Raw genomic sequence first — 57,671 nt, 5'->3', positions numbered from 1 at the left:
TAAATCAGTCCGAACGCGATGGCGTTGAAAACCATTGCCGGTAGTACTACTGTAGTGAATAGAAGAGTGAAAGGTATTTCTGCGCCGATCAGGAAAATTGCGGCTGACAGAAAGATGGAGCCGGAAAGTATAGTTCCGCCTGCCACTAAGGCGATGGCGGCCGGTAATTTAGTCGCCGCTTTCTTCAGTATGAAAACAAATGCCAGAAAGACGAACGCTGTGATGAATTTATCAATAATATTCGGGAAGAAACCTCCAGGGAATGTTGAAAACAATCCTGAAATCACGCCCGTTGTTACTGCCAGTAAAAATGTTGATTTTAAATTAGGGAATAAAAGGATACCGACAAACATCATTGTCAGCATAAAGTCCGGTTTCATTCCACCGTTGATTCCTGGGATGACCACATATAATGCCGCCCCGACACTGACCAGCAGCGCCATTAGTACAAGATTCTTCGTATTCATTTCTCATCTCTCCTCAGCTCATGGCTATTTTAGTTTCTCCCGGCGTGTCCTCGTGACCGCAGGCGAAAAACTTATTATTGATTCTATACTCTCTGTTCAGTTAAATCAAGCATCAGCAGCTAATTTATTTTTTACTTCCTCAGCCAGTTCCTGGATCCGTTCTGTAGTGAATTCTTTTTCTTTGGTTATCCATTTAGCACCGAACCCATCCGTCTCGCCGTAGCGTGGGATAAAGTGGAGGTGGAAGTGAAACACGCTTTGTCCGGCTTTAGCTCCGTTGTTATTGAGAAGGTTCAAGCCTTCCGGGTTGAAAGTCTCTTTAATCGCTGCAGCGATTTTAGGCGCCACGCTGAAAAGGTTTCCTGCTTCGTCCGGCGTAAGGTCATAAACTGATTCACGGTGTGTTTTCGGGATGAGAAGGGTGTGTCCCTTAGATAAAGGCATGATATCCATAAAGGCGAAGACGTTTTCATCTTCATAAACTTTTACACTTGGGATTTCACCTGAAATGATTTTGCAGAAAATGCAATTTGTCATATACAACATCCTTTCCATTTTCTTCAGTCTACCATAATTCATTTTAAGAAAAAGAAATTGCCGGCGGATTTTGATACAATGGCAATATAAGTTGAATAAAAGATTTAGTCTATATATACCACTTCGGCGCTTTGGACAAGCCTTTGCTGAGAAACATCTCTAAAGATATGGAGCAAAACAGCGAAGACTCCCAGGGGAGTAGAAACGGAGTTGGCTTTCCAACTCCGTTTCGAGCGAAGTGCTGAGATCCACTCGGGCGAAGTGCAACGAGCACGAGTTAGCTCAGTGCAAGCCCCCAGGAAAGCGAAGCTTTTTTGCGGAATATCGACTACAAAGAATTATTAGTTCAACTTATTATAGTAAGAAAGAGGTGTATGGATTGGCAGTTCTGGAAGTTGAATCGTTAACAGGGGGTTATACCCGTAAACCGGTATTGAAGGATGTCAGTTTTTCAATCGGGAAAGGGGAGCTTGTCGGCTTGATCGGTTTGAACGGCGCCGGCAAAAGTACCACCATCAAGCATATAATTGGAATCATGCAAGCGAAATCAGGTGAAATCCGCCTGAACGGGAAAAGTTTTCAGGAAGATATGGATGCTTACCGTTCTTCATTTTCCTATATCCCGGAAACACCTGTTTTATATGAAGAGCTGACTTTGCGCGAACATCTGGAATTGACGGCAATGGCTTATGGCCTTGATCAGGATACATTCGAGAAACGTTCTGCAGAATTATTGAAGGAATTCAGAATGGAAAAAAGGCTGAAATGGTTTCCATCGCATTTTTCAAAAGGGATGCGCCAAAAAGTGATGATCATGAGCGCTTTTCTGGTAAACCCGACGCTTTACATCATTGATGAACCGTTTGTCGGCTTGGATCCGCTCGGCATCAAATCTTTACTGGATCAAATGGAAACACAAAAGAAAAAAGGGGCTTCGGTTTTAATGTCGACCCATATTCTTGCAACTGCCGAAAAATATTGCGACCGCATTATTTTGCTGCATAACGGAAAAGTGCGTGCTATCGGGACGATGGCGGATCTGCGGAAAGAATTCAGCATGCCCGATGCAACACTGGATGATCTCTATATCGCAATGACTGAGGATGATGACAATGAAGAACCTGCATGATGTCTGGTCCAAACGCCTCCGCAGCTATACGGTGGAAGTGCAAAATTACTTTAAGTACATCTTTACCGGACATATTGCAGTAGTGCTGCTTTTTGCGATTGGTGCAGCAGGTTATGCCTACAGTGACTGGGTGCAAAATGTTCCGGAAGATTTCCCGGCTGCTTTGCTGCTGGCTGCTGTTTTTGGTGTATTGCTTGCTTATAGTCCGCCATCAACTTTGCTGAAAGAGGCTGATATGGTTTATTTTTTGCCGCTGGAAAGCAAATTGGACGAATTTCTTAAACCGGCCAGGAAATGGTCTTTCCTGTCCCAGCTATATTTGCCTACCATTGCATTTATCGTTTCATTGCCCATGGTCAACGCAATATACGGGTTGGAAACATCTTATCTGATGGGATTTCCGCTATTATTGCTGATTATCAAATGGTGGAATGTCCAGACTGAATTTTCTTTCAGAAAAGCGTTCGTTGGCCAAAAATCATGGTTGGACCGGTCGATCCGTTTTGTATTGGCGTTTGCTTTTACATATTTTTACGTAGATAATCTGGTATTGGTTGCTGCATTGCTATTATTTGCCATGATCGTTTATGGCAAAGGGGTTCAGAACCGGGCGGCAGGGCTGCCGTTTCCGTACGAGCATTTTGTCCGGCTGGAAGAAAATCGCATGCTGCGCTTCTATCAGTTCGCGAATTATTTTACGGATGTCCCACAGATCAAAGGGAAGATCAAACAGCGCAGCTGGCTGAATTGGGTCTATAAATTCATCGGAAAAAACCCGAAAGATGCACATTATTATCTTGTATGGCGCACATTTATCCGTTCCGATGAATTATTTTATCTATGGGTGCGTCTGAGCTTGCTTTCGGTGGCCGGTGCTTTGCTTATTCCTTTCACGATAGCCATGGCCATCTTTGCAGGCGCTCTGGCGTTCGCAACAGCTATTCAAATATGGCAGGGGCTGAACCAGACCCAGCATTTCCGTATGGATAATCTTTTTCCATTGTCGCAGTATACGCGGCAGCAAGCCGTAAAGAAACTGATAGTGATTTTACAGCTTGCCCAGGCTATATTGGTTGCGGCTGCTCTCCTGATTACAGGGGCTTATCTTTCAGCTGCTATCATTTTTGCAGTGATAATTGTTGTCTCACTGATCACATTGATGTTTTCGGCCAATAAAAATAAAAAATAAAAAATCCCGTTTCCACAACTTGCTGGAAACGGGATTTCTGTATTTATTGATGGGCATGAAGGGCAGCACTTCCAAGTGTTTTTGCCGCAATCAGCATAGCTTCTTCTTTAAAATCGAATTTCGGATGGTGATGGGGATAGACTTCGCCTTCTGGCATAGCGCCTGTAAGGAAAAATGTACCTGGAATCTTTTCCAGATAATAGGCGAAATCTTCACCGATCATCAATGGAGGCGTGTTGTACAATTTCTTGACCCCAGGAACTCCTTCGGCGATATCTTTTAAATACATCGTTTCTTTTTTGTGATTGACGAGAGGGGAATAGCCGCGGTTATAAGTGAATTCATAGGTGCAGCCAGCTGCCAGACAATTCCCCTGGATGATCCGTTCCATTTCTTCTTCCATCAGATCCCGTATCTGTTCATTGAATGTGCGGATCGTTCCTTTTAAAACAGCTTGGTCAGCGATGATGTTGAAAGGATTCTCGGCAACAAATGATCCTACTGATAAAACAGCTGACTCCAAAGGGTCAACACGCCGTGATACCAGTTGCTGAAGGTTCATGACGATTTGGGAACCGAGCACGATAGCGTCTCTTGTATTATGCGGCATGGCACCGTGCCCGCCGCGTCCCTGAATTTTCAAGGTGAAGCTATCGGCGGCAGCGATAATCGGTCCGACGCGGTAATCAATTTGTCCGAAAGGGGTCATCGACCAGAGGTGGGTGCCGAAAATTTGATCTACACCGTCCAAGGCTCCGTCTTTAATCATGGCCATCGCACCCCCAGGCACCAGTTCTTCGGCATGCTGATGGATGAGGACGTAAGTTCCTTCGAGTTCGCTGCGCAAACTGTGCAGGATTTTACCCAATACGAGAAGGGTGGCGGTGTGGCCGTCGTGTCCGCAGGCATGCATGACATTCGGCGTCTGGGATCTATAAGGAACATCTTTTTGATCCTGAATGGGAAGGGCGTCAAAATCCGCGCGCAGAGCAATTGTTTTTCCTGGTTTAGCACCACGCACTGTCGCTACCACCCCGTTGCCCCCGACATTATGCCGCACTTCGACGCCTAATTGTTCATAATAATGCCGGATGTAATGCGCGGTTTTTGTTTCATTGAATGAAACCTCCGGGTGCATATGCAGATGTCGGCGAATATCCACCATTTCCGGATAAGCAGTATCCAGCTCGGCATATAATTTTTCAATCACCAATAAAACTCCTCCTCGAAAATATGTATTATTCAGTAAATAATAACATAAAAATAAGGCGAGAAAAAAAGAGAGCGAATTTCGCTCTCTTTCATTTCATTTAATAAGTAAAGTTCATATAAGAAGCAACAAAGTAAACAATGACGATGATGAGTGAAGGCAATGCATAGGTCATTACAGTTGCACTGTTTCTTCTCACCAGTGAATACAAAGCCAATAACGACATGACCAGAACGCCTGACGCGATGATCATTGTAGCTCCTGGTGTTGCAGCGGCGATTAAACTGCCTTCTCGGTAAACCGGGTCCGATAGAGCAAGGATGATCATATTGAAAATGTTTGATCCAAGTATCGCACCGACAGCCATATTGACATTGTTGAGGCGTAAGGCAACAAATACAGCAATTGCTTCCGGCAGGGAAGTAGCAGCGGCAATAAGGAAACTGCCGATGAAGCTGGAACCGATGCCAGTTATGATGGCAATCTGGTCACCTGTGATGGACAGTGCAGTTCCGGCACCCAGAATTACAAGCGCAGCGATGATAAAGCGGATGATTGCGCCTTTTGGAGAAAGGGTCGCACTCGGGTTATCGGGTTCTTCTTCATCTTCGATTTCAGCCACAGGATCAAGTGACGGCAATTTATTGATGACTACCATACCGACGATATAAGTTATTGCGATAATTAAAGCATCGAGGCCTACACCAAGAACCTGTGTTTCGATTCGCAGTGACAGCGCCATGATTACCAATACGGTTAAAAGGATACCCAATAAAGCAGTATAGATATTATTCCGTGAAGCGCGGTCTAAAATACGGCGTTTGCGCAGCAGGAAATCAAAAGCCGCCAGTATGAATAAGTTGAAAAGGTTGGAACCTACCATATTCCCCACAGCGATATCGGCGTTCCCGATGACTGCTGCTGAGAAACTGGTGGAGACTTCCGGCAGGGAAGTGGCCCCCGCCAATAGCAAAGTACCGACCATCATGCCGCCCATCGCTGTTTTTTCGCTGATGACATCAGCATACTCCGACAATTTAATGGACGCGTAAACAGTCACAATGCCGGCTAAAATAAAATAAACAAAAATCACTTAAATTTCCCCCTGTTCTGGTATGTATTCGCTCCGCTTTATGCGGAGCCTTTCAATCATTCTTCTTCAGGCTTAGCAGAATAGGTGGTGACATAAGAAGAACCTGCAAAAATATTGGCCGGTTTTGAAGCCGGCGCGTCTTCCGATTTAGAATGCGCTTTTGAAAATGCCTGAGACTCTTTCCATTTTTCAAAGAAAGCCGGAGATTCCCATTCCGTCAAAACGACGTAAGTGTCGGAATCGAGTGGCCGCAGCACACGGAAAGCGACGTAGCCCGGTTCATTTTCGATAGCCCCAGCGCGGTTTTTAAAACGGTGCTCAAAGATCGGACGGCCTTCATCGGTTACCGGAATATTATTGAAAACAAAAAAGCCTTTCTCTTTGAATTCGCCCGTACCATCCACTACTTCGTATCTGCGGGGTGTTTGGAAGATGCTCTTGCCTTCGGTTTCGTGCAGGATCAAGGTGGTATTTTCACCTTGCATCACAACCATTGTTTCTTCAGGATGCTTTTCACGCATTTTCTTCATATATTCATATGTTCCTGTAGTCATGAATAAATTCATCAATATCCCTCCTAAGTATATATTAAGTATAACTTTCCCTGAAAAAAAATACAGCAAACCCCCTTTGTCGATCTGGTGAAGTCATAAGCGTCTAATTTATGACATTTGCCCGCAGAATCTATACAATGGAAAACAGAGAGTCTATAGTATATACGGACATAAGAACGATATGCAGTGGACGATATATTTGAAGGGATGTTTTTTGCAATGACATTTAACGATACTTATCTAAGGGCGGCTAGAGGAGAAAAAACGGATCATGTGCCAGTCTGGTTCATGAGGCAGGCGGGCCGTTCTCAGCCGGAATACCGCAAGATCAAAGAAAAATATTCACTGGAAGAGATTACGCATCAACCTGAATTGTGTGCATACGTCACGAAATTGCCAGTCGACCAATACAATGTGGATGCAGCAATTCTTTACAAAGACATTGTGACGCCGCTGCCGGCAATTGGAGTGGACGTGAAAATCAAAGCGGGAATCGGTCCAGTAATCGACAATCCGATCCGCACAATGGACGATATCAGCCGTCTAGGCCAAATCAATCCTGAGCAGGATGTTGATTATGTCTTAAAAACAATCAAGTTATTGACTGAAGAACAATTGAATGTGCCGCTTATCGGATTTTCAGGCGCACCGTTCACACTCGCCAGCTATATGATTGAAGGCGGACCGTCAAAAAGCTATAACAAGACAAAAGCGATGATGGTATCGCAGCCGCAAATGTGGTTTGCGCTGATGGACAAACTTGCTGATACTATTATTCCATATGTTAAAGCACAAATTAAAGCAGGGGCAAAAGCCATCCAAATTTTTGATTCGTGGGTTGGCGCTCTTAATGTTGAAGATTACCGGATTTTCATCAAACCGGTTATGGACCGCATTTTTGATGAACTACGGACAGAAGGCGTGCCGATGACGATTTTCGGTGTTGGAGCAAGCCACCTGGCGAAAGAATGGCATGAATTGCCGGTCGATGTAGTTGGACTTGATTGGCGCTTGCCGATTTCAGAAGCCCGCTCAATGGGATTGACGAAATCATTGATGGGGAACTTCGACCCTTCTTATCTATTGGCTGATTGGCCGGTGATCGAGGAGCGTACGAAAAAAATCCTTGATATGGGTATGCAGGATGATGGCTATATCTTCAATCTTGGGCACGGTGTATTCCCGGAAGTTAATCCGGACACATTAAAACGCCTCACAGCATTTGTACATGAATACAGTGCGGCACATAAAGCTAAATAATTTAAACTAAATTAACTATAATAACCGATATTACGCTAAACAGCTTCGAAGACATTAGCCGACGCTAGCGAGGCTAAGTCTTTGCGACGAAGCAGCGAAGCGATGCAGGAGCACGGTTTAATTGCATTTCGTTTCTGATTCCCTGGGAGTCTTCGCTGTTTTGCTTCATATCTTATAGACTCCTCATAAGAACTAAAGAGGTTTGTAAATAGTTATTATTTAGTTCAACTTTTATAAAAACTAATCGACTATAAAATTTCAGAGGTGACTGATGATGAAAAAGACAATGGGTTTATTGGTAATGGCGTATGGTACGCCTTATAAAGAAGAAGATATCGAAAGATACTACACACATATCCGCCGCGGCCGCAAGCCAAGCGAAGAAAGTCTGGAAGATTTGCGCAGCCGCTACCAGGCGATCGGCGGACTTTCTCCATTGGCTAAAATCACTGAAGATCAAGCCAATGGATTATGCGACCGTTTGAATGAAGTGCAGGATGAGATCGAATTTAAAATGTACTTGGGTCTGAAACACATCGAACCTTTTGTTGAAGACGGTGTGGAAGCGATGAAAAAAGACGGCATCACAGAAGCGGTATCGATTGTATTGGCACCACATTTTTCAACATTCTCTGTTAAATCCTACAATGGACGCGCAGCTGAAGCGGCTGAAAAAGCAGGCATCAGCCTGACTTCTGTTGAAAGCTGGTATACAGAACCGAAATTCATCCAATACTGGAGCGAAAAAGTCAGCGCGGCATTTGCTGACATGTCAGAAGAAGAACGGGCGAAATCATGCCTGATCGTTTCTGCGCATTCGTTGCCTGAAAAAATTATTGCAAACGGTGACCCATATCCGGATCAATTAAAAGAAACAGCTGATATGATCGCACAGGCTGCTGGAGTTGAGAATTACGAAGTCGGCTGGCAAAGTGCCGGACAGACGCCTGAACCATGGATTGGACCGGATGTACAGGATCTGACTCGTGAATTGCACGATGTAAAAGGCTATAACTCATTTGTCTATACACCAGTAGGTTTCGTAGCGGATCACCTGGAAGTGCTGTTTGACAATGATTATGAATGTAAAGTTGTCTGCGACGAAATCGGTGCAGCATATCGCCGTCCGGAAATGCCGAACGTGCAGCCATTGTTCATCGATGGCCTTGCTGATGTAGTTATGAAGAAATTGGCTGAGAAATAATCGGCTTATTTTTTCGGGCCTAGAGTATTGGAATGCGTAGGAAGATTTCCTGCAAACTCCCTGTGAATGAAATCTTGGAGGATTAAATCGTATGAAAAAAATTATGTGGATGGCCGTATTAGCCGCCGTATTATTGCTGGCTGCCTGTGGTGAAGAAGAAGATACATCCGGGGCTGGTATGAACTTAAATCCGATTGAAACTACTTTTAATTCACCTGAAACTGCTGAACCAGGATCGGAAATGACGCTTTCGGTGACAGTGGTGCAAGGGGAAGAATTAGTGGAAGATGCTGATGAAGTGGTGTATGAGGTCTGGGAGTCCGGCCATCGCAGCGATAGTGAAATGCTGACGGCTGAACATATTGGCGACGGTGTTTACGAAGCCGAAACGGTATTTGAAGAAGAGGGACTTTATTTTGCTCAGGCGCATACTACTGCCCGTCGACTTCACGTGATGCCCAAACAGGAGATTACAGTCGGTAACCCGGATCCTGAATCCATTGTTCCGGACGACAGCGACGATGCAGAAGGAATGGAAAAAATGGAAGACCATAATGGTCATTGATACAGATAATAATAGAAACAGCAAAAATGCAGGCGCTCAGGCGCCTGCATTTTTTGTTTAATTATGAGTTCAGAAGGTAATTCGCCTTACTTATTCAGTGCAGGAATTGCATTTAGTACCATAGCATTCGTGCTGTTCTTCAATTTGTTCTCCACAAGTTGCACATTGTTTCGGCGGCAGGTTCTTGAAAAATTCGACTACGTTTTCAATCATTCGTCCCAGCTCCTTTTGTTATAGTACTGTGTTAATTAAAACTAGTGTATTATAACAGTTTTGAGAAGTCAACTATAAACCGTGAATAATTTTCAATAATCCGTTAAACTGAAATCAGGAAACAATCTAAAGGAGAGAGATTATGTATTTCGTAGACAATAAAGGAATAACCGATCCACGCATCAATCTGGCTATTGAAGAATATCTTTTGAAAAACATGGATGTAGAGAAAGATCCTTTCCTGCTGTTCTATATCAATGAACCATCGATAATCATCGGGAAAAACCAGAACACCGCTGAAGAAATCAACACGGATTATGTTGATTCCAATGGTATTCATGTGGTGCGCCGCTTGTCTGGCGGTGGAGCGGTATATCATGATCTTGGCAATTTGAATTATAGTTTCATCACAATTGATGACGGGGAGAGTTTCCGTAATTTCCGTAAATTCACAGAGCCTGTAGTAAAAGCGCTGAATGATTTGGGCGTCAATGCTGAATTGTCCGGCCGTAATGATTTGATGGCGGAAGGACGCAAAATTTCAGGGAACGCACAATTTTCTACAAGAGGGCGCATGTACAGCCATGGAACTCTGCTATTTGATACAAATGTGGATGAAGTTGTTTCGGCGCTCAAAGTCAGCAAGGAAAAAATTGAGTCGAAAGGCATCAAATCGATTCGCAGCCGCGTAGCCAATATTTCCGAGTTTCTGGAAAAACCGATGACGGTTATGGAATTCCGTTCCGCGATTCTCCACTCCATTTTTGAAGGTGAAGAAAACGTGAAACTTTGGGAACTGACGGATAAGGATTGGGAAGGCATCCACGAAATCTCCCGCGAACGCTATGGCAATTGGGATTGGAACTATGGAAAATCCCCGAAATTCAATGTGAAGCATTCCCACAGATTCCCTGTTGGGGGCATTGACGTGCGTTTGCAGGTCGAGAAAGGTTTAGTGGAAGACGCGAAAATCTTTGGCGACTTCTTCGGTGTAGGTGATGTATCCGAACTTGAAACTGCTCTTACCGGCGTGAAATACGAGCGCGTCGCTTTAGACAAGGCAATTGAAGGAATCGATATTCCGAAACTACTCGGAGGCATTACGAAAGAAGAATTCCTGAAATTAATTTATTAAGAAATAATGAAGAGCCTGCTTTTAAGCAGGCTCTTTTGTTAGAATGGAAAGAAAAAGGAAAGGGGGATCTTTCATGTCGGCGCAACGAATATTTATTGTAGAAGATGATTTGAAAATAGCAGAGATGCTGGCGGAGACACTCCGGAAATATCATTACGAAGTGGAAACCGCCAAAGATTTCGACCGAATCCTGGAAGAGGCGGAAACATTCGATCCCCACTTGATCCTGCTGGACATCAACCTTCCATCTTATGACGGCTATTATTGGTGCAGACAACTTCGATTGACAACCACATGCCCCATCATATTCATCTCTGCCCGCTCAGGTGAAATGGATCAGATTTTCGCATTGGAAAACGGCGGAGATGACTTTATAACGAAACCTTTCCATTATGAAATCGTCCTTGCAAAAATAAGGAGCCATCTCCGAAGAGCATATGGAGAATATGCGTTGAAACAGGAAGAACGGACTGTGAAAGCAGGGCGACTCACTTTATATATGGAACGAATGGAACTGCACGTTAAAAACGAAGTGATTCCACTGCAAAAGAAAGAAGCAACTGTGCTTGGACTGTTGCTGGCCCAATATCCGAAAGTTGTTTCCAGGGAGCAATTATTGGAAGAACTCTGGGATGATCAGGCGTTTGTCGATGAGAATACCCTCAATGTGAATATGACACGAGTGCGCAAGAAATTGGCTGATTACAATGTGCAATCCATCATTGAAACTGTCAGGGGAGCGGGATATCGCCTGTTGATCGATGAGGGGGAACTTTGATGCTTCGCCTATTCCTCAAAGAACATGCTGCTTTTATGGTGTTTCAAGCGGTATTGGTCGCTTTTATCATGATCCTTTATTGGCTGGATGGTTTTCGGAATGTGGATACAGCCATCTATTCTTTTGTCATCAGCACCCTGTTGACTTCCGCGTTCCTCGGTGCGCGATATATCAAGCGCTATCGTTATTATAAAAAAATCAGTGAGACCCCTGCAGCAATGGAACATATGCTGCAAAAAGAAGGCAGATCACCTGAGCAGCTCCAGAACGATTTGTATCTTCAGAAATTATATAAAGTCTATCAAAACGAAGCTCAGGCTTTGTATGCTGCACAGTCGAGACATCTTCAATTCATGAATCAATGGGTACATCAGATGAAAACGCCGATTTCAGTTATCCAGCTGCTTCTTCAAAATCCTGATGAACTGGATAAAAACAGCGTAGCTGAGGAAGTCGATCGTCTGAAAGCCAGCCTGGATACGGTGCTTATGAATGCCCGGTTAGATACATTTGAACAGGATATGCAGATTGAACAAGTGAATCTTCAGTCTTTGGCGAGGGAAATCATTACTGAAAACAAGCGTTTATTCATTTCCAAACAAGTCTATCCCGTAATTGAAGTGGACGAAAGTTTTGTCGCTGCGACAGACCGTAAGTGGATGAAGTTTGTACTTGGCCAGTTGATCACCAACGCTGTCAAATACACTTTTGAAAAGGATAAAAAAGTATATATTACTGCTTCCTGCCATAATAGCCACCTGGATCTTTCCATTAGTGATGAAGGAATCGGCATACCATCCACCGATTTGGCCAGAGTGACGAAAGCTTTCTTTACAGGTGAAAATGGCAGGAAAACTGCCGAATCCACTGGGATGGGTCTTTATATTGCCAAGGAAGTCTGTAAAAGGCTTGGCCATGAACTGACGATTGAATCGGCAGTCGGCCAAGGAACAACGGTATCCATTCTATTTTCAAATCAGGATACCGTTTCATAGGAGGATAAAAATGCCGTTAGTAAAAATTGATGACGTCACTAAAGTCTACGAAGGAAAAGTTACGCATCGCGCTATAAATCAATTGGGGTTTGAAGTGGAAAAAGGGGAGTTCCTTGCAATAATGGGACCTTCAGGCAGCGGCAAGACCACTTTGCTGAACCTGATCTCGACAATCGATGACCTTACTTCGGGCAATATTCTGATCGATGGCATTAATCCGCATGAATTGGGCAAGAATGACCTGGCACTTTTCCGCAGAAGAAAACTAGGTTTTGTTTTTCAAGATTTTAACCTGCTGCAAATGCTGACGGTCGAAGAAAATCTGGTGCTTCCGTTGACACTCGATTATATTCCGCTGGATAAGATGGCAACCAGAGTCATGAACATCGCAGACCGACTCAGCCTGAAACCGATCCTCCATAAGAGGCCGAATGAGATTTCTGGTGGTGAAGCCCAGCGCACTGCAATTGGGCGCGCGCTTATTCATCAGCCCGACTTGATTCTGGCGGATGAACCTACCGGCAATCTGGACTCCAAAACTTCCCGCGAAGTTTTGGAATTGTTATCGGGCATTAATAAGGAAGAGGGCGCAACAATTATCATGGTGACCCATGATCCGATTGCAGCAAGCTATTGCAACCGGGTGCTCTTTATAAAAGATGGAGAATTCTTCAACGAAATATACAGTGATGAACGGCGCCAGACTTTCTATCAGCGCATCTTGAATGTCCTGTCTTTGTTGGGAGGCAATGTGAATGACCTTTCGGCAGCTCGCTTACCGTAATGTGCTGCGCAATTTAAGAACCTATGCGGCTTTTTTTCTTGCCAGTGTCGTTTCTGTAATGGTGTTCTTTGTTTACTCAATGTTCATCTTCCACCCCTTATTTGAAGAAGAGGGGCTGGGGACGATGGCGGTGCGCGGAATGCTGATCGCGGAAATTGTGCTTTACATCTTCACTCTGTTTTTCCTGTTCTATTCTATGAGCGCATTTTTACAGGCGCGATCGAAGGAATTCGGGGTGTTGGTGCATCTCGGAATGACCAAACGGCAATTAAGCAAAATGATTTTTTTCGAGATGATGATTCTCGGCAGTATTTCTACAGCTGCCGGAATCGCTTTCGGTTTTGCTTTTTCGAAATTCTTCTTTATGATTGGCCGTGAAATCATGGAACTCGAATCGTTGCCGTTGTACATCAGCTGGCAGCCTTTCCTGTTAACGATTGGTGCATTTGCCAGTCTGTTCATCATCATTTCCTTTATCAGTGTAGGATTTATCCGTACTAAAAGGGTTTTGAATTTATTGCAGGGCTATTGGCGAGTCGACGAAGTTGGAAAAAGCTCCTTCGTCCTATCGGCAGCGGGAATAATTTTTTTAGTGATTTCCTATACGCTCGCATCTATGGTGGATGATAACACCGTCTACACAATGGCTTTTATCATTCCGCCTTTAGCGACAATTGGAACTTATCTTTTCTTTACGCATTCGATCCATGCTTTGCTTCATTTATATAAAAGGAATAAATCGGTTTTCTGGCATAAAACACGGCTTGTTTCGATTGCGGACGCATCGGTTAAATTGAAGGACAGCGCACAGATGTTCTTTATCGTAACCATCGTGTCGACAATCGCCTTTCTTACAGTGGGGACTCTTGCCTCATTCACTTCATATACCGGTGATTTTAGAGAGTCGAACCCCTTGAGTCTGATTTATATTTCTTTTGAAGAAAATGTGGAGGAAGAAGAACATGTTTCATTGCTGGCAAATCAATTGGAACAAAAAGGTCTGGCATACGACATCGCCCAATTGACGATTAAAAGACAGACTTCAGCCGCAAGCGGCAACGAAGTCGATATCTTGAAAGCCTCCGAGTTCAACCGGCTTGCTTCCACACTCGGCCAAGAAACGGTGGACCCGGAAGAAGGTGAAGGCGTCTTCGTGCCATACTCCCAGGAATCTCTTGCAGCGTTAAATGAAACAGTGACTGAGACTGTGCTGCTTGAAAGCCGAGTGCCGCTTGTAATAGCGACTGCCTATCCGCATATCCTGTTTCCCAACCATACGCTGAATGCCAACAGCATCATCGTCAATGATCAGGATTTTGATGAAATCCAGGAACCGCTGCTTGGCTTTAGCGAGGATCAGTCCTCGTTCACTTATTATGCATTTCATGTGCCGGATTGGACTGCCACTATTGGCGTCGGCAGCTCGCTGTCAGAAGAAATGGCTGAAGCATTCGATACGGGAGATTTTAATCAGATTTCCTATTATTTTGAAAACCCTGGGGAAGACTACCGCTGGTTTAAATCCTCATTTGCGCTGATGTTGTTTATTGGTGTGATGGTTGCATTAGTTTTCTTGCTGGCTGCGGGAAGCTTTATCTATTTTAAACTTTACACAGGCCTCGAAAGGGACAGGAAACAATATGCTTTGCTTGTCCGCCTTGGAATGACGGAAAAGGAATTGCTCAAAGTGGTCAATCGGCAATTGGTGCCGCAATTCTTCCTGCCATGGACAATTGCATTGCTTCACAGCAGTTTCGCGTTTATTTCGCTGCAGGTGGTATGGGATGAGTTTGCGGAACTCTCTATTCTGGGCGAGATGGCAATTGTGCTGGCGGGCTTCACGATTGTCCAATTGCTCTACTTTTATTTAATACGCTGGCGTTATATAACCCATTTGCAGGCATCGTGATTTTCACGGTGTCTGTTGTATTGTCTGAAGATTTATTTTATAATGAAGAAAGTGACGATTATGAATGAGTATTCATTCAATACGAAAGAGGGATGTAAAAAATGAATTTAGTTAAACGTGTCCACGAAATAGCTGGTCAAAACCCAACTAAAGCGGCTTACCACTTTATGGGCAAAGATACTTCTTATGGGGAATTTGAACAGACAGTAGGGAAATTCGCCAACGCACTTGAATCATTGGGAGTTAAAAAAGGGGACCATGTTGCCTTTCTTTTGAGCAATACACCTCATTTCTTGATTTCTTTATACGCGACTATGCGTCTTGGTGCTACTGCTGTGCCGATCAATCCGATTTATACCCCTGATGAAATCGCTTACATAGTCAACAACAGTGATGCGAATGTCGTCATCGCATTGGATGCTTTATTGCCGTTGGTGGAAAAAGCGCATATGGCGCTGCCGGCAGTTAAATCTTATATTATTTGTGAAACAGACCCATCAGCAGCGGATAAGATGAAACAATTGCCTGATGCTGTTAAAGGCAAAGTCCATGCTTTCAGCAGTTTGCTGTTCAACGCGGCATCGGTGACATTGCCGGTGGAAGTTGAAGTCGACGACACTGCGGTTATCCTGTATACATCCGGAACGACAGGTAAACCGAAAGGGGCAATGCTGACACATGGCAACCTGTATTCCAATGCACGGGATGTTGGCGAATACCTGAAAATCTCATCTGCTGACCGTGTTATTGCTACATTGCCGGTTTTCCATGTTTTCGCATTGACGGTAGTGGTGAATGCGCCGCTGATTCAGGGAGCTACAATCATCCTTGTGCCGCGCTTTAATCCAAAAGATGTTTTCGATGCAATCAAAGCGACGAAAGCTACAGTATTTGCCGGCGTGCCGACAATGTACAATTTCATGTATCAATTCCCGGATGCCAAGCCGGCTGATTTTGAAACAATCCGCATGGCCATTTCCGGAGGATCTGCTTTGCCGGTTGCATTGCTCCATAATTTTGAGGACAAATTCAATGTGCGCATTTCAGAAGGTTATGGCTTGTCTGAAGCTTCACCTGTTACATGCTTCAACCCGATTGACCGCGAGCGAAAAGCCGGTTCAATTGGAACATCCATCGTGAATGTTGAGAACAAAGTTGTCAACGAACTTGGAGAAGAAGTAACTGTGGGTGAAGTAGGCGAATTGATAGTCCGCGGACCGAACGTCATGAAAGGCTATTACAAAATGCCTGAAGAAACGAATGCGGCCATCAAAGACGGCTGGTTGTACACAGGTGACCTGGCTACAGTCGACGAAGAAGGATATTTCTTTATCGTGGACCGTAAAAAAGACATGATCATCGTCGGCGGTTATAACGTTTATCCGCGCGAAGTCGAAGAAGTGTTGTTTGCGCATCCTGGCGTTTCTGAAGCTGCTGTCGTCGGTTTGCCGGACGCAGATTTCGGTGAATCGATCAATGCGTATGTTGTATTGAAAGATCCGGTTCATACGACAGGCGACCTGCACAAATATTGCTCGGAACATTTAGCAAAATACAAAGTGCCGAAAAACTTTGAAATCTTGGATGAACTGCCGAAGAACACAACAGGTAAAATCCTGCGCCGTTCACTGAAAGACCAGGCATTAAAACAGCAGTAAACAGAGTGAGAACCCCTGGCATAGTGCCAGGGGTTTTATTTTATTAGGCAACAGAGAGCTGATTCATTAATTTCGAAATACATTGAAAGTACTGACATTTTTCATTATAGTGAAAGAGTAAGTGTTGCGAGAATCGAAATAGTTTCGAGGAGGAAACAATGTGGCTAAAAAAGCAGTGGAAGTGAAAGATTTAACAAAATTGATATCGGTAGCGGATCCGCATATTTCGCCGGACGGAACAGAAGCGGTATTTGTAAAAACCCATATCGATGAAGAAGATAATACATACATAACAAATCTTTGGCATGTTGACATTGCGAGTGGGGAATTGACGCAATGGACACATGGCAAGCAGCGCGTTTCTTCTCCACAATGGTCAGAAGACGGTAAAGCTGTGGCATTTCTCTCCGACCGCAACGAGAAAAACCAATTATACGTATTGTCCGCAAAAGGCGGGGAAGCGCGCGAACTGACCGATTTTGAAAAAGGCGTCAACAGCTTCCGCTGGTCTCCATGCAGTAAGAAAATCTGGTTTAATGCAATGGTGAAGGAAGGAAAGACGTTCACGGACAAGGAAGAAAAAGAAGAAAAGAAACAGCCGGAGCCGTATGTTGTGGATAAAATGAAGTACAAGATGGATGGCATGGGACTATTGCCGAAAGAATTTCATCGGCATATCGGCGTCATTGATATCGAATCGCAGGAAGTGGAACAGATTACGGAAGGTACACACCATCACGGATTGGAAGCTGTTTCCCATGATGGCAGCAAGCTTGTCTATGGAGTGACCCGCGAAGAGAATCTGGATTTTGTATTCCGCCAGCCTTTGTTCATCTATGATGTTGAGAGCAAAAAAGAAACAGCCCTTGTCGATGAAGAAGGCTATTTCGGTGATGCGGCATTTTCGCACGATGACAAATATATCGCTTATATCGGCAGCTCACGCCAATTTCAAAATGCGACGCATACAGAACTTTACGTTCATACACTTGATTCGAATTCGTCCATCTGCCTGACAGAAGGCATGGATGTTCCTGTCGGTGATTACGTCGTTGCGGATCATCAGCAGAGCGCGAATGCTCCTGGTGTTGTTTGGACAAAAGACGACCACCTCTATTTCCAGGTTTCAACAATGGGCGACGTGCGCCTGTATTTTGCATCGCTGGATGGCGCAGTCTATCCGGCTTCACCGGATATGGAGCATATCTATGGCTACAACGTGGCCCGTAGCGGCGAGTTTGCACTTGCGACGATTTCCAATCCTGTGGAGCCGGGCGAATTGTATCTATTGACGATTGCGACAGGTGAACGGAAAGCTTTGACTCATTTCAATAAAGCTTATTTGGATGAAACAGAATTGATCGCTCCGGAATTGATCATTGCCAATGGCGCCAAAGATTGGGCTGTCCACGGCTGGCTGATGAAGCCTCATGGATTCAAGGAAGGGAAGAAATATCCGTTGGTGGTGAATATCCACGGCGGTCCGCACGCTATGTATGCAAATTCTTTCTTCCACGAAATGCAATTGCTTGCAGCCCGCGGCTTCGGTGTTTTATACGTCAATCCCCGTGGCAGCCATGGCTACAGCCAGGAATTTGTCGATGCGGTGCGCGGAGATTACGGCGGCGGTGATTACGAAGATATTATGAAATCACTCGACGGTGCAATTGAAGCCAATGACTGGATCGATACGGACCGTCTCGGCGTTACAGGCGGCAGCTACGGCGGATTCATGACCAACTGGATTGTTGGACATAACAACCGGTTTAAAGCAGCTGTTACACAGCGCTCCATTTCCAACTGGATTTCGTTCTTCGGTGTATCCGATATCGGCTATTATTTCTCTGAATGGCAGATGCAGGCGGACATGACGGACGTTGATAAGCTATGGCAGCATTCTCCTTTGAAATATGCGAAGAATGTGGAAACGCCTTTGTTGATTTTGCATTCGGAAAATGACTACCGCTGCCCGATCGAACAGGCAGAGCAATTGTATATCACCTTAAAGAGCATGGGGAAAGAAACAGAGTTCGTCCGTTTCCCTGAGGCCGACCACAACCTGTCCCGCACAGGCAAGCCGAACTTGCGCTTTGCCCGTTTGGAGCAGATTGTCGGCTGGATGGAAAAGTATTTGTAATAAAACTATATAGGTTGAACTAATAGTTTATAATAATCGATATTCCGCAAAACAGCTTCGCTTGCCAAAACCCGTGCTCCTGCATCGCTGCGCTAGCTTCGTCGCAAAGAGCCGGCCTTGCAGGCTACGGCCAACTCTTGGCTCGCGCTGAGCTAACTCGGTCTCGTTGCACTTCACCCGAGTGGATCTCAGCACTTCGCTCGAACTGGAGTTGGAAAGCCAACTCCAGTTCTGCTCCCCAAGGCGTCTTCGCTGTTTTGCTCCATATCTCTAAACGTTTTCTATATAGAGAAACAGTTAATTGCAATATCTCTTTAAAAAGCAGGGACTTCAATTTTAGATGATTCGAGAATGAAGCGGCAGGTGGCGACTCCTGCGGGAAACAGAGCGAGTCCTGAGACCCCGCAAGAGCGTCAGCGATGAGGAGGCTCAGGCCGCTCCCCGCGGAAAGCGTCCACCTAAAGCGTAATGATTAACAGAAGCTGACCGTTTCACAATAGAATGCGTAAAAAGCCATCCGGTTGACGGATGGCTTTTACTGATTACCTAAGTATTTTTATTTCCCTTTAAACACAGGTTTGCGCTTTTCACCGAAAGCAAGCAATGCTTCGACGCGGTCTTCTGTTGGAATCGTCAATTCGTAAGCTTTCCTTTCGATGTGCAGTCCCGTTTGAAGGTCTGCATTCATTCCATTTTTAATGGCGAATTTTGCTTGCTGCAGGGCAATCGGTCCATTTGCCAGCATCGAATCGGCAAATTCACCGGTTACTTTTGCGAGTTCCTCAAGCGGCGCTATACGTGTAACAAGTCCGTAATCGAGCGCTTCAGCCGGTTTCAGGCGGCGTGCAGTCAATATCAGCTCCATTGCTTTCGATTCGCCGATCAGCCTCGGCAGACGCTGCGTTCCGCCGGCGCCGGGGATTATGGCGAGACTTGTTTCTGTCAGGCCAAGCAGTGTGTTGTCTGCGGCAATCCGGAAATCACAGGCCAGTGCCAGCTCCATGCCGCCACCGAACGCAAAACCGTTGATCATTGCAATAGTGGGTTGTGGAAGATTTTCTATAGTAGAGAAAACTTCGCCGATTTTGTAGATGTTGCGTTTTACATGCTGATCTGTCAACGTTTTACGTTCTTTTAAATCCGCTCCGACACTAAATGCCTTTTCTCCTGCTCCGGTAAAGACCACTACCCGGATATCAGGATTGATGCGAATTGCTTCGACCACCTGACCAAGCTCCGTCAGCATATCGTAATTAAAGGCGTTCATCGCATCCGGGCGGTTCAATGTGATGAAAGCCAGATTTCCTTTTTGTTCGTAATGGATTGTCTCCATTTCCATCCCCCTTTTTCTAATTGCCATCCATATAAAAACATACCACTTTTTGGACTATTCCGCCATCAGTCCCTATAATGAACTCAAGGAGGGACCCCGCTTATGAATCAGATTACATTTATACGTGTTTACCGAATAGTTTTTATGGCTGTAAAATTCTTTATGCGGGCAACGTTCTTCCAAAAACGCCACCGCGGCAATTGGAATCCGCTTGTTGAAGAAAAATGGAACAAACTTGTTACCGGCATGGCCAAGGAATATAAGATTCTTGCTCTTCAACTTGGTGGACTGATGATTAAACTTGGACAATTCCTGTCGACCCGGGCAGATATTATGCCGCCAAGTTTCCTGGCTGAACTGGAAGGGCTGACGGACCGCGTGCCATCAGTGGAGCGGGAGAAAATTGTCGCCGTTCTCGAATCGGAATGGAATACGCCCCATACTACTTATTTAACGCACCTGTCTGAAGAGGCGATCGCTTCCGCTTCAATCGGGGAAGTATATAAGGGTATTCTGAAAGACGGAACTGAAGTGGCGATAAAAGTGCAACGGCCGGGCACAGGCCGCATTTTGCGCGCGGATTTCCAGGCGGTTCGCATTGTCATTTGGATGGCAAAAAGATTCACGGGCTTTACAAAGCAAGTCGATTTCACGAAATTATACTTAGAAATGACAGAAACTATCGGCGCTGAATTGAATTTTCAGCAAGAGCTGCAAAATGGCAGGAGCTTCGCGGAACGTTTTGATGAAATGGACGGTATCGAGTTTCCGCGCTATTTTGATGATTTGTCCACACGGCATGTGCTGGTTATGGATTGGATCGAAGGCGCGCGTATCACCGATCTCGCGTTTATTGAAAAAAATGAATTGGACCGTTTTGAAATCTCTGAGCGCCTGTTCATTCTGTTTTTGGAACAGGTGCTTTACGGCGGCCAATTCCATGCTGATCCGCATGGCGGGAATATCTTATTGAAGAAAGACGGCACCATTGTTTTGATTGATTTCGGAATGACCGGGGTTATCCGGAAATCCGATTCCCAGTCGGTCCTGCGGATAGCCGAAGGCATCATCTTTAAAAATTATGATCAGGTCTTGGATGGGCTGGAAGAACTTCGTTTTCTTTTGCCGCATGCTGACCGGGAAGTTTTGAAGGATACGATCTCCCGGCTCGTCACTGCTTATGAGTCTAATGAATTAATGGAAATGGACAGTTTTGTCGTAGAAAGGCTGTTGCAGGATCTTCAAAAGATTGTGCGGACACAGCCGGTGCAGCTTCCATCCGAATTTGCCTTTTTCGGCCGCGCTGTTTCGATTTTTGTCGGTGTTCTGCATGTGCTGAATCCGAAAGTGGATCTGATGGCGCTGGCCCGGCCGCGCATTTTGGAATGGGCATCGTCACAAAAAGAAGGGGAAAAGGTATTTGGCAGAGGGGACGTTTTGCGCTGGGTGCTAAATTCGACTGGCCCGCTCCGCGTCTTTCCTCAGAAAGTCATCAACTATCTCGAGGAACCGGAACGGATGCGCAATTATCTTGAAAACCGTGATGGGCGAATGCGCGAATATCGCCGGGATCTGCAAAGCCGGATGTTCGCTGGCATATTCAGCATCTTGTCTTTCACGGGGATTTCCATTTCCGTATGGTTTTCACATGAACCTTATTTATGGGTTTCTTCCGGAGCCTTTGTAGCATCTTTGATCGTTTACCGCTCCATAAAATAGAACCTCCGCGCATCGTGCGCGGAGGTTTTTTATGTTTAGTGTATTGCAATTCCGGAAATAGGGAGTACAATTAGTAATAAGAACAAGTGTTCCCTTTTATATTTATTGCTGAAGCCACATGCCAGTGGTCTGTACATCAAGGCTAATTCGTGAAGGTGGTGAGGATATGCCTTTGATTCCGCAGGAAGAGATCGTCCATTTTGAAAACATGATTTATCTGCCCATGGTGTTGACTGTCCTGGAACGTGACAGGAGCTTATTTGAAAATGGTTCTTTTAAACTTAAGCGTCCCTATCTGGAATTAGTGGAGGGAGCCATCAGCCAGGTGCAGAAAGAATTGAAAGAAACCAAAATACATATGCGGAAGCGCCAGATGAAAGTGATGCGCGGCGCAGGAGATGATACCTTTACCGAATATGTATTTTATCATGGCGGATATGAAGATCATCGGCGTTACTTGAACCTGCGCTTGCGCAACCGGGTGGAAGAGCTGATACGCATCTATTTATCAATGGCAGAAATGAAAGTTTAATCAGAAGGATGCCGGGTGCGGATGGGCATCGGCCGTTTGGTGACGTAGGTCAGCTGCTGTTTATGCTGATTCTGCGCTTTTTTAAAATATCGCCGCAAAGATCCGGCAAACGAATGCTGGTTTCGAAGGGCAATGGGTGAAACGTCCAAACAGACGGATTGGCCATTTCCAAGATAGACTACGCTGCCTCCGCGATCATCGCTTTCGATCAAATCGATGGCATCATAATTGAACCAGACAGATTCTTTGTTTTTTGGTGAATGAGTGGGAAAGAATATTAAAGGATTGCCATAATATTCCCCGATGATGATGGGCGGTTTGTGCTTAACTCCTACAGCTTTTTGGGCGTATAAGGTAGCACTTTCAAGGGAGCCGCGATAAAAAGAGCAGGAACCTGTAATTGTCTTGTAAGCAGTTTGTTCGACCAGAAATTCACTGCGGTCTTCAAGTACCCGAGTCACCAGGCGTGAACCTTCCATATGTGGAATCAGCGCGTATGTATTATTGCAAACTGTGTAGGAAAAGGGATTATAAATCTTTCGGCCCATGCTAAAACACCCCCAAAATTTACTTTACTCTACCTATTATAATAATAATTGGAAAATATACAATCTTTTTAATTTTTAAAAATAGTACTTATTAATTATCGTTGGAATTTTCAAAATAATTATTGTTCTTTTTTTATTTATCATGTATACTAATGAAAAGCATTCGGGGTGAGGTAGAATGGAAAACTATTATTCTTATGCTGATTTCATGAAGGCGATGGCTCAAACAAAGAAAATTTCTGAAGCGGAAAAATTGCTGAACGAGATTTATCTCGATCTTTTCCTTAAGCATGTACACCGCTCGCAGCAGGAAGAACAACTCATGAATCTTATAGATGAAGCCCTGGACACTAACGACCGTAATGCATTCGATCGATACAGCCAGCAATTGCAGGCTTTAAAATGTGAAGAATCCTGATTGAAAAAAGGACCGCTCTCCGGAGTGGTTCTTTTTTTGTTTCAATTAAATAACAGAAAAAACATACGTTCGCTTTTTGTTAGGGGAATTTTAGGGCATATGATAAAATAGAGGTATTGAAAAACGGGAGGACTATATAAATGAAACAGGAATTCAATTTGCAAGCTCCATATGAACCTGCCGGCGATCAGCCGCAAGCGATTGCTGAATTAACCAAGGGAATTTACAATGGCAAACGGTTCCAGACCTTGCTCGGAGCCACCGGTACAGGGAAAACATATACGATGTCGAACGTTATTCAGGAAGTGAAGAAACCGACGCTGGTCATGGCCCATAACAAAACATTGGCCGGGCAGCTATACAGTGAGTTTAAGGAATTTTTTCCGGACAACGCGGTTGAATACTTTGTCAGTTACTACGATTATTACCAGCCGGAGGCTTATGTGCCCCAATCAGATACTTATATAGAAAAAGATGCCAGCATAAACGATGAAATCGATAAGCTTCGCCACTCTGCTACATCGTCGCTGTTTGAGCGCGACGATGTAATCGTCATTGCTTCGGTATCCTGCATTTACGGTTTGGGTTCTCCTAAAGAATATCGGGAACTCGTAGTATCCCTGCGTAAAGGGATGGAAATCGAACGCAATCAGCTTTTGCGTAAACTTGTAGATGTTCAATATGAGCGCAATGATATTAATTTTATCCGCGGAACATTCCGTGTACGGGGAGACGTTGTTGAAATCTTCCCGGCATCAAGAGATGAAAGATGTTTGCGGGTTGAATTCTTCGGAGACGAAATTGACCGTATCCGGGAAGTGGACGCTTTGACAGGGGAAATCATTGGAGAGCGGGAACACGTCGCGATTTTCCCGGCGTCCCACTTTGTTACGCGTGAAGAGAAGATGGTGAAGGCAATTGAAAATATCGAAGCGGAATTGGAAGAACGCCTGAAAGAGATGCGTGCTGAAGATAAGCTGTTGGAAGCACAGCGGCTGGAGCAACGTACACGTTACGATCTTGAAATGATGCGCGAAATGGGCTTTTGTTCAGGAATCGAAAACTATTCCCGCCACCTGACTTTGCGTCCGGCGGGTGCGCAGCCCTATACATTGATCGATTATTTCCCGGATGACTTCCTGCTGGTGGTCGATGAAAGCCACGTTACATTGCCGCAGGTACGGGGCATGTTCAATGGTGACCAGGCAAGAAAGAAAGTGCTGGTTGACCATGGTTTCCGTCTGCCCTCAGCAATGGATAACCGTCCGCTGACTTTTACAGAGTTCGAAGAGCATATCGACCAGGCGGTATTTGTTTCGGCAACGCCGGGTCCCTATGAACTGGAACACACACCGGAAATGGTCGAACAGATCATCCGTCCGACAGGATTGCTGGATCCAACCATCGAAATCCGTCCGATCGAAGGGCAGATTGATGATCTGATGGACGAAATCCGCCAACGCGCGGAACGGGATGAGCGCGTATTGATTACAACATTGACGAAGAAAATGTCAGAAGACTTGACCGCATATTTAAAAGAAGCGGGAGTCAAAGTGAATTATCTTCACTCGGAAATCAAAACGCTCGAACGAATTGAAATTATCCGCGAACTGCGGATGGGTGTCTATGATGTACTTGTCGGCATCAACTTGCTGCGTGAAGGACTTGATATTCCGGAAGTTTCTCTCGTGACAATTTTAGATGCGGATAAAGAAGGCTTCCTGCGTTCCGAACGCGCTCTTATCCAGACAATGGGACGAGCCGCCCGAAATGCAAACGGCCAGGTTATCATGTACGCTGATAGAATAACGGATTCAATGCAAAAAGCGATGGATGAAACAACCCGCCGCCGCACGATACAGGCGGCATATAATGAAGAACACGGCATCACGCCGATTACAATACAAAAGAAAATCCGCGATGTTATCCGAGCGACAGTGGCATCGGAAGAAGCGGAAGAATACGTGTCAAAAGCGACATCAGGCAAAAAACTCAACAAAGAAGACCGCCTGAAATTGATCGCTTTATTGGAAACAGAAATGAAAGAAGCGGCAAAAGCGCTCGATTTCGAACGGGCGGCAGAGCTGCGCGATACTGTGCTTGAACTGAAAGCGGAAGGGTGATCGGATTGAGAAATCAAGAGATAAAGATACAGGGCGCACGGGCGCATAACCTAAAAAACGTTGATATAACCATTCCTCGCGATAAACTGGTCGTTATGACAGGCTTGTCGGGATCAGGGAAATCTTCACTTGCCTTTGATACGATCTATGCGGAAGGACAGCGTCGCTACGTAGAGTCGCTGTCTTCTTATGCACGTCAATTTCTGGGACAGATGGACAAACCGGATGTGGATCTGATCGAAGGTTTGTCGCCGGCGATTTCAATCGACCAGAAAACGACGAGTAAAAATCCCCGTTCAACGGTTGCGACCGTCACGGAAATCTACGATTATATGCGTTTGATGTATGCCCGTGTCGGCAAAGCGATCTGCCCAAACCACGGCATCGAAATTTCTTCGCAGACCATCGAGCAAATGGTGGACCGGCTGGTTGTTTATCCGGAGCGTACTAAAATGCAGATTCTGGCTCCGCTCGTCTCAGGCAGAAAAGGGACGCACGCCAAATTATTTGAAGACATCAAAAAACAGGGCTATGTCCGTGTAAGAGTCAACGGCGAATTATTCGACCTCGACGATAATATTGAACTTGATAAAAATAAGAAACATTCAATAGAAGTTGTTATTGACCGCATTGTCATGAAGGAAGGCATTGCACCGCGTCTCAGTGATTCGCTTGAATCCGCTTTGCGCCTGAGTGACGGGCGCGTGCTGGTGGACGTCATGGAACAGGAGGAATTACTGTTCAGCGAACATCATGCCTGTCCGATCTGTGGATTCTCAATCGGCGAATTGGAACCCCGCATGTTTTCATTCAACTCCCCGTTCGGAGCTTGTGCGGAATGTGATGGACTCGGCCATAAACTGGAAGTTGATCCGGAACTCGTCGTACCGGATTGGAGCTTGTCATTAAACGACCATGCCATTGCACCGTGGAAACCGAGCAGTTCCCAGTATTATCCGCAATTACTGAAGGCATTGTGCAAACATTATAAAATTGATATGGATGTGCCGGTAAGTGAACTCCCTGAAGAGCATATGAATCTGGTTCTGCGCGGTTCGGGCAGTGAAAAAATCCGTTTCCGGTATGAAAATGATTATGGGCAAATCCGGGACAATCACATCAATTTTGAAGGCGTCTTATCGAATGTGGACCGCCGTTACCGCGAAACTTCATCTGACTATACGCGGGAACAAATGGAAAAATATATGGCTGAGCAGGCTTGTCCGGCATGCACGGGATACCGCCTGAAACCGGAATCGCTGGCAGTGAAAGTAAATGGGCTGCATATCGGCAAAGTTTCGGAATTCTCGATTGTTGAAGCGGATAGTTTCTTCAAAAATCTGGAACTCTCAGAAAAAGATATGCAAATTTCTTTATTGATTCTTCGGGAAATCAAAGAGCGGCTGGGCTTCCTGATTAATGTGGGTCTCGATTACCTGACTTTGAACCGGGCTTCCGGAACCATGTCGGGGGGAGAAGCACAGCGTATCCGTCTGGCGACACAAATCGGCTCCCGTCTGTCAGGTGTCCTCTATATATTGGATGAACCATCCATCGGACTCCATCAGCGTGATAACGACCGGCTGATTAATACGCTGAAAAATATGCGGGATATAGGCAATACACTGATAGTGGTAGAGCACGATGAAGACACGATGCTGGCGGCGGATTATTTGATTGATATCGGTCCAGGCGCAGGCGTACATGGCGGTGAAATCATCGCTGCGGGAACTCCCGAGAAAGTGATGAAAAATAGAAAGTCGCTTACCGGTCAATATTTAAGCGGCAAAAAATTTATACCGCTTCCGGCTGAACGCAGAAAACCGGATGGACGTTCCATATCGATCCGCGGCGCAAGCGAAAACAATCTTAAAAAAGTGGATGTCGATATACCGATTGGTGTATTTACAGCCGTAACCGGCGTATCTGGTTCCGGTAAAAGTACGCTGGTCAACGAAATCCTCTACAAGACACTGGCTAGCAAGCTGAACAAAGCGAAGATCAAACCAGGCAAAACTGAATCGGTAAAAGGATACGAACAGCTGGAAAAAGTCATCGATATTGACCAGTCACCGATCGGACGCACGCCTCGTTCAAATCCCGCGACATATACAGGGGTTTTTGACGATATCCGCGATGTCTATGCCAAAACGAATGAAGCGAAAGTGCGCGGCTACCAAAAAGGGCGATTCAGCTTCAACGTCAAGGGCGGTCGCTGTGAAGCTTGCCGTGGAGATGGTATTATTAAAATAGAAATGCACTTCCTGCCTGATGTTTACGTACCGTGTGAAGTATGCCACGGAAAACGTTACAACAGGGAAACGCTGGAAGTGAAATATAAAGATAAGAGCATCGCGGATGTATTGGCGATGACCGTTGAGGATGCGTATTCATTTTTCGAAAATGTACCGAAAATCAACCGCAAACTCAAAACAATCGTCGATGTGGGCCTTGGCTATGTTACGATGGGCCAACCGGCAACCACATTATCCGGTGGTGAAGCTCAGCGTGTGAAATTGGCATCAGAGCTTCACAAACGATCAAACGGCAAATCCTTCTATATTCTGGATGAGCCGACAACCGGATTGCATGCGGATGACATTTCCCGCTTGCTGAAAGTGCTGCAGAAACTGGTTGATAACGGCGATACTGTTCTGACGATTGAACACAATCTGGATGTCATCAAAACAGCCGACTATCTTATCGATCTTGGGCCGGAAGGCGGCGACAAAGGCGGTACTATTCTCGCTACTGGAACCCCGGAAGAAATCGCCGAGGTTAAAAATTCATACACCGGGAAGTATTTGAAACCGATTCTGGAACGTGACCGGGCAAGAATGGAAGCAAAAGTCAATAAAGCAAGCCGCCGGAAAAAAACAGTAAAATGAAACCTTTTTAGGCACCGAACGTATCAATGATAAGAAATTATTTTTCATAAACGAACGATGAGGAGGCCGCACTACATGCAAAGTGAAAAAGAACGCATATTGGATATGGTTGAAAATGGCACAATTTCGGCACGTGAAGCAGTCGAGTTATTGAAAGCGATTGACGGTGGAGGGGCTTCTGGCAGAGATTCCTCTTATGGCCGAGAAGATTATGGCCGCCGGGAAAAGCGCGGAAAACGCGGATTCTTCAGACCTGAAGACATGGTCAAGAAATTCTCTAAAGACTTTTCTAAGGATTTTTCGAAAAACGTTTCAAATGATATCAACCAAATTGGCGATCGCATGATGCAATTCATGCAGACGTCCGTCGGCAAGTTGAAAACGATGGAATTCGATTCGCCTTTCGGTGAAGCGTATCAATTTAATGAAACTTTTGCAGAAGAAGGCGCAGAAGTCAGCACAGTGATTGCGGATATTGCAAATGGGCAGCTGGAAATCTATCCTTCGCAGGATGGCATGCTGCGCGCCGAATGCAGCGTAAAAGCATATCGGGCTGAATCCGAAGAACAGGCGAAACGTGATTTCCAGGATAAGTTTGTGTTTATCGCGGATGATAATAAGCTGCGAATCATCAGCGAGCTAAAAACGACGCAAGTCAACGTTGTTCTTTATGTACCAGCGAAGCAATTCAATCAGATAACAGTCCGTCTGTTCAATGGCGGATTCTCGATGAAACGCATCGATGCGTCTTTATTGAAAGTGAAAACGGCAAACGGCAAAATCGAACTGAAGAACGGCGAGTTTGATGATGCGGAACTTGAAACTGCGAATGGTGCAATTCAAGTTCAGGACGTTAAAGGGAAAGTGCTTGAAACTGAGACCTTGAACGGCCGAATTTATGTGGATGGCGATATTCAAACGATTGAGACGAAGTCGCTTAACGGCAATGTCGTAGTCACTTCCCGCTGTAAGGAAGCGCGGAAAGTGGAAGCGAAAACCCTGGCCGGCAATGTGGAATTATATATCCCTTCCCATCTGCCATTGAAGGGTCAAGTATCATCCAACCTTGGGAAAATGGACGTGCTGTTATCAGACGTCGACCATACCCACGAGCAAGGGCAGTTTATGCAGAAAACGGTCCGTTTCTCTAAAGAAGACGGAGCAGCAACAGCGGCACCAATGCTCGTCTATGGCGAAACGAAAACAGGATCTGTTTTGGTCCGCTATCTGACAGTCGAATAAAATAAATAAAGCGGATGCCTCCAGGGCATCCGCTTTTTTCTGTTCAATTTACTAAAATAAGGTCAAAACATGAACATGATGACACCGATCACAATGATCAATGTGACTAGAATGACAATGCCGAGCAGGGTCATAAGAACACCAAAACCGCGCCAGCTCGAAAAGCCATGAACCACTCCAATCGCTTTGGAAGAAATGACGATTGACCAGATGGAAGCTGTCGCCGTGAGCAGCGTCAAGAATAAGTAAGCTCCGAGAGATATGGAAGTTATACCGAAAGCTTCAGGCACCATGAAAAACCTTTCACCGTAATAAAGTGCGAAAATGATCAAGACAGGTACGACAAATACTTGTGGAATCATCATGGGACCTATGGCAATCGCCATATCCCGCAGTTTCCCGTGGCCACCGTATAATTTACCGATGCCGGTATATAAAAGAGTGCTGATTCCCAAATTCAGCAGGCCACTTATGAGGCCGGTAGTCAATATCCCGAGTGACAATAATACAGGAGACAGGTCAAGAAACCAGCCGGAATCCTGAAGTGTGGTTATAACTCCGCCGATTCCTGCAATCATGACAAGCAGCACCGACAAACCGATTTTATTTTCTTCGATAAGTTGCCGGACAGTTTCTTTAGGCTGTGTCCAAATTGATAGTATAGGATTTGTTTTCATTTTTATCCCCCTTGAGTATCTTCTTAATGGCCTTAAGCAATCCTTCTCTATATGTAAAATTGTACCATACGGTATTGGGAGAAAACAGGAGCTGTTAAAAAAAACGATTAAAAGAAAACCTGCGAGCAGACAAACTGCTCACAGGTTTTTAAGATTTGGGCGGATATAGGTTCTGCAAAAAATGAATCGAACGGGTAATGAGCTTTTTCAGTACTTCCACCTCGATGTCATCGACTTTATTGATATAGACGCAGGCTTTGCCCGATGTATGCTTGCCGAAATCGTCCAATAGTTCCTGGCGTTCCTGATCACCTGTTGCGAAATAAAGACTGATTTTCGCCTTGCGGGGGGAAAAGCCGACAAGTGGCGCATCCCCTTCATGACCGGACGCATATACATAATGATAAGAACCGAAACCGATAATGCTGTTTCCCCACATTTTCGCTTCATAACCTGAAGTTTGTTCAAATATCTCAAGCAGATGATAGGCATCTTCCCGCTTCTTGGGACTGTCGACACTTTCAATAAACTCCAAAACATCCGCGTCTGTTTCTTTTGTTTTTTGCTCGTACACAGCCATTCCTCTTTTCGTTTTTAATTTGAAAAACTTAAGATTCTGTTACTTACAGTTTAGCAGATTTGACTTGGATATAATCGAAAGAACGGGAAAAGGGGCGCGTTTGCTTTAATTTCAATATTTCCATGTTAAAATAATATCATTAATGCATGAAAACAAAGGGAACCCGTGAAGTATCGGAATTCTCATAGAGATGAAATGAGGGGAAAAGATGGGCCAGGTAACAACGAAACAAGTAATGGAAACTTTCGATTTGAAGTTGATCAGCGGCGAAGAAGGCATTGGCCGCCATATACCAATCAGCGATATCTCACGGCCGGGTCTTGAAATGGCGGGTTATTTTACTCATTACCCTGCAAACCGGGTGCAATTGCTCGGGAAGACCGAACTATCGTTCTTCGCGATGCTGGATGCTGCAGACCGTAAAGACCGGATGCTGAAATTATGCACCGATGATACACCGGCAATTATTGTTTCCCATGATGAGAAAGTGCCGCAGGAATTGATCGATGCATCTTCCAAGAGACATGTGCCGGTCATGAGCACGAAAATGTCGACAACCAGATTTTCAAGTCTGCTGACGAATTATCTGGAAAGCCAATTGGCGCCTACAACCGCAGTCCACGGAGTGCTGGTGGATATTTATGGTGTAGGGGTATTAATCACCGGCAAAAGCGGCGTCGGTAAAAGTGAGACTGCGCTGGAACTTGTTAAAAAAGGCCATCGCCTGGTAGCTGATGATTGCGTCGAAATTCACCAGGAAGGCGAAAATACACTTGTTGGCCATCCGCCGAAATTGATTGAGCACCTGCTGGAAATTCGGGGTGTCGGCATCATTGACATCATGACTTTATTCGGTGCAAGCGCCGTCCGTACATTCAAGCGGATTTCACTGGTCATTGACCTGGAGCTATGGGATGCGGAAAAAACTTATGATCGTTTGGGACTAGAGGAAGAAAAAATGCGCATCATCGATACGGATTTGACGAAGCTTACTATTCCTGTCCGTCCAGGGCGGAACTTATCGGTTATAATCGAAGTTGCTGCGATGAATTATCGTCTGAAACGGATGGGTGTCAATGCAGCCGAAGAGTTTTCAAAACGCCTGGATGATGTAATTTCGATGGATACAAATTAAAGGAATGGGTAGGTGCGGCAAATGTTTTCAGTTTTAGGGTCGATTGATCCGGTTGCGTTCAGCTTGGGGCCAATCAGTGTTCATTGGTATGGTGTAATCATCGCCACCGGTATCGTTATCGCATTTTTAGTGGGACAGCGCGAAATGGTCAAACGCGGAATGCATCCGGAGTTTTTGACGGATCTGCTGATTTGGGCAGTGCCTTTGGCGATAGTGGGAGCGAGAATTTATTATGTAATATTTGAATGGGATAATTATAAAGACAATCCAGGAGAAATTATAGCGATTTGGAACGGCGGATTAGCCATTCACGGAGCTTTGATCATGTCGGTTATCGTCGCATATATTTTTACGAAAAAACGCAATACACCATTTTTAAAAGTGGCGGATATTCTTGCGCCTAGTATTCTGATTGGACAGGCAATCGGCCGTTGGGGAAATTTCATCAATCAGGAAGCGCACGGCGGCGAAGTTTCAAGAGCATTTCTTGAAAACCTCTTCATACCAGATTGGATCATCAATCATATGTACATAGATGGAGCCTATTATCACCCGACATTTCTTTATGAATCTTTGTGGAGCTTTGTCGGCATCATCATTCTATTATTGTTGCGCCGGGTCAATCTTGTCCGCGGGGAAATGTTTTTCTTCTATATGATATGGTATTCTGTCGGCCGTTACTTCATCGAGGGAATGCGTACAGACAGCCTTTATGTATTTGGGATAGAAGGGTTAAGAACAGCGCAGCTCGTGTCCATTCTAGCGATTATCATCGCAGTCGTGCTGATCATCTATCGCAGAGTAACGCTTAAAAATCCGCCAAGATATCTGGATGAACCGGCGGAACCAAAAAAGAAATCAAATAAAAAGCCGAAAAAGAAATAAAGACTCAACTCAACTTGCCGAATAGAAAGAAGAGATAAACGAATGTCGACTTTGAAAAATGGCCTGATGGCAGGCTTGAAAACAACATGGGCATTGGGGAAAATCATTTTTCCGATAACACTTTTGGTGACAATGCTCCAATTTACACCCGTTTTGCCGTTTATCGTTGATCTGGTAGCGCCATTCATGAGCATATTCGGATTAAGTGGCGACGCAGCGATTCCTTTGGTTTTAGGGAACGCGTTAAATTTGTATGCGGGGATTGCTGGCATTCTGTCACTTGAACTGACAGTGAAGGAAGTATTTATCCTTGCGGTCATGTTGTCCTTTTCCCATAATATGTTCATCGAAACCGGAGTGGCTTTGAAGGTTGGCGTGAAACTTTGGGTAGTCCTTGTGGTCCGTTTCGGGCTTGCGGCACTTTCCGGCATCATTATCAACCTGGCTTGGCCTGGCGGTGGTGAAATTGCGCAATACGGATTTACACCTGAAGCCGTGGCTGCGCCAGAAGGCTGGTTTGCTATATTCCTATTGGGATTGGAAAAAGCGGGATTCGGCGTTCTGCAGCTGGCAATCATCGTAATTCCGCTGATGCTTGCAATTCAAATTTTAAAAGATACGAAATACCTTAACCGTATTTCCGATATGATGGGGCCGCTCACACGAGTGCTTGGCGTTCAGAAAAACACTTCGTTGACATTGGCGTCTGGTCTGATTTTTGGACTGGCGATGGGAGCGGGTGTCATGATCCAAGCGGTTCAGGAGGATGGAGTCAGTAAGAAAGACGCAACGTTGGCCTTTATCTTTCTTGTGGCCTGCCACGCGATTGTAGAAGATACGCTGATTTTCATCCCACTCGGCATTCCGATTTGGCCGCTTCTCGCAATACGTGTTGTTACCGCGCTTGCTTTGACGATCTTTGTATCGTATCTATGGCGCAAAGCTGAAGAAAATCGGAAGGAAGTGTTTTCTGCATGACGAAAAATATAACGACTTTATTATTCGATTTCGATGGAACATTACTGAACACGAATGAATTGATCATCCATACATTTTCAACTGTGCTGGATAAGCATTTTCCGAATAGCTATGGAAGAGATGATATTCTTCAATTTATAGGGCCTTCTCTGAAACAGACTTTTGAAACGATTGCGCCGTCCAGAACTGAGGAACTGATCAAAGAATATCGCGAACTGAATTTGGCGCTTCATGACGAGATGGTTTCGGTTTATGACGGTGTGGAAGAAACGCTTTACCTTCTCAAAAACAGAGGAATGAAGATGGCGATTGTTTCGACTAAGAAAAGAGACACGATCCTTCACGGACTCCGACTCATGGGGGTATCGGAATTATTTGATACGGTCATCAGTCTTGATGACGTCGAAAATCCTAAACCCGACCCAGAACCGATTTTGAAAGCTTTGAAAGAATTGTCTTCAAGTGCAGCGGAATCCCTGATGATCGGAGATAACTCCCACGATATAGAAGGCGGTAAAAATGCGGGAGTCCGCACGGCAGGAGTTGCCTGGTCCGCAAAAGGCGAGGATTTCCTCTCTTCTTTCAACCCGGACTACATGCTGCAGCATATCAGTGATCTTCTTGAATTGGTGAAAGAGGAATCGGCATGAGAAAGACCGAGCGGCATTTTGTGACCGGTCCGAATTCACTTTGGCATGTTTATAAAACTGTACCGTTTTGGAAAGTAGCTAAAAATTTCGTCGTTATCCAAATGGCCCGCTATACACCGTTCCTGCCGATGAAAAACTGGCTGTATAAGAATTTTCTCGGCATGAAAATAGGAGAGCATTCATCATTCGCGTTGATGGTGATGCTGGATGTCATGTTTCCGGAACGCATTTCTGTCGGCAGAAATTCAGTGATCGGGTATAACACCACGATTCTTGCACATGAATATTTGATCGAAGAATATCGTCTGGGAGATGTCATTATCGGGGACCGCGTGATGATCGGTGCAAACAGCACGATTCTGCCAGGTATAACGATAGGTGACGGAGCAATTGTTTCCGCCGCTACACTTGTGCACAAGGATGTGCCGACCGGAGCGTTTGTCGGAGGCAATCCGATGCAAATCATTTACACAGCTGAACAGATGGCAGAACGCGAGGAAAAATCCCGGGAGCAGTAGCTCTTGGGATTTTTAAAATTTTCGAGAAAACGAAGAACTCTTTAAACATTACGCTATAGGTGGACGCTTTCCGCTTCGTTCTGGATTAGCGTAGAGTTTAAGTGCTTACTTTATTAAACGGATATTGAAGTTAAATGTTTCTCATTTAAGAAAGCTATTTGAGATATGGAGCAAAACAGCGAAGACTCCCAGGGGAATAGAAACGGAGTTGGCTTTCCAACTCCGTTTCGAGTGAAGTGCTGAGATCCACTCGGGCGAAGTGGAACGAGCACGAGTTAGCTCAGCTCGAGCCCCCAGGAAAGCGCAGCTGTTTTGAGCAATATCGGTTTTCACTTTATTTTTTCAACAAGCCAAAAATCCTAGGAGCAATAGCTTCCGGGATTTTTTTGCCTTATTCTTGACCTTCAACCATAATATACGATAAAATAATAATTACTTTATTACATTAGTGAACTAAAGTAAAATATCCATAAATAGGAAGTGAATTTATGACAATCCAAATGTTCGAAAAACCGCTGGGCATGCGTGATGATTTTCCCTCAATCGTAAAAAGGAAGTCTAAGCTCAGCAAAGTGGGTATAAAGATAATGGAGCAATTCGGCTATGAGATGCTGCAGACTCCGAGTTTGGAATACTACGAAACAATCGGCAAGATTTCGGCGATTGCTGACAATCAATTATTCAAATTGCTGGATAATCAAGGGCAGACATTAGTGCTGCGGCCGGATATGACATCACCGATTGCACGCGTAGCCGCATCCAAATTATTAAAAGAGAAGATGCCTGTACGTCTCGGTTACTACTCAAATGTATTTCGTGCTCAATTGAGAGAAGGCGGACGCCCTGCGGAATTCGAGCAAATGGGTGTCGAGCTGATCGGTGATGAATCGCTTTACGCCGATGCAGAAGTCATTCTTTTAGCGACAGAAATTCTGCGCGGTCTGAATGTCGAATCAGGGCGCATTGTCATTGGCCATACCCAATTGCTGCAGCAAGTATTGCGGGGATATGGGCTTGATGAAGTGCTGGCGGAGAAGCTGCGTGCTGAAATGGTGGCGAAAAACAAAGTCGCTTACGAAAATATGGTCGATAACCTGGTTGATGACGCCGCTGTGAAAAGTTCTCTTAAAAAGATCATGAACACAACTCGTCTCGAAGACTGGGAGCAGTGGATCGATCAAACAGATCCCTTTCAGCGGTCGCTCTATGAGGATATATGCAAACTGAAAACCCTTTTGGACCGCAACGGTTTAGATGAGTTCGTCACTTATGACCTTTCATTTACGAGCCACATGACTTATTACACCGGCATGGTTTTTGAAATCTACGGAGAAGGCAGCGGTTTTCCACTCGGCAACGGCGGCCGTTATGACGGCTTGATGAAGCAATTCGGGTTGCATGTTGGAGCTACCGGTTTCGGTCTTCGCGTCGATCGACTGCTGGAAGCAATGCCGGCTGAACAGGAAGGTATTGAGCATACCCTGATTTTATTCAACGAAGAAAATGAAGAAAATGCTCATAATGAAGCGAATACACTAAGAACAGCGGGTGAGAGAGTGACGCTTCAATTCGCTCCTGCTGTGAAAGCCCAGGAAGAATTCAGTTCACTGTTCTCTAAAGTTGTTCGAATGGACGGTGAAGAAAATGGATAATCTGACAATTGCGATGCCGAAAGGCCGGATTTTTGAAGAGGCCTATGAACTCCTGGTAAAGGCAGGTTTTGACTTGCCAGAGGAATTGGACGATTCCCGTAAATTGATTGTGGAAGCGCCAAATGAAGGTTTCCGTTTTATTTTGTCGAAACCGATGGATGTGCCTGTTTATGTGGAGCATGGTGTAGCCGACATCGGCATTGCCGGAAAAGATGTGCTGCTTGAGCAGGCGAGGGATATCCATGAGCTGCTGGATCTTGAAATCAGCCGCTGCTATATCGCGACTGCAGGTTTACCGGATACGAAAATGGATGAAATGACTCCGCGGATTGCTACGAAATATCCGGACATTGCTTCGCAGTTTTTCCGCAGCCGAGGGGAGCAGGTTGAAATCATCGAATTGAATGGTTCAATTGAGCTGGCTCCGATGATCGGTTTGGCAGAACGAATTGTTGATATTGTTTCGACAGGCAAAACCTTGAAAGAAAATGGATTGGTTGAATACGATAAAATTGTAGATATCACTTCACGGCTTATTGCGAATCCGGTCAGCTATCGGCTGAAACAGAAAAGGATAGATGAAATCGTGGAGCGTTTAAGAAAGTAGGCGTTATGATGAAAATCACCCGATTGTCGTCCGCAGTTTCCATCAGAAGAACTGGCGGAAATGCCACAACGGAACAAATAGATGCTGTAAAAAGAATTATTCAGACTGTGCGTGAAGAAGGGGATGCTGCACTGATCCGCTTTGCGAAAAAATGGGATAACGCTGACTTATCCGATTTGAGGGTTTCATGGGAAGAAATTGATGAGGCAGTAAAGCGGTTCGATCCACAATTATTAAGCGACCTGATAGAAGCTGCGGAAAATATTCGTAAGTACCATGAAAATCAAAAGCAGGAAGGATATAAAGTAACCCAGGAAAATGGTTCTTATATCGGACAGCGTGTAACAGCCATCGATTCCGCTGGCTTATACGTCCCGGGCGGAACAGCCGCCTATCCTTCTTCGGTTCTGATGAACGTTATTCCCGCACAGGCAGCAGGCGTCCAAAGAATTGTACTGATTTCACCTCCTGCAGAAGACGGTTCCTTGTCCGACGGTGTATTAGCGGCTGCTCATATTCTTGGTATTGATGAAATCTATAAATCCGGTGGAGCGCAGGCAATCGCAGCGCTTGCATACGGTACAGAATCCATCGCGCCGGTCGACAAGATAACAGGCCCAGGAAACATTTTCGTGGCACTGGCCAAAAGCGAAGTGAATGGAGACGTGGCGATCGACATGATTGCTGGTCCAAGTGAAATCGCCATTATAGCCGATGCAACAGCTTATCCCGATGAAATTGCAGCAGATCTATTGTCGCAGGCAGAACACGATCCGATGGCGAGTGCGGTGCTGTTGACGAATGATGAAATATTGGCAAAAGAAGTATCAGATGAAGTCGAGAGACAATTGACAGAATTGCCGCGGCAGTCGATTGCCCGGGCAGCTATCGAAGGTTTCGGCGCAATTTATCTCGGAGAAACAATGGCAGAACTGATAGATGCGGCCAATCAATTGGCACCTGAACATCTTGAAATCATGACAGCGAACGCAGTGGAAGATGCTGAAAAGATTAAACATGCAGGCGCTATCTTCATCGGGCGCTATTCATCGGAGCCGATTGGCGATTATTTTGCTGGCACCAATCACGTGTTGCCGACCAATAGCACAGCAAGGTTTTCAAGTGCTTTGTCGGTCTATGATTTTTTAAAACGGACGAGCATCATCCATTACAGCGAGCAGGCATGGCAGGACAATAAAGATAAGATTGCCCGGCTGGCAAGGCTTGAAGGATTGGAAGCCCATGCGAGGGCAGTGGAATCAAGGCAATGGAAAAAGGAGAATCAATCATGAGAAAAGCGGAACTGAAACGGAATACAAATGAAACAAAAATAGATATCGCATTTTCAATTGACGGCGAAGGCAAGGCGAATATCGAGACGGGTGTGCCGTTTATGGACCACATGCTGGATCTTTTCATCAAACACGGTTTATTTGATGGGGACATCAAAGCGGATGGCGATACGCATATCGATGATCATCACACGACTGAAGATATCGGTATTGTGCTGGGCCAGGCTGTCAGAGAAGCACTTGGAGATAAAAAAGGCATTCGCCGCTACGGTAATGCGTTTGTTCCGATGGATGACGCACTGGCGCAAGTGGTCATCGACTGTTCGAATCGTCCGCACCTTGAGTTCAGAGGCGATATTCCAAATGAAAAAGTAGGAACTTTTGATACGGAACTGGTTTATGAATTTTTATGGAAATTCGCACTTGAATCCCGCATGAATGTACACGTCATTATCCATTACGGCAAGAACACGCATCACATTATCGAAGCTGTTTTCAAAGCGCTCGCACGGGCACTTGATGAAGCGTCTTCAATAGACCCAAGGGTCAAAGGAGTGCCTTCGACAAAGGGGCTGTTAACATGATCATCGGCATCATCGATTACGGCATGGGCAATCTTTTTAGCGTTGAACAGGCTTTGAAAAAACTTGATTGCACAGTCATTCTTTCAGATGACCCGGAAACGCTGCTGGAAGCGGAAGCGATTCTTTTGCCAGGCGTCGGGGCGTTTCCCGATGCGATGGATTTGCTCGATTCAAAAGGTCTGTCGGAATTTATCCGTTCGCTGCCTGAAAAGGGGATACCGCTGCTCGGAATTTGTTTGGGAATGCAATTATTATATGAAGACAGTTCAGAAGTGCGGCTGACAAAAGGTCTTGGTCTCATTAAGGGTAATGTACGGCGATTTGAAAAAGGGACTTACCGCATCCCGCATATGGGATGGAACCGCCTTGAATTTACAATAATGCCCTTTTGGCTGAAAAGTCTGCAAGTCGATACGCATGTTTATTTTGTGCATTCATTTTACGTTACGGAAGCAGAGGAAACAGAGATTTTTGCGTCAGCCGAATACGGCAATATCAATGTTCCGGGAGTTGTCGGCAAGGGACTTGTTACGGGTATGCAATTTCATCCGGAAAAATCAGGTGATTTTGGCCATTATTTATTGGAACAATGGATCGCGAATGTCAGGGGGAACAATAATGAGCAACTTTCAAATCTATCCGGCAATTGACCTGAGAGGCGGTAAATGTGTCCGCCTGTTCCAGGGGGATTACGGACAGGAAACAGTATACGGCGATTCGCCTGTTGAGATGGCGAAAAAATTCGCGGAAGCGGGAGCGGAATGGCTGCATATGGTCGATTTGGACGGTGCAAAAGCCGGTCATCGAATCAATGATGAATCTGTAATCGGAGCCGCAAAACTGGGCTTGAAAGTTCAAGTGGGTGGGGGCATCCGGACAGCTGAAGATATCCGTTATTATTTGGATAACGGGGTGTCCCGCGTCATTATCGGAAGCCTGGCAATTCGTGAACCGGAATTGGTTGTTTCTTTCATTGAAGAGTTCGGTGCAGACCGCATTGTGATCGGCATCGACGCAAAAGATGGACTGGCTGCCACAGAAGGCTGGACGGAAACATCTGTGCAGCCAGCCACTGACGTCGCGCGTTTTTTTGTCTCAAAAGGGGCACGTCATTTTATCTATACCGACATAGCGACTGATGGTACATTGGCAGGGCCGAATATTGAAGCCAATAAACAATTGGTCGAGGATGGCTCAGCGGAAGTCATCGTTTCCGGTGGCATCGGCACTCTTGAAGATGTAGTGAATGTCAAAGCGGCGGCAGAAAGCAGTGCGATTGCCGGTGTCATCATCGGAAAAGCGCTCTATGAAGAGCGCTTTACATTGGAGGAGGCTTTGTCATGCTGACGAAACGCATTATTCCCTGCCTCGACGTGAAAGAGGGGCGAGTGGTTAAAGGAGTGAACTTTGTTTCCTTAAGAGATGCTGGAGATCCTGTCGAACTCGCCAGATTTTATGACAAACAAGGAGCAGATGAGCTGACATTCCTCGATATTTCCGCTTCACATGAAGGAAAAGAGACGATGGTTGAAGTCGTGAAAATCGTCGCCAGCGAATTATCGATTCCATTTACAGTGGGCGGAGGCATTCGGACACTTGAAGATATCAAGCGTATGCTTCGAGCTGGAGCAGATAAGGTTTCATTGAATACAGCCGCACTTGACCGTCCGGAATTGATCAAAGAAGGTGCCGACTTTTTCGGTTCACAATGCATCGTCGTTGCGATAGATGCCAAGTGGAACGGGAAAGGATGGGATGTCTATACTCACGGCGGCCGCAATAAAACAGAATGGGATGCCGTGGAATGGGCAAAACGCAGCGTTGAACTCGGTGCGGGCGAATTGTTGCTGACAAGCATGGACAAGGATGGTGCTAAAAACGGCTTTGATCTGGCTTTGACCGATGCAGTGAGAAGCGCAGTGGAAGTTCCGGTCATCGCAAGCGGCGGCGCTGGAAACCGTGAGCACTTCAAAGAGGTTTTTGAAAAAGTGGATGCCGACGCGGCACTTGCTGCATCGATTTTTCATTACAAAGAAACAAGCATTGCAGAAGTGAAAGACTTTCTGCGTACAGAAGGAGTGAATGTCAGATGAAACAATTGAAATACGATCAGGACGGTTTAGTGCCGGTAATTCTGCAGGACAGTGAAACAAAACAGGTGCTGACTTTGGCCTACGCCAATCAGGAAGCGATCGAAAAGACGATGGAGAATGGTGAAACTTGGCTCTATTCAAGAAGCCGCCAGGAATTATGGAATAAAGGAGCAACCAGCGGCAATACTCAAAAAGTCATTTCTGTGCAAGTGGACTGCGACGCTGATGCTGTAATCTATGAAGTGATTCCGAACGGACCTGCCTGCCATACGGGCGAGCAGTCGTGCTTCAATGAAACGATTTACGGAGAAAGCAAAGCGACAGCAGGAGACATGCTTGAAGAGCTGAAAGTTTTGATCCGCAACCGCCAGAGCGAAATGCCGGAAGGCGCCTACACAACTTATCTTTTTGAAGAAGGTGTAGATAAGATTTGTAAAAAAGTAGGCGAGGAAGCTGCTGAAGTGATCATTGCAGCGAAAAACCGGGACGCAGAAGAACTTTCAATGGAAACAGCCGATCTCTTTTATCACGTAATGGTCCTGCTGCAGGAACAGGGTGTGGATTTGAACCAGGTAATAGCTGTTTTAAAGGAGCGCCACCAGACAAAAACCGCAAGTAAATAAGCGCCGGATATGCTATAATTAAAGGATATTAAAGGGAAGGGCGATCATTATCGATCCTATAACTTTTTCGGAGGCTTATTTTGGAGAATAAAAAGAAAAACAACCACGAGAATGTACTGTCATTCATTCCTACAGGTGAATATTACTATAAGAAAGCGCTCAAGGAATTGCAGCGCGATAATTACCCGAAAGCCCATAAGTATCTGCAGCGGGCCACGGAATTGAGTCCGGAAGATCCGCTGATCATGATGCAGTTTGGTATTGTACTGATGGAGATGCAGGAATTCGAACAAGCAATGGACGTGCTTCGGACGGCTCATGAGCTGGATCCGGAAGAAACGGACATCTTGTTTTTCCTGTCAGAAGTACATGCCCATATGGGTTTATTTCTTGATGCACGGAAATATGCCAAGCGCTATGTAGAAGCCGATGTCCAAGGCAAGTACGCGGAGGAAGCGATGGAAATTATCGACTTTGCGGAACAGGAAGACTGGCAGCTTCTTGACGATGAAGGAGAAGCGCAGGACAGTGAATACTTCTATCTTCAAGAAAAAGCGCGGCGCCTGATGGAGCAGGGGAATTTCACTGACGCGATTAAAATGCTGGAAGACTTGGTTGCTGAAAAGCCGGATTTCTGGGGAGCGCATAATAATTTGGCGCTTGCCTATTTCTATATAGGAGAAACCGAAATGGCGAAGGCTTTGCTGCATGATGTATTGCGCAGAAATACGGGGAATTTACATGCATTATGCAATTTAGCTGTCTTTCATTATTATGAGAAAAACGATGAATTGGATGATATATTGGACCTGCTTAAAAAAATCCAGCCTTACGTGTTTGAACACCGCTATAAATTAGGGGCGACTTTTGCGCTTGTCGGTAAGTATAAAGAAGCATACCGCTGGTTGAGAAGTTTGCAAAAAAGGGGATTTGACGGAGATCCGGCATTTTACTTCTGGCTGTCACACGCTGCATACCATTCGAATCACGAAGATGTGGCAAGGCAGGCCTGGAAACAATTGACCGCAATGGACCCTGGCAAAGAAGGATATGAACCGTGGCAGGAAAATGTGACGATGCCGCATTCGGATGCATTAGAACATGACCGGGATTATCTGATCGAAAAGCTGGACCATTCACATAGAAGCGAAAGATTGTACGGGATGTTTTTACTCGGAAAATCATCACATAAACAGGAAATCATTGCTCATCCGAAATGGTTGCAGAGTGAACAGCCGACCCTCATTGAAACGTTTATGCTGGGCTATGCCCTGGGACACCCATTTAAGGAGACTGTTTCTGAGGAGCGGGCATTTCTGCGGGCGATGAAAGCGACCGAAATTCTGTATGAAAAAGAAGGGATGGTAACCCAGCAAGGATCATATGCTTTTCAGATGTGGTTTATGCTGGTGGATAACGCCTTCCAAAAAAATTATCCTTTTAAAAATCCCAATGCACTGGCAGCTGCAGTGGATTTTATGGTGAAATCCTCTAGAGACCAAAGCATTACCAAAAAGGCGACTGCTGAAAAGTACGGCATTTCAACAGCCACTCTGACAAAATACATTAATGAAATGATTGAATTCCTGCCTTTGTTTGAGTCATAGGCATAAAAGTTGATGCAACTGGCGGAATCTTATACGATTTAGCTATTGAATGTTAGGAGGACTTGACTATGACTGAAGCTGAAAAAATTTATGATGTAATTATTATCGGGGCTGGGCCGGCTGGAATGACAGCAGCTGTATACACTTCTCGAGCCAACTTATCCACATTGATGATCGAGCGTGGAATACCGGGCGGCCAAATGGCCAACACGGAAGAAATTGAAAACTATCCAGGTTTTGACCATATTCTTGGACCTGACCTATCGACAAAAATGTTTGAACATGCCAAGAAATTCGGCGCAGAATATGCTTATGGCGACGTAAAAGGGATTGTTGACGGTGAAGAGTACAAAACCGTAACAGCTGGTTCCAAAGAATACAAAGCCAGAGCGGTTATCCTGACAACAGGTGCTGAATATAAAAAAATGGGCATTCCTGGTGAAACAGAACTTGGCGGCCGCGGCGTCAGCTATTGTGCTGTTTGTGATGGCGCATTCTTCAAACAGAAAAACCTTGTAGTAGTCGGTGGAGGAGACTCCGCTGTAGAAGAAGGTGTCTATCTGACACGCTTCGCTGATAAAGTAACAATTGTTCACAGAAGAGATGAGTTGCGCGCACAGAAAATCCTTCAGGATCGTGCTTTCGCTAATGACAAAATCGATTTTATCTGGAGCCATACGGTGAAGGAAATCAAAGGTGAAAACGGCAAGGTCGCCGGTGTAACTTTAGTATCCACTAAAGACGGTGTAGAAACAGAGAAAGAAATCGATGGCGTATTCATCTACATCGGAATGTTGCCGTTGACGAAACCATTTGCTGATTTGGGCATTCTTAACGACGAAGGTTATGTCGTGACCAACGAAAAAATGGAAACTTCAGTACCAGGCATCTACGCTGCAGGTGACCTTCGCGATAAAACCTTGCGCCAAGTAGTCACTGCTACAGGTGATGGAAGCATTGCAGCGCAAGCTGCACAGCATTATATTGAAGAATTGGTTGAAAAAATCGGTCAAAACGTTTAATTTAATGCTTTCTTAATGTAGCTGTAATACATTTGACATGTATAAGAGGTATAGTAAGAATAGTAAATTGACCCCCTTTTTATAGAAGTTTTGAAAGGCTGTTTTCCGAATCATCGGAAAGCAGCCTCTTTTTTGTGTATATAAAAGTGAGTGAACAAAATGTAGTAAAGAAGTCAGTTTTTATAATCGCTTCGTCGCTTTGGACTAAGCTCCCGCAATAAGCCGAGAAGAACACTCGTCTTATTGCTCCGCTCCGTCCGGCCGCGCTCCTTCTCTGGAGTCAACTTCTCGACAAGAAACAGCAAGAGAGATTTCTTTGAGAGCTAGCGAATTACAGAACCACACTCGGGCGATGGCCCGAGTTAGCTCAGCGCGAGCCACCAGGAAAGCGGAGCTGTTTTGCGGAATATCGGTTTTCATTTATTCTTTCTCAACTAGCTAATTTTTATTCCTTTTCTTTTTTTGCATGACACGCCAGGATAGTTGTATAATGGAGAAAGTTTATAATAGATACGGAGTGTCGAGTGTGCAGCGAATCGCAAATTTATTAGTTATAAAAAATGGCAAAGTCCTGTTATTGAAAAAACCCCGACGCGGTTGGTACGTTGCACCCGGCGGAAAGATGGAAGCTGGGGAGTCCGTATATGAAGCGGCGATCCGGGAATTTAAAGAAGAAACGAATGCGGAACCTTTGGATACGCATGTAAAAGGAATTTACACCATGATGATCGAAGATGAAGGTGAAGTGGTCGATGAATGGATGCTCTTTACATTTGTCGCCCATGATTTAAACGGAACCCCTTTTGTTGAAACAAGAGAAGGTATTCTGGAATGGCACCCGATTGAAAGCTTGGCTACATTGCCGATGGCAGAAGGCGACCGCACAAATCTGATGTTCGCGGTAAGCCAGCCGGGAGTTCAATACGGAACCTTCCATTACACGATGGAATTTGAACTGCTGAAAGAAATGATACAAACTTCAACAGAAGAGGTGAACCGCCAATATGGACAATAAAACAGAAGAAACAGAATTGATCGTCATCACCGGAATGTCCGGTGCCGGCAAGACGGTGGCTATCCAAAGCTTTGAAGATTTAGGCTTTTTTACAATTGATAATCTGCCGCCGGCTTTGCTCCTGACATTCATCAAGTTGATGCGCGATTCGGGGAAATCGATGAAACGGGTTGCAGCTGTTATGGATCTTCGCGGAGGCGACTTTTTCGACAGCCTTGTGGACGCCATCGACAATCTTTCAAAAGAACCAAAAGTTTCTGTTACAATCCTTTTCCTGGATGCGGATAACCAGACGCTTGTAAGCCGCTACAAAGAAACGCGCCGTTCACATCCATTGTCGCCAGGGGGACTGGTTCTCGGCGGCATCAAGAAAGAACGGGATATGCTGATTGACCTTCAAGGTCGTGCTAAATACATCTACAACACTTCACAAATGAGTCCGCGCGAACTTAAAGAAAGAATCATTTCCGACTTTTCCACAAATACGAGCAATGTTTTCACGGTTAACGTTATATCTTTCGGATTTAAACACGGCATCCCGATTGATGCCGATTTGGTTTTCGATGTCCGTTTCCTGCCAAATCCATATTATATAGAAGAGTTAAAACCGTTATCGGGTCTTGATGAACCGGTCTCAAGTTATGTACTCCAATGGAATGAAACGCAGATGCTGATCGAAAAGTTAACCGATCTTCTTCAATTTATGATTCCCCGGTATAAAAACGAAGGCAAGGCCCAATTGGTCATAGCATTCGGATGTACCGGCGGCCAACATCGTTCAGTCACCTTAGCGGAGTATTATGGAAAATTATTTGCTGAAAACAATAAAACCATTATTACTCACCGCGATGTCAAAACGAGAAAGGTCTGAGTGCATGGAAAAAGAAACCCAACGAAAAAAGCTTGTTATTATTGGCGGGGGAACCGGATTATCCACATTGCTTCGGGGACTGAAAAAGCTCCCGTTGGATTTGACTGCCATTGTTACAGTCGCAGATGATGGAGGAAGTTCAGGCAGGCTCCGCAATGACCTTAATATTCCGCCGCCAGGGGATATCCGGAATGTCATGGCTGCGTTATCTGATGCGGAACCACTAGTAGCGGAGATGTTCCAATACCGTTTCAGCAAATCAATCGACCTTGGCGGCCACTCACTCGGAAATCTTATGCTGGCTGCATTGACTGATTTGACGGGTGATTTTTCCCATGCAGTAAGGGAAATGAGCCGCGTGTTAAGTGTCAATGGCACAGTTATTCCGGCTGCAAATCAAATTGTCACGCTGAATGCTGAATTCGAAGATGGTACGATTGTCAGCGGAGAATCAAAGATTCCAGCCTATTTACAGCCGATTAAACGCGTATTCATCGAACCGGTCGATGTGAAAACGTTGCCCGACACCATAACTGCTATCCGCCAGGCGGATATCATCGTTATTGGTCCGGGATCACTCTACACGAGCATTCTTCCGAATTTATTGGTTAAGGATATAAAGAAAGAATTGCTGGCAGCAAAAGGCAAGAAAATCTATATCTGCAATCTGATGACCCAAGCCGGAGAAACGTATATGTATTCTGCTTCGGATCACATACAAGCTTTGTATGATCATGTCGGAGAGCCTTTCTTGGATGCGGTTCTATTGGACAAAGCGGAGATGCCGTCCAATGTTGTGCAGCTTTATGAGCAGGAACGGGCAAGGCCGGTGGCTTATGATGAAGAGCGCCTGGCAGAATTCGGTTTGGAAATTCACCGGGAAGACATTGCCAATATATTTGAAAATGCGGTGCGCCATGAACCGAGGAAAGTGGCTGAATGGCTGTTCTATTATGCTGGCGGCCAAATGAAAGAAGAACCGAAACTTCGGTTTTTTTAAAGGGTTGAAAGGAGGGGAATGAATTGTCGTTCGCTTCGGAAACAAAAAAAGAAATGACGCAAATTGAAGTGGATGAATGCTGTGGCAAGGCCGAGTTATCGGCATTGATACGGATGAATGGCACGCTGTCGTTTTCGAGCAGGCAATTGAGCGTGGATATACAGACAGAGAATGCCGCGATTGCCCGCCGGATCTACACACTTTTAAAACGCTTCTATCCGCCGTATCCAGTGGAGTTGCTGGTGCGGAAAAAGATGCGACTCAAAAAGAATAACGTTTATATTTGCCGGATCCGGGATGGTTCCAAACATATCCTAGAAGACCTATTGATCATCACTGAAGGTTTTCAGTCCCAGCAGGAAATTGATAAGAAGCTGATCGAGAAAAATTGCTGTAAACGTGCATATTTGCGCGGTGCTTTTTTGGCTGGAGGTTCTGTCAATAACCCGGAAACTTCATCCTATCATCTTGAAATATACTCATCTGACCGAGATCATGCGGATTCCCTCACAGAATTGATGAACTTTTTCCATTTGAACAGTAAGACGATCGAACGGAAAAAAGGCTTTGTCACTTATTTGAAAGAAGCTGAAAAAATCTCTGATTTCCTCAGCATTGCCGGTGCGCATTCAGCTTTATTGAAATTCGAGGATGTTCGGATTATCAGGGATATGCGGAACAGCGTCAACCGATTGGTCAATTGTGAAACCGCCAATCTCAATAAAACCATCGACGCGGCTCTTCGCCAAGTGGAAAATATTCGCTTTATCGATTCGGTTATTGGCGTGGAACAGCTGCCGGAGCGTTTGCGTGAAATTGCCAGGCTGCGCGTCGAGTATCAGGATGTTACACTGAAGGAGCTCGGTGAAATGGTATCAACCGGGAAAGTCAGCAAATCCGGTGTCAATCACCGACTTCGGAAGATTGACGAAATCGCTGAATCATTGAGAAAAGGCGAAACGATCGGCGGTTAACTGCCGCAGTTCTTTCATATAAATCAATAGAATCATATTACAGTACAGTCAATTTTCTGAGGAGGATATGCATGGTTGAGAAACAAGTGAGTGTACAATTGAAATCAGGTTTACAAGCCAGACAGGCGGCTTTATTTGTTCAGGAAGCAAACAGATATAATTCAGACGTCTACCTCGAAAAAGAGGGAAAGAAAGTAAATGCTAAAAGTATCATGGGCATTATGAGCCTGGCGATCAGCAAAGGCACTGAAGTACAAATTTCAGCAGACGGTTCTGATGAAGAATCTGCGGTTGAAGCTTTGGCTGCGCTAATCGAAAAAGAAGCATAAGAAAACCCCGCAGCATTCGCTGCGGGGTTCTTTCATGCTTTAAATATTAAATATCTTCTTTCTTATGTTCATTAGGCAATTTGCTGCGAGTGATGATCTGATCGATCAAACCATATTCAAGAGCACGTTCAGCTGTCATGAAGTTATCGCGATCAGTGTCTTTTGAGATGACATCAAGCGATTGGCCAGTGCGGTCAGCAAGAATCTGGTTCAATTTTTCACGCAGGAACAAGATCCGTTTTGCTGCAATCTCGATTTCAGTTGCTTGGCCTTGTGCACCGCCAAGTGGCTGGTGAATCATAACTTCAGCATTCGGAAGCGCATAGCGTTTTCCTTTTGTACCTGCTGCAAGAAGGAAAGCGCCCATTGACGCTGCCATACCGATGCAGATCGTTTGAACATCTGGACGGATGAATTGCATCGTATCGTAGATAGCCATACCGGCTGTAATGCTGCCGCCCGGGCTGTTAATATAGATGGAAATATCTTTATCAGGATCTTCGGCTTCTAAAAACAGAAGCTGTGCAACGATTGAGTTTGCAACATTATCGTCGATGCCGCTGCCGAGCATGATGACACGGTCTTTCAATAAACGCGAGTAAATGTCGTAAGCGCGCTCGCCTCGGCTCGTCTGTTCAATTACTGTTGGAATTAAATTCATAGAAAATCCTCCTTGTGTAAGTGATAACATTCAGCACTGAAATACATTTCAGCTGTATTATTATCATACACATCTTGGTCAATGAAGGTCAAATCTAACGAATTGAAAATATCAACTTGATAAGTGCCGCCATATTTTGTATACTGGTAAAGTCGCTAATGACGATTCGCCCTCGTAGTGTAATGGATAACACCCAAGATTCCGATTCTTGTAATGGGGGTTCGATCCCCTCCGAGGGCATATGATGAGACCCGCTTGCCAGTATTTGGCGGAGCGGGTTTTCTTATATATATAAGAAAACTCATAAAATTTTCCCTGTTGATTGATCCGTAGTGATTATTTTAACTGATTTTTAATTTGCTGAGATAATAATTTCTTTAAAGAAAGAAGGCTGGCCATGCTGACACTTTATACCCGTCCTAATTGTCCATTATGTGAAGAAGCGAAACTAATGCTTAAACTGATACAAGAAGATTTTCCGGTGGAGTTCAAGGAAGTGAATATAGAAGAGGATGACCGGCTGCATGAAAAATACATGCTGATGATTCCGGTACTTGAAGAAGATGACAAAGTATTGATCTATGGCAATATCGGGTATGCCGAAATTCTGGAAGCGTTGAATTACTGACGCTTCTTTTTTGTTGCAATCAGAATTACTATTAGGTAGAATGAATTTAGTGGGACAGAAAATTACCTAGTGGGATAAATTTCGTCCAGCTGGAATGGAGTGAATCTATGGATGCTTTATCTTCAGCACAGAATAAACTGTTGCCGGAAATGTCCGTGCTCCTGAAAAAACGTTATCAAATCCTGCAGACAATCAATCAGGAACAGCCGATTGGCAGGAGAACCTTGAGTGAATTTTCCGGAATGACGGAACGCGATATCCGAAAAGAAACGGATCTTCTGCGGGAACAGCAATTGATCGAGATGAAATCCGCCGGCATGGTGATTACCAGGCAAGGCGAGGAAGTTCTCGATTCTTTAAAATCCTTTATGCAAAAGCTGACTGGGATTGCAGATCTTGCAGAAAGATTGAAAAAGCATTTGAAAATATCGGATGTCATTGTAGTTCCTTTGGATTCTGACAAAGCAGTCACAGTTAAAAAAGGGATCGGTAAAGAAGCTGCTCGTCTTCTGGAAGCGAATTTCATCGGTGAAACCAAAGTTGCCGTGACCGGAGGCAGCACGATGGCGGCAATCGCCAAAGAATTGAAAGGCGATAAAGCCTATCCCCCTTTGCAATTCATTGCTGCGCGCGGTGGCCTGGGTGAAGATGTTCTGCATCAGGCGAATACGATTGCTTCAGCTTTTGCTGAAAAAACCGGTGGTTCATTTAAAACGCTTTATTTGCCGGATCATCTAAGTGAAGAAGCTTATGCCATGATGATGAAAGAACCGCTTATCAAGGAAATGATGGACCTTTATGAACAAACGGATCTTGTTGTCCATGGAATCGGCAATGCCGAAGAAATGGCGCTAAGGCGGCAGTCGACTGCTGAAGAAGTTCAGATGATCACGGAAGGCGGCGCTGTCAGCGAGGCATTCGGGTATTACTTCGATGCAGATGGCAATGTTGTTTACCGCATCCGTTCAGCGGGAATCCAATTGGAACAAGTGCAAAAAGCCCCTGCGATTATTGCAGTAGCTGGCGGGCACTCGAAAGCGAAAGCGATAATTTCATATTTCAAAAATGCACCTGAACGGTCAGTACTTGTGACTGATGAAGGTGCCGCAACAGAAATTCTTAACCTTATAGAAAACTTAGGAGGAAAATAATATGACTTTAAAAATGGCGATTAACGGCTTTGGCCGCATTGGACGTATAGTATTCCGTGAAGCATTGGCAAACCCTGAAGTGGAAGTAGTTGCAGTAAATGATTTAACAGATGCAGCAATGCTTGCTCATCTATTGAAATACGATTCGATCCACGGTACCTTGGATGCAGAAGTTTCAGCAAGCGGCGAAAATATTGTTGTCAACGGCAAAGAAATTAAAGTCTTCTCTGAAAAAGATCCAGCGCAATTACCTTGGAAAGATCTTGGAATCGACATCGTACTGGAGTCGACAGGAATCTTCACGACTGAAGAAAAAGCTTCAAAACACATCGAAGCTGGAGCTAAGAAAGTTATCCTTTCAGCGCCTGGTAAAAACGGCATGAAAATGCTAGTTATGGGCGTCAACGAAGATTCGTACAACCCTGAAGAGCACCATGTCGTTTCGAACGCATCGTGCACTACAAACGGCTTGTCTGGTATCTCTAAAGTCCTGAATGATAAATTCGGCATCAAGAAAGCCATGATGACGACAATCCACTCGTACACAAATGACCAAGCTTTGCTTGATGCTCCTCACTCCGACTACCGTCGTGCACGTGCAGCAGCAGAGTCAATGATTCCAACTACAACTGGCGCAGCAAAATCAGTTGCAAAAGTTTTGCCGGAACTTGAAGGCAAAATTGATGGTATGGCAATCCGTGTACCAACACCTAACGTTTCATTAATTGACCTGGTAGCTGAACTTGATACAGATGTTTCTGTTGAAGAAGTGAACCAAGCGCTTAAAGAAGCGACTGAAAACGAGTTGAAAGGCTATTTGGCTTACAGCGAACTTCCACTTGTTTCACGCGACTATAACGGCAACACAGCTTCAGCGACAGTTGACGGGTTGTCTACAATGGCACTTGGCGGAAACATGGTCAAAGTTCTTGCGTGGTATGACAACGAATCCGGCTATTCTGCACGTTGTGTAGACTTGGCTGTATATATGTACAACAAAGGGCTTTAATCCCAAAATCATAGCTTAATTACCAATGAACCTCTATAATAAAAGAGGGTAAAAGGGGTGGGGAATTTACCCCACCCCTTATTTTTTTGAATACAAATAGGAGGTATTTTCATGCTGCAGAAAATGACCATGAAAGATTTGGATTTGAAAGGAAAGCGCGTATTTTGCCGCGTCGATTTCAACGTACCGATGAAAGACGGAGAAGTGACGGATGATACACGGATCCGGGCAGCTGTTCCGACCATCGAATATTTGGTTGAAAACGGGGCAAAAGTAATATTGGCAAGCCATTTGGGGCGCCCGAAAGGCGAAGTCAATGAAGAAATGAGACTGGCCGCGGCTGGATCGCGGTTAAGTGAATTGCTACATAAAGAAGTAAAAAGCCTGAAAGAATCAATCGGTGAAACGGTTGAAAAAGAAATTGGGGAAATGCAGCAAGGAGACATTATTCTTTTGGAAAATGTCCGTTTCCATGCAGGAGAAGAAAAGAACGATGACTCTCTAGCGAAATCCTTTGCTGAACTTGCAGATGTATTCGTTAATGACGCTTTCGGAGCAGCACATCGTGCGCATGCTTCTACAGCGGGAATCGCAAAACACCTGCCGTCAGTTTCGGGACTTTTGCTGGAGAAAGAACTGGATGTGCTTGGAAAAGCATTGTCAGAACCAGAACGTCCATTTACCGCAATTATTGGCGGTGCTAAAGTGAAGGACAAAATAGGTGTCATCGATCATTTGCTTGATAAAGTGGATAATCTTTTAATTGGCGGTGGATTGTCTTACACGTTCATTAAAGCGCAGGGCTATGAAATCGGTAATTCGCTGGTGGAGGAAGACAAATTGGAACTGGCGAAATCCTTTATTCAAAAGGCTGAAGAAAAAGGTGTGAAATTCTACCTTCCAATCGATGCTACAGTTGCCAGCGAGTTTTCGAAAGACGCGGAAACCAAACAAGTCAAGATTGAAGAAATTCCTTCCGACTGGATGGGCCTTGATATCGGACCTGAAACCGCAAAATTATATGCGGATGTCATCAAGGACTCGAAATTGGTGATCTGGAACGGGCCAATGGGTGTTTTTGAAATGGAACCATTCGCAAACGGCACACGTTCGGTTGCTGAAGCCATGGCCGAAACAAAAGCATACACTGTCATCGGTGGGGGAGATTCCGCGGCTGCAGTGGAAAAGTTCAATGTAGCCGAAAGAATGGACCATATCTCGACTGGCGGCGGAGCTTCGCTTGAATTTATGGAAGGTAAGGAATTGCCTGGTGTAACTGCACTTACTGATAAAAAATAAAAATATTTTTACAATAGTCAGCATCAAAATCAGAAAGGGAGTGTCTTTTTGAGAAAACCGATTATCGCTGGAAACTGGAAAATGTACAAAACAGCTTCAGAAGCAAAAGCGTTTGCTGAGGAAGTCAAAACAGCAGTGCCATCGGCTGAGAAAGTTGATGCCGTTATCTGCGCACCTGCTTTATTTCTTCAAGGTTTAGTGGAGTCCGCTGAAAACACCGATTTGAAAATCGGCGCGCAAACAATGCACGAAGAAAAAGAAGGGGCGTTTACCGGAGAGGTCAGCCCAGTGCAATTAAAGGATTTGGGTGTTGAATACGTTATTATTGGCCATTCTGAACGCCGTCAATACTTCAATGAAACTGATGAATCGGCTAACAAGAAAGTAGTATCGGCTTTTGAGCACGGTTTGAAACCGATTTTATGTGTCGGTGAATCGCTTGAACAGCGTGACAGTGGAGATACTGGCAATGTAGTTGAAGCGCAAGTGGAAAAAGGCGTGGCTCAATTGTCGGCTGCACAAGCTGCTGAACTGGTGATCGCATACGAACCGATCTGGGCGATTGGAACGGGAAAAACGGCTACATCAGAAGATGCCAACGATGTTTGCGGCATCATCCGCAAAAAAATCGAATCTCTTTACAATGAAGAAACAGCTGAAGCGATTCGCATCCAATATGGCGGCAGCGTTAAACCGGCAAACATTGAAGAGCTTTTGAATATGGAGCATATTGATGGTGCTTTGGTTGGAGGAGCAAGCCTCGAAGCTGAGTCGTTCCTCAAATTATTGGAGGCTGGTGCAAATGCGTAATACGGAAAACCCGGTGGCCTTAATCATCCTGGATGGCTTCGGCTGCCGAAAAGAAACATTTGGCAACGCAGTTGCACAGGCGAAAAAACCGAATTTCGATAAATTATGGAATAATTATCCGCATGAACTTTTGACTGCTTCGGGTGAAGCTGTTGGTCTGCCGGATGGCCAAATGGGAAATTCGGAAGTGGGGCATTTGAATATCGGCGCAGGCCGAATCGTCTATCAAAACCTGACCCGCATCAATAAATCAATCAGAGACGGGGATTTCTTCCAAAACCCCGCTTTTCTGGAAGCGATCGCCAAAGCGAAAGCAAATGGCTCTGCTCTCCATTTAATGGGCTTATTATCTGACGGTGGTGTACACAGCCACTATGAACACCTTTTCGCTTTATTGGAATTGGCCAAGCAGCAGGGACTGGAAGAGGTTTATGTCCACGGATTCTTGGATGGCCGAGATGTCGGGCCGCAAACCGCCCTGCAGTACATTGAAAAAACGGAAGAAAGAATGGCTGAAATCGGTGTAGGCAAATTTGCGTCGATCAGCGGCCGCTATTATGCAATGGACCGTGATAAGCGTTGGGACCGTGCAGAAACTGCCTACCGTGTGTTGGTAGATGGAATCGGTCTTATGGCTTCCACTGCAAGCGAAGGCGTTGTCCATTCTTACGATCAAGGTGTGATGGATGAATTCGTAGTGCCTTTCTATATAGAAGAAAACGGTGAACCTGTCGCGACGATCAAATCGGAGGACTCTCTAATTTTCTTCAATTTCAGGCCGGACCGCGCAATTCAGCTGACATCGACATTAATCACAAATGAATTTAACGGGTTCCCTTTGAGTTCAAATCACCCTGACAAATTGACGTTTGTGTCATTCACTTCCTATAGTGATGTTCTTCCGACACGAATCGCTTTTGAATCACTGAATCTCGAGAATACGGTTGGTGAAGTGATTTCAACTAACGGACTGACGCAATTAAGAATTGCGGAAACTGAAAAGTATCCTCATGTCACCTTCTTTATGAGCGGGGGCAGGGAAAATGTATTCCCAGGGGAAGAACGGATTCTTGTCGATTCACCGAAAGTGGCGACATACGATCTGCAACCGGAAATGAGCGCATATGAAGTTACTGATAAACTTGTAGAAAAAATCGAAGCAGAGGCTCATGATGCGATCATCCTTAACTTTGCCAATCCGGATATGGTAGGGCACAGCGGATTATTGGAGCCGACCATCCAGGCGATTGAAGTTGTGGATGAATGCCTCGGACGAATCATCGAAGCATTGCACGCAAAAGGCGGAACGGCAATAGTTACTGCCGATCATGGAAACTCCGATGAGGTACTGACGATTGAGGGCTTGCCGATGACGGCGCACACAACCAATCAGGTGCCGGTCATCGTGACCAAATCAGGTTTGGAACTGAGACCAGATGGCATTCTTGCCGATCTTGCACCAACCGTATTGAAATTACTGGATATCGAACAACCGGCAGAAATGACCGGAAAACCATTATTCTAAAGGGAGCTGTTTATATTGCCAATCATTACAGATATTTTAGCACGCGAAGTTCTTGACTCACGTGGAAATCCGACAGTAGAAGTTGAAGTTTTCACTGAAAGCGGCGCTTTTGGACGCGCAATCGTACCATCCGGAGCCTCTACCGGTGAACACGAAGCAGTAGAATTGCGTGACGGCGACAAAGGACGTTACTTGGGCAAAGGCGTTCTAAAAGCAGTTGAACATGTAAACAATGAAATTGCTGAAGAACTTGAAGGGAACTACTCAGTATTGGATCAGGTTTCAATCGATCAGGCATTGATCGAACTTGATGGCACTGAAAACAAAGGCCGTTTGGGCGCTAACGCAATTCTTGGCGTATCGATGGCTGTGGCACATGCCGCTGCAGATTATCTGGACCTTCCGCTTTATCAATATCTTGGAGGATTCAATGCGAAGCAATTGCCGGTTCCAATGATGAACATCCTGAATGGCGGCGAACATGCCGACAATAACGTAGACATCCAGGAATTTATGGTTATGCCGGTAGGAGCTGAATCGTTCCGCCATGCACTTCGCATGGGAGCTGAAATCTTCCATAACTTGAAAACAGTATTAAAAGAAAAAGGCTATAACACTTCTGTAGGCGACGAAGGCGGTTTCGCACCGAACCTTGGATCGAACGAAGAAGCGCTGGAAACAATCATGACAGCTATCGAAAAAGCGGGCTATAAGCCAGGAGAAGATGTACTTCTTGCAATGGATGTGGCAGCTTCTGAAATCTACAATAAAGAAAAAGGCATTTACACTCTTGCCGGTGATAATACGACGAAAACTTCAGCTGAAATGGTCGACTGGTATGAAGAGCTTGCAAACAAATACCCGATCGTTTCAATCGAAGACGGGTTGGATGAAAACGACTGGGACGGCTTTAAATTATTGACGGACCGCATCGGTGATAAAGTTCAATTGGTTGGAGATGACTTGTTCGTAACAAATACTAAAAAACTTGCTCAAGGAATCGAGCAAGGTATTGGCAACTCAATCCTGATAAAAGTGAACCAAATCGGTACATTGACTGAAACGTTCGATGCAATCGAAATGGCGAAGCGTGCTGGCTATACAGCTGTCATCAGCCACCGCTCAGGTGAATCCGAAGATGTTACGATTGCGGACATCGCAGTTGCAACAAATGCCGGACAAATCAAAACAGGTGCACCGTCACGTACGGACCGCGTTGCGAAATACAACCAATTATTGCGCATCGAAGATCAATTGCATGATACTGCTAAATACCTCGGTGTGAAAACTTTCTACAACTTGAATAAATAGAATAAAAGAGGCATTGCCTCTTTTTTCTATTGCTATTGTCATAGGTCGCAATTTTTGGTAAACTTATTCTTGTTGTGAAGGTTTTATTCAGGAGGTGGAATTTATGCATACGTTGTTAATGACATTACTCGTCATCGTATCGCTCGCATTAATCGTTGTCGTATTATTACAATCAGGAAAAAGTGCAGGTCTTTCAGGAGCCATCTCCGGTGGAGCTGAGCAACTTTTCGGCAAGCAAAAAGCACGGGGACTTGATCTTGTCCTTCATCGTGTAACGATTGTACTTGCTGCCTTATTCTTTATTTTGGCTATCGCCGTAACGAAAGTATAATGTAGATGACTAAATCGCCTGACCAATAAACTGGTTGGGCGTTTTCTTTTATAGTGTAATTATAATCGATATTCCGCAAAACAGCTTCGCTTTCCTGGGGGCTCGCGCTGAGCTAACTCGGGCTCGTTGCACTTCGCCCGAGTGGATCTCAGCACTTCGCTCGAACCGGAGTTTAAAAGCCAACTCCGGTTCTGATCCCCTGGGAGTCTTCGCTGTTTTGCTCCATATCTTAGC

Annotated in this window: 57 protein-coding genes and 1 tRNA gene (1 of these 58 cut by a window edge); 47 read left to right on the top strand and 11 right to left on the bottom strand. The window is 45.1% G+C overall.

The genetic code is table 11. From position 1 onward, the window contains the following. Both AC2Q9J_RS15525 and AC2Q9J_RS15520 read right to left on the bottom strand, forming a co-directional pair. On the bottom strand, positions 1-467 hold the 5' portion of the coding sequence (locus tag AC2Q9J_RS15525; protein ID WP_499041365.1) for a tryptophan transporter. 64 nt of this gene lie to the left of the window's left edge; only the first 467 of its 531 coding nucleotides appear in the window; its start codon is at positions 465-467; its stop codon lies beyond the left edge, outside the window. A 105-nt stretch (positions 468-572) separates the two neighbouring features. Beyond that, complete coding sequence (locus AC2Q9J_RS15520; RefSeq protein WP_499041363.1) at positions 573-1,004, bottom strand: HIT family protein; 432 nt, start codon at positions 1,002-1,004, stop codon at positions 573-575. A gap of 379 nt (positions 1,005-1,383) precedes the next feature. Here AC2Q9J_RS15520 and AC2Q9J_RS15515 point away from each other — a divergent pair, with 379 nt between their 5' ends. Together AC2Q9J_RS15515 and AC2Q9J_RS15510 are read left to right on the top strand one after the other, a co-directional pair. Continuing rightward, the gene (locus AC2Q9J_RS15515; RefSeq protein ID WP_499041361.1) at positions 1,384-2,133 is read left to right on the top strand and encodes an ABC transporter ATP-binding protein; all 750 of its coding nucleotides are present in this window, start codon (positions 1,384-1,386) and stop codon (positions 2,131-2,133) included. After that, positions 2,117-3,322, top strand: a complete 1,206-nt coding sequence (locus tag AC2Q9J_RS15510; protein ID WP_499041359.1) for an ABC transporter permease — start codon at positions 2,117-2,119, stop codon at positions 3,320-3,322. Before AC2Q9J_RS15515 ends, AC2Q9J_RS15510 begins: the two co-directional genes overlap by 17 nt. A gap of 43 nt (positions 3,323-3,365) precedes the next feature. Here the strand turns inward: AC2Q9J_RS15510 and AC2Q9J_RS15505 are convergent, their stop codons facing one another. The 3 genes from AC2Q9J_RS15505 to AC2Q9J_RS15495 form a co-directional block, all read right to left on the bottom strand. Beyond that, on the bottom strand, positions 3,366-4,532 hold the full coding sequence (locus tag AC2Q9J_RS15505) for an amidohydrolase (protein WP_499041357.1): 1,167 nt from the start codon (positions 4,530-4,532) through the stop codon (positions 3,366-3,368). 100 nt (positions 4,533-4,632) lie between these two features. Beyond that, entirely contained in the window at positions 4,633-5,625 is a 993-nt protein-coding gene (locus AC2Q9J_RS15500) for a sodium:calcium antiporter (RefSeq protein ID WP_499041355.1), read from the bottom strand. Between the two features lie 56 nt (positions 5,626-5,681). Beyond that, positions 5,682-6,191, bottom strand: coding sequence for an antibiotic biosynthesis monooxygenase family protein (locus AC2Q9J_RS15495; protein WP_499041354.1), 510 nt, complete (start codon positions 6,189-6,191; stop codon positions 5,682-5,684). 207 nt (positions 6,192-6,398) lie between these two features. Between AC2Q9J_RS15495 and hemE the strand changes: the two genes are divergently transcribed. The 3 genes from hemE to AC2Q9J_RS15480 all read left to right on the top strand — a co-directional run bounded on the left by hemE (position 6,399) and on the right by AC2Q9J_RS15480 (position 9,208). Continuing rightward, on the top strand, positions 6,399-7,439 hold the full coding sequence (hemE, locus tag AC2Q9J_RS15490; RefSeq protein ID WP_499041352.1) for a uroporphyrinogen decarboxylase: 1,041 nt from the start codon (positions 6,399-6,401) through the stop codon (positions 7,437-7,439). Positions 7,440-7,710: 271 nt separating this feature from the next. Continuing rightward, the gene (gene hemH, locus AC2Q9J_RS15485) at positions 7,711-8,643 is read left to right on the top strand and encodes a ferrochelatase (protein WP_499041350.1); all 933 of its coding nucleotides are present in this window, start codon (positions 7,711-7,713) and stop codon (positions 8,641-8,643) included. 91 nt (positions 8,644-8,734) lie between these two features. Next, positions 8,735-9,208: a FixH family protein gene (locus AC2Q9J_RS15480; protein ID WP_499041348.1), complete on the top strand. Its 474-nt coding sequence runs from the start codon at positions 8,735-8,737 to the stop codon at positions 9,206-9,208. Between the two features lie 90 nt (positions 9,209-9,298). Here the strand turns inward: AC2Q9J_RS15480 and yhfH are convergent, their stop codons facing one another. Then, entirely contained in the window at positions 9,299-9,421 is a 123-nt protein-coding gene (gene yhfH, locus AC2Q9J_RS15475; protein ID WP_084242568.1) for a protein YhfH, read from the bottom strand. Between the two features lie 142 nt (positions 9,422-9,563). On the opposite strand from yhfH, the gene lplA reads away from it, so the two are divergent. The 7 genes from lplA (at position 9,564) to AC2Q9J_RS15440 (ending at position 18,817) form a co-directional block, all read left to right on the top strand. Then, positions 9,564-10,556: a lipoate--protein ligase gene (gene lplA, locus AC2Q9J_RS15470; RefSeq protein WP_499041346.1), complete on the top strand. Its 993-nt coding sequence runs from the start codon at positions 9,564-9,566 to the stop codon at positions 10,554-10,556. Between the two features lie 73 nt (positions 10,557-10,629). Next, positions 10,630-11,334, top strand: a complete 705-nt coding sequence (locus tag AC2Q9J_RS15465; RefSeq protein ID WP_499041344.1) for a response regulator transcription factor — start codon at positions 10,630-10,632, stop codon at positions 11,332-11,334. Further along, on the top strand, positions 11,334-12,329 hold the full coding sequence (locus AC2Q9J_RS15460; protein ID WP_499041342.1) for a sensor histidine kinase: 996 nt from the start codon (positions 11,334-11,336) through the stop codon (positions 12,327-12,329). The genes AC2Q9J_RS15465 and AC2Q9J_RS15460 overlap by 1 nt, the downstream gene beginning before the upstream one ends. A gap of 10 nt (positions 12,330-12,339) precedes the next feature. Then, positions 12,340-13,113 carry an ABC transporter ATP-binding protein gene (locus AC2Q9J_RS15455; protein WP_499041340.1) on the top strand — a complete coding sequence of 258 codons (774 nt, stop codon included), beginning with the start codon at positions 12,340-12,342 and terminating at the stop codon, positions 13,111-13,113. Further along, on the top strand, positions 13,085-15,022 hold the full coding sequence (locus AC2Q9J_RS15450) for an FtsX-like permease family protein (RefSeq protein ID WP_499041338.1): 1,938 nt from the start codon (positions 13,085-13,087) through the stop codon (positions 15,020-15,022). The genes AC2Q9J_RS15455 and AC2Q9J_RS15450 overlap by 29 nt, the downstream gene beginning before the upstream one ends. 101 nt (positions 15,023-15,123) lie before the next feature. Then, positions 15,124-16,680 carry a fatty acid--CoA ligase family protein gene (locus AC2Q9J_RS15445; protein ID WP_499041336.1) on the top strand — a complete coding sequence of 519 codons (1,557 nt, stop codon included), beginning with the start codon at positions 15,124-15,126 and terminating at the stop codon, positions 16,678-16,680. A 160-nt stretch (positions 16,681-16,840) separates the two neighbouring features. Then, complete coding sequence (locus tag AC2Q9J_RS15440; protein ID WP_499041334.1) at positions 16,841-18,817, top strand: S9 family peptidase; 1,977 nt, start codon at positions 16,841-16,843, stop codon at positions 18,815-18,817. 556 nt (positions 18,818-19,373) lie between these two features. On the opposite strand, the gene AC2Q9J_RS15435 is transcribed toward AC2Q9J_RS15440, so the two are convergent. Then, complete coding sequence (locus tag AC2Q9J_RS15435) at positions 19,374-20,150, bottom strand: enoyl-CoA hydratase-related protein (RefSeq protein ID WP_499041332.1); 777 nt, start codon at positions 20,148-20,150, stop codon at positions 19,374-19,376. Between the two features lie 102 nt (positions 20,151-20,252). Here AC2Q9J_RS15435 and AC2Q9J_RS15430 point away from each other — a divergent pair, with 102 nt between their 5' ends. Together AC2Q9J_RS15430 and AC2Q9J_RS15425 are read left to right on the top strand one after the other, a co-directional pair. After that, positions 20,253-21,869, top strand: coding sequence for an ABC1 kinase family protein (locus tag AC2Q9J_RS15430; protein ID WP_499041330.1), 1,617 nt, complete (start codon positions 20,253-20,255; stop codon positions 21,867-21,869). A gap of 166 nt (positions 21,870-22,035) precedes the next feature. After that, positions 22,036-22,401 carry a YhjD family protein gene (locus AC2Q9J_RS15425; RefSeq protein WP_499041328.1) on the top strand — a complete coding sequence of 122 codons (366 nt, stop codon included), beginning with the start codon at positions 22,036-22,038 and terminating at the stop codon, positions 22,399-22,401. Here the strand turns inward: AC2Q9J_RS15425 and AC2Q9J_RS15420 are convergent. Next, positions 22,398-22,949 (bottom strand): competence protein ComK, encoded by a 552-nt coding sequence (locus tag AC2Q9J_RS15420; protein ID WP_499041326.1) that lies wholly within the window; start codon positions 22,947-22,949, stop codon positions 22,398-22,400. The two genes, AC2Q9J_RS15425 and AC2Q9J_RS15420, sit on opposite strands and share 4 nt — an antisense overlap. A gap of 178 nt (positions 22,950-23,127) precedes the next feature. On the opposite strand from AC2Q9J_RS15420, the gene AC2Q9J_RS15415 reads away from it, so the two are divergent. The 4 genes from AC2Q9J_RS15415 (at position 23,128) to AC2Q9J_RS15400 (ending at position 29,620) form a co-directional block, all read left to right on the top strand. Next, a complete protein-coding gene (locus AC2Q9J_RS15415; protein WP_499041324.1) occupies positions 23,128-23,367 on the top strand; it encodes an IDEAL domain-containing protein in 240 nt (79 codons plus the stop codon). Between the two features lie 140 nt (positions 23,368-23,507). Beyond that, positions 23,508-25,490 (top strand): excinuclease ABC subunit UvrB, encoded by a 1,983-nt coding sequence (uvrB, locus tag AC2Q9J_RS15410; RefSeq protein ID WP_499041322.1) that lies wholly within the window; start codon positions 23,508-23,510, stop codon positions 25,488-25,490. Between the two features lie 5 nt (positions 25,491-25,495). Next, positions 25,496-28,378: an excinuclease ABC subunit UvrA gene (uvrA, locus tag AC2Q9J_RS15405; protein ID WP_499041321.1), complete on the top strand. Its 2,883-nt coding sequence runs from the start codon at positions 25,496-25,498 to the stop codon at positions 28,376-28,378. A gap of 75 nt (positions 28,379-28,453) precedes the next feature. After that, positions 28,454-29,620 (top strand): DUF4097 family beta strand repeat-containing protein, encoded by a 1,167-nt coding sequence (locus tag AC2Q9J_RS15400; protein ID WP_499041319.1) that lies wholly within the window; start codon positions 28,454-28,456, stop codon positions 29,618-29,620. Between the two features lie 62 nt (positions 29,621-29,682). Here AC2Q9J_RS15400 and AC2Q9J_RS15395 read toward each other — a convergent pair whose 3' ends face one another. Together AC2Q9J_RS15395 and AC2Q9J_RS15390 are read right to left on the bottom strand one after the other, a co-directional pair. Beyond that, positions 29,683-30,297: a YIP1 family protein gene (locus tag AC2Q9J_RS15395; RefSeq protein WP_499041317.1), complete on the bottom strand. Its 615-nt coding sequence runs from the start codon at positions 30,295-30,297 to the stop codon at positions 29,683-29,685. Positions 30,298-30,445: 148 nt separating this feature from the next. Further along, positions 30,446-30,871, bottom strand: coding sequence for a DUF1801 domain-containing protein (locus tag AC2Q9J_RS15390; RefSeq protein ID WP_499041315.1), 426 nt, complete (start codon positions 30,869-30,871; stop codon positions 30,446-30,448). Between the two features lie 214 nt (positions 30,872-31,085). On the opposite strand from AC2Q9J_RS15390, the gene hprK reads away from it, so the two are divergent. From hprK to AC2Q9J_RS15290, 20 genes are all read left to right on the top strand, one after another. Beyond that, entirely contained in the window at positions 31,086-32,012 is a 927-nt protein-coding gene (hprK, locus tag AC2Q9J_RS15385; protein WP_499041313.1) for an HPr(Ser) kinase/phosphatase, read from the top strand. Positions 32,013-32,033: 21 nt separating this feature from the next. Then, entirely contained in the window at positions 32,034-32,897 is an 864-nt protein-coding gene (lgt, locus tag AC2Q9J_RS15380; RefSeq protein ID WP_499041311.1) for a prolipoprotein diacylglyceryl transferase, read from the top strand. 42 nt (positions 32,898-32,939) lie between these two features. Further along, the gene (locus AC2Q9J_RS15375) at positions 32,940-33,875 is read left to right on the top strand and encodes a nucleoside recognition domain-containing protein (RefSeq protein WP_499041309.1); all 936 of its coding nucleotides are present in this window, start codon (positions 32,940-32,942) and stop codon (positions 33,873-33,875) included. Beyond that, complete coding sequence (gene ppaX, locus AC2Q9J_RS15370; RefSeq protein WP_499041307.1) at positions 33,872-34,525, top strand: pyrophosphatase PpaX; 654 nt, start codon at positions 33,872-33,874, stop codon at positions 34,523-34,525. The genes AC2Q9J_RS15375 and ppaX overlap by 4 nt, the downstream gene beginning before the upstream one ends. After that, a complete protein-coding gene (locus AC2Q9J_RS15365) occupies positions 34,522-35,043 on the top strand; it encodes an acyltransferase (protein ID WP_499041305.1) in 522 nt (173 codons plus the stop codon). The genes ppaX and AC2Q9J_RS15365 overlap by 4 nt, the downstream gene beginning before the upstream one ends. Before the next feature lie 488 nt (positions 35,044-35,531). Continuing rightward, on the top strand, positions 35,532-36,695 hold the full coding sequence (locus AC2Q9J_RS15360) for an ATP phosphoribosyltransferase regulatory subunit (RefSeq protein ID WP_499041303.1): 1,164 nt from the start codon (positions 35,532-35,534) through the stop codon (positions 36,693-36,695). After that, positions 36,688-37,302: an ATP phosphoribosyltransferase gene (gene hisG / locus AC2Q9J_RS15355; protein ID WP_499041301.1), complete on the top strand. Its 615-nt coding sequence runs from the start codon at positions 36,688-36,690 to the stop codon at positions 37,300-37,302. The genes AC2Q9J_RS15360 and hisG overlap by 8 nt, the downstream gene beginning before the upstream one ends. 8 nt (positions 37,303-37,310) lie before the next feature. Further along, positions 37,311-38,594: a histidinol dehydrogenase gene (hisD, locus tag AC2Q9J_RS15350; RefSeq protein WP_499041299.1), complete on the top strand. Its 1,284-nt coding sequence runs from the start codon at positions 37,311-37,313 to the stop codon at positions 38,592-38,594. Then, on the top strand, positions 38,591-39,178 hold the full coding sequence (gene hisB / locus AC2Q9J_RS15345; RefSeq protein ID WP_499041297.1) for an imidazoleglycerol-phosphate dehydratase HisB: 588 nt from the start codon (positions 38,591-38,593) through the stop codon (positions 39,176-39,178). The genes hisD and hisB overlap by 4 nt, the downstream gene beginning before the upstream one ends. Continuing rightward, positions 39,175-39,828, top strand: coding sequence for an imidazole glycerol phosphate synthase subunit HisH (gene hisH, locus AC2Q9J_RS15340; RefSeq protein WP_499041295.1), 654 nt, complete (start codon positions 39,175-39,177; stop codon positions 39,826-39,828). The genes hisB and hisH overlap by 4 nt, the downstream gene beginning before the upstream one ends. After that, a complete protein-coding gene (hisA, locus tag AC2Q9J_RS15335) occupies positions 39,797-40,525 on the top strand; it encodes a 1-(5-phosphoribosyl)-5-[(5-phosphoribosylamino)methylideneamino]imidazole-4-carboxamide isomerase (RefSeq protein WP_499041293.1) in 729 nt (242 codons plus the stop codon). The genes hisH and hisA overlap by 32 nt, the downstream gene beginning before the upstream one ends. After that, on the top strand, positions 40,519-41,271 hold the full coding sequence (gene hisF, locus AC2Q9J_RS15330; RefSeq protein ID WP_499041291.1) for an imidazole glycerol phosphate synthase subunit HisF: 753 nt from the start codon (positions 40,519-40,521) through the stop codon (positions 41,269-41,271). Before hisA ends, hisF begins: the two co-directional genes overlap by 7 nt. Then, a complete protein-coding gene (gene hisIE / locus AC2Q9J_RS15325; protein WP_499041289.1) occupies positions 41,268-41,894 on the top strand; it encodes a bifunctional phosphoribosyl-AMP cyclohydrolase/phosphoribosyl-ATP diphosphatase HisIE in 627 nt (208 codons plus the stop codon). Before hisF ends, hisIE begins: the two co-directional genes overlap by 4 nt. A gap of 80 nt (positions 41,895-41,974) precedes the next feature. After that, positions 41,975-43,501 (top strand): tetratricopeptide repeat protein, encoded by a 1,527-nt coding sequence (locus tag AC2Q9J_RS15320; RefSeq protein WP_499041287.1) that lies wholly within the window; start codon positions 41,975-41,977, stop codon positions 43,499-43,501. Between the two features lie 68 nt (positions 43,502-43,569). Further along, positions 43,570-44,523, top strand: a complete 954-nt coding sequence (trxB, locus tag AC2Q9J_RS15315; protein WP_499041285.1) for a thioredoxin-disulfide reductase — start codon at positions 43,570-43,572, stop codon at positions 44,521-44,523. Between the two features lie 526 nt (positions 44,524-45,049). Continuing rightward, positions 45,050-45,538, top strand: coding sequence for an NUDIX hydrolase (locus tag AC2Q9J_RS15310; RefSeq protein WP_499041446.1), 489 nt, complete (start codon positions 45,050-45,052; stop codon positions 45,536-45,538). Further along, positions 45,528-46,409 (top strand): RNase adapter RapZ, encoded by an 882-nt coding sequence (rapZ, locus tag AC2Q9J_RS15305; RefSeq protein WP_112224479.1) that lies wholly within the window; start codon positions 45,528-45,530, stop codon positions 46,407-46,409. The genes AC2Q9J_RS15310 and rapZ overlap by 11 nt, the downstream gene beginning before the upstream one ends. A 4-nt stretch (positions 46,410-46,413) precedes the next feature. Then, complete coding sequence (locus AC2Q9J_RS15300; RefSeq protein WP_499041283.1) at positions 46,414-47,409, top strand: gluconeogenesis factor YvcK family protein; 996 nt, start codon at positions 46,414-46,416, stop codon at positions 47,407-47,409. Positions 47,410-47,432: 23 nt separating this feature from the next. After that, entirely contained in the window at positions 47,433-48,383 is a 951-nt protein-coding gene (gene whiA / locus AC2Q9J_RS15295; RefSeq protein ID WP_499041282.1) for a DNA-binding protein WhiA, read from the top strand. A 71-nt stretch (positions 48,384-48,454) separates the two neighbouring features. Beyond that, positions 48,455-48,712: an HPr family phosphocarrier protein gene (locus AC2Q9J_RS15290; RefSeq protein WP_499041280.1), complete on the top strand. Its 258-nt coding sequence runs from the start codon at positions 48,455-48,457 to the stop codon at positions 48,710-48,712. 46 nt (positions 48,713-48,758) lie between these two features. Here AC2Q9J_RS15290 and clpP read toward each other — a convergent pair whose 3' ends face one another. After that, complete coding sequence (gene clpP / locus AC2Q9J_RS15285) at positions 48,759-49,373, bottom strand: ATP-dependent Clp endopeptidase proteolytic subunit ClpP (protein WP_499041278.1); 615 nt, start codon at positions 49,371-49,373, stop codon at positions 48,759-48,761. Between the two features lie 168 nt (positions 49,374-49,541). On the opposite strand from clpP, the gene AC2Q9J_RS15280 reads away from it, so the two are divergent. The 9 genes from AC2Q9J_RS15280 to secG all read left to right on the top strand — a co-directional run bounded on the left by AC2Q9J_RS15280 (position 49,542) and on the right by secG (position 57,437). Beyond that, positions 49,542-49,613 (top strand) — tRNA-Arg (locus tag AC2Q9J_RS15280). A 157-nt stretch (positions 49,614-49,770) separates the two neighbouring features. Continuing rightward, entirely contained in the window at positions 49,771-50,001 is a 231-nt protein-coding gene (locus AC2Q9J_RS15275) for a glutaredoxin family protein (protein ID WP_499041276.1), read from the top strand. A 107-nt stretch (positions 50,002-50,108) separates the two neighbouring features. Then, on the top strand, positions 50,109-51,152 hold the full coding sequence (locus AC2Q9J_RS15270) for a sugar-binding transcriptional regulator (protein ID WP_499041274.1): 1,044 nt from the start codon (positions 50,109-50,111) through the stop codon (positions 51,150-51,152). A gap of 1 nt (position 51,153) precedes the next feature. Beyond that, positions 51,154-52,161 (top strand): type I glyceraldehyde-3-phosphate dehydrogenase, encoded by a 1,008-nt coding sequence (gap, locus tag AC2Q9J_RS15265; RefSeq protein ID WP_499041272.1) that lies wholly within the window; start codon positions 51,154-51,156, stop codon positions 52,159-52,161. Between the two features lie 111 nt (positions 52,162-52,272). Next, the gene (locus AC2Q9J_RS15260; protein WP_499041270.1) at positions 52,273-53,460 is read left to right on the top strand and encodes a phosphoglycerate kinase; all 1,188 of its coding nucleotides are present in this window, start codon (positions 52,273-52,275) and stop codon (positions 53,458-53,460) included. Between the two features lie 48 nt (positions 53,461-53,508). After that, entirely contained in the window at positions 53,509-54,270 is a 762-nt protein-coding gene (gene tpiA / locus AC2Q9J_RS15255) for a triose-phosphate isomerase (RefSeq protein ID WP_499041268.1), read from the top strand. Then, entirely contained in the window at positions 54,263-55,795 is a 1,533-nt protein-coding gene (gene gpmI / locus AC2Q9J_RS15250; RefSeq protein WP_499041266.1) for a 2,3-bisphosphoglycerate-independent phosphoglycerate mutase, read from the top strand. Before tpiA ends, gpmI begins: the two co-directional genes overlap by 8 nt. Positions 55,796-55,810: 15 nt before the next feature. Further along, positions 55,811-57,106, top strand: coding sequence for a phosphopyruvate hydratase (eno, locus tag AC2Q9J_RS15245; RefSeq protein WP_499041265.1), 1,296 nt, complete (start codon positions 55,811-55,813; stop codon positions 57,104-57,106). A 103-nt stretch (positions 57,107-57,209) separates the two neighbouring features. Further along, positions 57,210-57,437, top strand: a complete 228-nt coding sequence (gene secG, locus AC2Q9J_RS15240) for a preprotein translocase subunit SecG (protein WP_008429540.1) — start codon at positions 57,210-57,212, stop codon at positions 57,435-57,437. The last annotated feature ends 234 nt before the right edge of the window (positions 57,438-57,671 follow it).

It is taken from the genome of Planococcus sp. RAB007_Raresut (assembly GCF_057369535.1).
This window is presented reverse-complemented; position numbering and strand designations above follow the sequence as displayed.

Bases quoted from the DNA above. Each gene is read 5' to 3' on its own strand.
- hemH (WP_499041350.1), top strand. From the start codon at position 7,711: ATGATGAAAAAGACAATGGGTTTATTGGTAATGGCGTATGGTACGCCT.
- hisIE (WP_499041289.1), top strand. From the start codon at position 41,268: ATGAAACAATTGAAATACGATCAGGACGGTTTAGTGCCGGTAATTCTG.
- rapZ (WP_112224479.1), top strand. From the start codon at position 45,528: ATGGACAATAAAACAGAAGAAACAGAATTGATCGTCATCACCGGAATG.
- AC2Q9J_RS15300 (WP_499041283.1), top strand. From the start codon at position 46,414: ATGGAAAAAGAAACCCAACGAAAAAAGCTTGTTATTATTGGCGGGGGA.
- hisA (WP_499041293.1), top strand. From the start codon at position 39,797: ATGAGCAACTTTCAAATCTATCCGGCAATTGACCTGAGAGGCGGTAAA.
- AC2Q9J_RS15420 (WP_499041326.1), bottom strand. From the start codon at position 22,949: ATGGGCCGAAAGATTTATAATCCCTTTTCCTACACAGTTTGCAATAAT.
- AC2Q9J_RS15495 (WP_499041354.1), bottom strand. From the start codon at position 6,191: ATGAATTTATTCATGACTACAGGAACATATGAATATATGAAGAAAATG.
- hisH (WP_499041295.1), top strand. From the start codon at position 39,175: ATGATCATCGGCATCATCGATTACGGCATGGGCAATCTTTTTAGCGTT.
- AC2Q9J_RS15270 (WP_499041274.1), top strand. From the start codon at position 50,109: ATGGATGCTTTATCTTCAGCACAGAATAAACTGTTGCCGGAAATGTCC.
- gpmI (WP_499041266.1), top strand. From the start codon at position 54,263: ATGCGTAATACGGAAAACCCGGTGGCCTTAATCATCCTGGATGGCTTC.
- hisF (WP_499041291.1), top strand. From the start codon at position 40,519: ATGCTGACGAAACGCATTATTCCCTGCCTCGACGTGAAAGAGGGGCGA.
- hprK (WP_499041313.1), top strand. From the start codon at position 31,086: ATGGGCCAGGTAACAACGAAACAAGTAATGGAAACTTTCGATTTGAAG.
- AC2Q9J_RS15360 (WP_499041303.1), top strand. From the start codon at position 35,532: ATGACAATCCAAATGTTCGAAAAACCGCTGGGCATGCGTGATGATTTT.
- lgt (WP_499041311.1), top strand. From the start codon at position 32,034: ATGTTTTCAGTTTTAGGGTCGATTGATCCGGTTGCGTTCAGCTTGGGG.
- AC2Q9J_RS15425 (WP_499041328.1), top strand. From the start codon at position 22,036: ATGCCTTTGATTCCGCAGGAAGAGATCGTCCATTTTGAAAACATGATT.
- yhfH (WP_084242568.1), bottom strand. From the start codon at position 9,421: ATGATTGAAAACGTAGTCGAATTTTTCAAGAACCTGCCGCCGAAACAA.
- secG (WP_008429540.1), top strand. From the start codon at position 57,210: ATGCATACGTTGTTAATGACATTACTCGTCATCGTATCGCTCGCATTA.
- hemE (WP_499041352.1), top strand. From the start codon at position 6,399: ATGACATTTAACGATACTTATCTAAGGGCGGCTAGAGGAGAAAAAACG.
- AC2Q9J_RS15375 (WP_499041309.1), top strand. From the start codon at position 32,940: ATGTCGACTTTGAAAAATGGCCTGATGGCAGGCTTGAAAACAACATGG.
- clpP (WP_499041278.1), bottom strand. From the start codon at position 49,373: ATGAATTTAATTCCAACAGTAATTGAACAGACGAGCCGAGGCGAGCGC.
- trxB (WP_499041285.1), top strand. From the start codon at position 43,570: ATGACTGAAGCTGAAAAAATTTATGATGTAATTATTATCGGGGCTGGG.
- AC2Q9J_RS15365 (WP_499041305.1), top strand. From the start codon at position 34,522: ATGAGAAAGACCGAGCGGCATTTTGTGACCGGTCCGAATTCACTTTGG.
- AC2Q9J_RS15455 (WP_499041340.1), top strand. From the start codon at position 12,340: ATGCCGTTAGTAAAAATTGATGACGTCACTAAAGTCTACGAAGGAAAA.
- AC2Q9J_RS15460 (WP_499041342.1), top strand. From the start codon at position 11,334: ATGCTTCGCCTATTCCTCAAAGAACATGCTGCTTTTATGGTGTTTCAA.
- gap (WP_499041272.1), top strand. From the start codon at position 51,154: ATGACTTTAAAAATGGCGATTAACGGCTTTGGCCGCATTGGACGTATA.
- hisG (WP_499041301.1), top strand. From the start codon at position 36,688: ATGGATAATCTGACAATTGCGATGCCGAAAGGCCGGATTTTTGAAGAG.
- AC2Q9J_RS15395 (WP_499041317.1), bottom strand. From the start codon at position 30,297: ATGAAAACAAATCCTATACTATCAATTTGGACACAGCCTAAAGAAACT.
- AC2Q9J_RS15275 (WP_499041276.1), top strand. From the start codon at position 49,771: ATGCTGACACTTTATACCCGTCCTAATTGTCCATTATGTGAAGAAGCG.
- hisD (WP_499041299.1), top strand. From the start codon at position 37,311: ATGAAAATCACCCGATTGTCGTCCGCAGTTTCCATCAGAAGAACTGGC.
- AC2Q9J_RS15520 (WP_499041363.1), bottom strand. From the start codon at position 1,004: ATGACAAATTGCATTTTCTGCAAAATCATTTCAGGTGAAATCCCAAGT.
- AC2Q9J_RS15465 (WP_499041344.1), top strand. From the start codon at position 10,630: ATGTCGGCGCAACGAATATTTATTGTAGAAGATGATTTGAAAATAGCA.
- AC2Q9J_RS15480 (WP_499041348.1), top strand. From the start codon at position 8,735: ATGAAAAAAATTATGTGGATGGCCGTATTAGCCGCCGTATTATTGCTG.
- uvrB (WP_499041322.1), top strand. From the start codon at position 23,508: ATGAAACAGGAATTCAATTTGCAAGCTCCATATGAACCTGCCGGCGAT.
- AC2Q9J_RS15290 (WP_499041280.1), top strand. From the start codon at position 48,455: ATGGTTGAGAAACAAGTGAGTGTACAATTGAAATCAGGTTTACAAGCC.
- AC2Q9J_RS15450 (WP_499041338.1), top strand. From the start codon at position 13,085: ATGACCTTTCGGCAGCTCGCTTACCGTAATGTGCTGCGCAATTTAAGA.
- AC2Q9J_RS15430 (WP_499041330.1), top strand. From the start codon at position 20,253: ATGAATCAGATTACATTTATACGTGTTTACCGAATAGTTTTTATGGCT.
- AC2Q9J_RS15400 (WP_499041319.1), top strand. From the start codon at position 28,454: ATGCAAAGTGAAAAAGAACGCATATTGGATATGGTTGAAAATGGCACA.
- AC2Q9J_RS15415 (WP_499041324.1), top strand. From the start codon at position 23,128: ATGGAAAACTATTATTCTTATGCTGATTTCATGAAGGCGATGGCTCAA.
- hisB (WP_499041297.1), top strand. From the start codon at position 38,591: ATGAGAAAAGCGGAACTGAAACGGAATACAAATGAAACAAAAATAGAT.
- lplA (WP_499041346.1), top strand. From the start codon at position 9,564: ATGTATTTCGTAGACAATAAAGGAATAACCGATCCACGCATCAATCTG.
- AC2Q9J_RS15435 (WP_499041332.1), bottom strand. From the start codon at position 20,150: ATGGAGACAATCCATTACGAACAAAAAGGAAATCTGGCTTTCATCACA.
- ppaX (WP_499041307.1), top strand. From the start codon at position 33,872: ATGACGAAAAATATAACGACTTTATTATTCGATTTCGATGGAACATTA.
- AC2Q9J_RS15510 (WP_499041359.1), top strand. From the start codon at position 2,117: ATGAAGAACCTGCATGATGTCTGGTCCAAACGCCTCCGCAGCTATACG.
- AC2Q9J_RS15260 (WP_499041270.1), top strand. From the start codon at position 52,273: ATGCTGCAGAAAATGACCATGAAAGATTTGGATTTGAAAGGAAAGCGC.
- AC2Q9J_RS15445 (WP_499041336.1), top strand. From the start codon at position 15,124: ATGAATTTAGTTAAACGTGTCCACGAAATAGCTGGTCAAAACCCAACT.